The 54,302-nt window shown below is 66.9% G+C and carries 57 protein-coding genes and 1 tRNA gene (1 of these 58 only partly in view); 35 read left to right on the top strand and 23 right to left on the bottom strand.

What is annotated here, in order from left to right:
- The first annotated feature begins 32 nt into the window (after positions 1-32).
- From ACSQ3Y_RS28770 to ACSQ3Y_RS28740, 7 genes are all read left to right on the top strand, one after another.
- Positions 33-683 carry a hypothetical protein gene (locus ACSQ3Y_RS28770; protein WP_436179651.1) on the top strand — a complete coding sequence of 217 codons (651 nt, stop codon included), beginning with the start codon at positions 33-35 and terminating at the stop codon, positions 681-683.
- 233 nt (positions 684-916) lie between these two features.
- A complete protein-coding gene (locus ACSQ3Y_RS28765; protein ID WP_436179650.1) occupies positions 917-2,026 on the top strand; it encodes an aldose epimerase family protein in 1,110 nt (369 codons plus the stop codon).
- 112 nt (positions 2,027-2,138) lie between these two features.
- On the top strand, positions 2,139-3,671 hold the full coding sequence (locus ACSQ3Y_RS28760) for a DegQ family serine endoprotease (RefSeq protein WP_436179649.1): 1,533 nt from the start codon (positions 2,139-2,141) through the stop codon (positions 3,669-3,671).
- Positions 3,672-3,740: 69 nt separating this feature from the next.
- Complete coding sequence (locus ACSQ3Y_RS28755) at positions 3,741-4,400, top strand: response regulator transcription factor (RefSeq protein ID WP_057201778.1); 660 nt, start codon at positions 3,741-3,743, stop codon at positions 4,398-4,400.
- The gene (locus ACSQ3Y_RS28750; RefSeq protein ID WP_436179648.1) at positions 4,397-5,776 is read left to right on the top strand and encodes an ATP-binding protein; all 1,380 of its coding nucleotides are present in this window, start codon (positions 4,397-4,399) and stop codon (positions 5,774-5,776) included. Before ACSQ3Y_RS28755 ends, ACSQ3Y_RS28750 begins: the two co-directional genes overlap by 4 nt.
- Positions 5,777-5,838: 62 nt before the next feature.
- On the top strand, positions 5,839-6,834 hold the full coding sequence (locus ACSQ3Y_RS28745; RefSeq protein ID WP_436179647.1) for a 2-dehydropantoate 2-reductase: 996 nt from the start codon (positions 5,839-5,841) through the stop codon (positions 6,832-6,834).
- A 95-nt stretch (positions 6,835-6,929) separates the two neighbouring features.
- Positions 6,930-7,724, top strand: a complete 795-nt coding sequence (locus ACSQ3Y_RS28740) for a hypothetical protein (RefSeq protein WP_428003566.1) — start codon at positions 6,930-6,932, stop codon at positions 7,722-7,724.
- A 16-nt stretch (positions 7,725-7,740) separates the two neighbouring features.
- Here the strand turns inward: ACSQ3Y_RS28740 and ACSQ3Y_RS28735 are convergent, their stop codons facing one another.
- Complete coding sequence (locus tag ACSQ3Y_RS28735; protein ID WP_436179646.1) at positions 7,741-8,217, bottom strand: hypothetical protein; 477 nt, start codon at positions 8,215-8,217, stop codon at positions 7,741-7,743.
- Between the two features lie 296 nt (positions 8,218-8,513).
- Between ACSQ3Y_RS28735 and ACSQ3Y_RS28730 the strand changes: the two genes are divergently transcribed.
- The 4 genes from ACSQ3Y_RS28730 (at position 8,514) to ACSQ3Y_RS28715 (ending at position 10,520) form a co-directional block, all read left to right on the top strand.
- The gene (locus tag ACSQ3Y_RS28730; protein WP_436179645.1) at positions 8,514-8,744 is read left to right on the top strand and encodes a DUF4287 domain-containing protein; all 231 of its coding nucleotides are present in this window, start codon (positions 8,514-8,516) and stop codon (positions 8,742-8,744) included.
- 210 nt (positions 8,745-8,954) lie between these two features.
- Positions 8,955-9,560, top strand: a complete 606-nt coding sequence (locus ACSQ3Y_RS28725; protein ID WP_436179644.1) for a hypothetical protein — start codon at positions 8,955-8,957, stop codon at positions 9,558-9,560.
- Positions 9,561-9,745: 185 nt separating this feature from the next.
- A complete protein-coding gene (locus tag ACSQ3Y_RS28720) occupies positions 9,746-10,114 on the top strand; it encodes a ferredoxin (protein WP_436179643.1) in 369 nt (122 codons plus the stop codon).
- 28 nt (positions 10,115-10,142) lie between these two features.
- Entirely contained in the window at positions 10,143-10,520 is a 378-nt protein-coding gene (locus tag ACSQ3Y_RS28715; protein ID WP_436179642.1) for a DUF4440 domain-containing protein, read from the top strand.
- Positions 10,521-10,577: 57 nt separating this feature from the next.
- On the opposite strand, the gene ACSQ3Y_RS28710 is transcribed toward ACSQ3Y_RS28715, so the two are convergent.
- Positions 10,578-11,066, bottom strand: coding sequence for an Lrp/AsnC family transcriptional regulator (locus ACSQ3Y_RS28710; protein WP_436179641.1), 489 nt, complete (start codon positions 11,064-11,066; stop codon positions 10,578-10,580).
- Between the two features lie 94 nt (positions 11,067-11,160).
- Here ACSQ3Y_RS28710 and ACSQ3Y_RS28705 point away from each other — a divergent pair, with 94 nt between their 5' ends.
- Positions 11,161-12,048 carry an EamA family transporter gene (locus tag ACSQ3Y_RS28705; RefSeq protein WP_436179640.1) on the top strand — a complete coding sequence of 296 codons (888 nt, stop codon included), beginning with the start codon at positions 11,161-11,163 and terminating at the stop codon, positions 12,046-12,048.
- 612 nt (positions 12,049-12,660) lie between these two features.
- On the opposite strand, the gene ACSQ3Y_RS28700 is transcribed toward ACSQ3Y_RS28705, so the two are convergent.
- The 8 genes from ACSQ3Y_RS28700 to ACSQ3Y_RS28665 form a co-directional block, all read right to left on the bottom strand.
- The gene (locus tag ACSQ3Y_RS28700) at positions 12,661-13,803 is read right to left on the bottom strand and encodes an Arm DNA-binding domain-containing protein (protein WP_436179639.1); all 1,143 of its coding nucleotides are present in this window, start codon (positions 13,801-13,803) and stop codon (positions 12,661-12,663) included.
- Positions 13,791-14,024, bottom strand: coding sequence for a hypothetical protein (locus ACSQ3Y_RS28695; RefSeq protein ID WP_436179638.1), 234 nt, complete (start codon positions 14,022-14,024; stop codon positions 13,791-13,793). Before ACSQ3Y_RS28695 ends, ACSQ3Y_RS28700 begins: the two co-directional genes overlap by 13 nt.
- Entirely contained in the window at positions 14,021-14,629 is a 609-nt protein-coding gene (locus tag ACSQ3Y_RS28690) for a hypothetical protein (protein WP_436179637.1), read from the bottom strand. The genes ACSQ3Y_RS28695 and ACSQ3Y_RS28690 overlap by 4 nt, the downstream gene beginning before the upstream one ends.
- The gene (locus ACSQ3Y_RS28685) at positions 14,626-15,450 is read right to left on the bottom strand and encodes a hypothetical protein (RefSeq protein ID WP_436179636.1); all 825 of its coding nucleotides are present in this window, start codon (positions 15,448-15,450) and stop codon (positions 14,626-14,628) included. Before ACSQ3Y_RS28685 ends, ACSQ3Y_RS28690 begins: the two co-directional genes overlap by 4 nt.
- Positions 15,447-15,833, bottom strand: a complete 387-nt coding sequence (locus ACSQ3Y_RS28680) for a hypothetical protein (protein WP_436179635.1) — start codon at positions 15,831-15,833, stop codon at positions 15,447-15,449. Before ACSQ3Y_RS28680 ends, ACSQ3Y_RS28685 begins: the two co-directional genes overlap by 4 nt.
- Positions 15,826-16,797, bottom strand: coding sequence for a hypothetical protein (locus ACSQ3Y_RS28675; protein ID WP_436179634.1), 972 nt, complete (start codon positions 16,795-16,797; stop codon positions 15,826-15,828). Before ACSQ3Y_RS28675 ends, ACSQ3Y_RS28680 begins: the two co-directional genes overlap by 8 nt.
- The gene (locus ACSQ3Y_RS28670) at positions 16,794-17,648 is read right to left on the bottom strand and encodes a hypothetical protein (RefSeq protein WP_436179633.1); all 855 of its coding nucleotides are present in this window, start codon (positions 17,646-17,648) and stop codon (positions 16,794-16,796) included. Before ACSQ3Y_RS28670 ends, ACSQ3Y_RS28675 begins: the two co-directional genes overlap by 4 nt.
- A gap of 79 nt (positions 17,649-17,727) precedes the next feature.
- Positions 17,728-17,919, bottom strand: coding sequence for an Arc family DNA-binding protein (locus ACSQ3Y_RS28665; RefSeq protein ID WP_436179632.1), 192 nt, complete (start codon positions 17,917-17,919; stop codon positions 17,728-17,730).
- Positions 17,920-18,008: 89 nt separating this feature from the next.
- On the opposite strand from ACSQ3Y_RS28665, the gene ACSQ3Y_RS28660 reads away from it, so the two are divergent.
- Entirely contained in the window at positions 18,009-18,434 is a 426-nt protein-coding gene (locus tag ACSQ3Y_RS28660) for a TraY domain-containing protein (RefSeq protein ID WP_436179631.1), read from the top strand.
- 131 nt (positions 18,435-18,565) lie between these two features.
- Here the strand turns inward: ACSQ3Y_RS28660 and ACSQ3Y_RS28655 are convergent, their stop codons facing one another.
- The 8 genes from ACSQ3Y_RS28655 to ACSQ3Y_RS28620 all read right to left on the bottom strand — a co-directional run bounded on the left by ACSQ3Y_RS28655 (position 18,566) and on the right by ACSQ3Y_RS28620 (position 21,904).
- Positions 18,566-18,886: a hypothetical protein gene (locus ACSQ3Y_RS28655; protein WP_436179630.1), complete on the bottom strand. Its 321-nt coding sequence runs from the start codon at positions 18,884-18,886 to the stop codon at positions 18,566-18,568.
- A gap of 11 nt (positions 18,887-18,897) precedes the next feature.
- Positions 18,898-19,137: a hypothetical protein gene (locus tag ACSQ3Y_RS28650; RefSeq protein WP_436179629.1), complete on the bottom strand. Its 240-nt coding sequence runs from the start codon at positions 19,135-19,137 to the stop codon at positions 18,898-18,900.
- Between the two features lie 7 nt (positions 19,138-19,144).
- On the bottom strand, positions 19,145-19,873 hold the full coding sequence (locus ACSQ3Y_RS28645) for a hypothetical protein (RefSeq protein ID WP_436179628.1): 729 nt from the start codon (positions 19,871-19,873) through the stop codon (positions 19,145-19,147).
- Between the two features lie 149 nt (positions 19,874-20,022).
- Positions 20,023-20,157, bottom strand: a complete 135-nt coding sequence (locus ACSQ3Y_RS28640) for a hypothetical protein (protein WP_436179627.1) — start codon at positions 20,155-20,157, stop codon at positions 20,023-20,025.
- On the bottom strand, positions 20,154-20,393 hold the full coding sequence (locus ACSQ3Y_RS28635; protein ID WP_436179626.1) for a hypothetical protein: 240 nt from the start codon (positions 20,391-20,393) through the stop codon (positions 20,154-20,156). The genes ACSQ3Y_RS28640 and ACSQ3Y_RS28635 overlap by 4 nt, the downstream gene beginning before the upstream one ends.
- Positions 20,390-20,626: a hypothetical protein gene (locus tag ACSQ3Y_RS28630; RefSeq protein WP_436179625.1), complete on the bottom strand. Its 237-nt coding sequence runs from the start codon at positions 20,624-20,626 to the stop codon at positions 20,390-20,392. The genes ACSQ3Y_RS28635 and ACSQ3Y_RS28630 overlap by 4 nt, the downstream gene beginning before the upstream one ends.
- A gap of 2 nt (positions 20,627-20,628) precedes the next feature.
- Positions 20,629-21,045, bottom strand: coding sequence for a hypothetical protein (locus tag ACSQ3Y_RS28625; RefSeq protein ID WP_436179624.1), 417 nt, complete (start codon positions 21,043-21,045; stop codon positions 20,629-20,631).
- A gap of 124 nt (positions 21,046-21,169) precedes the next feature.
- Positions 21,170-21,904, bottom strand: coding sequence for a S24 family peptidase (locus ACSQ3Y_RS28620; RefSeq protein ID WP_436179623.1), 735 nt, complete (start codon positions 21,902-21,904; stop codon positions 21,170-21,172).
- Positions 21,905-21,977: 73 nt separating this feature from the next.
- Here ACSQ3Y_RS28620 and ACSQ3Y_RS28615 point away from each other — a divergent pair, with 73 nt between their 5' ends.
- Complete coding sequence (locus ACSQ3Y_RS28615) at positions 21,978-22,208, top strand: hypothetical protein (RefSeq protein ID WP_436179622.1); 231 nt, start codon at positions 21,978-21,980, stop codon at positions 22,206-22,208.
- Positions 22,209-22,319: 111 nt separating this feature from the next.
- Here the strand turns inward: ACSQ3Y_RS28615 and ACSQ3Y_RS28610 are convergent, their stop codons facing one another.
- Positions 22,320-22,562, bottom strand: a complete 243-nt coding sequence (locus tag ACSQ3Y_RS28610) for a hypothetical protein (RefSeq protein ID WP_436179621.1) — start codon at positions 22,560-22,562, stop codon at positions 22,320-22,322.
- Between the two features lie 148 nt (positions 22,563-22,710).
- On the opposite strand from ACSQ3Y_RS28610, the gene ACSQ3Y_RS28605 reads away from it, so the two are divergent.
- From ACSQ3Y_RS28605 to ACSQ3Y_RS28515, 19 genes are all read left to right on the top strand, one after another.
- Positions 22,711-23,112: a hypothetical protein gene (locus tag ACSQ3Y_RS28605; RefSeq protein WP_436179620.1), complete on the top strand. Its 402-nt coding sequence runs from the start codon at positions 22,711-22,713 to the stop codon at positions 23,110-23,112.
- Positions 23,109-23,468, top strand: coding sequence for a phage regulatory CII family protein (locus tag ACSQ3Y_RS28600; protein WP_436179619.1), 360 nt, complete (start codon positions 23,109-23,111; stop codon positions 23,466-23,468). Before ACSQ3Y_RS28605 ends, ACSQ3Y_RS28600 begins: the two co-directional genes overlap by 4 nt.
- Positions 23,465-23,755: a hypothetical protein gene (locus ACSQ3Y_RS28595; protein ID WP_436179618.1), complete on the top strand. Its 291-nt coding sequence runs from the start codon at positions 23,465-23,467 to the stop codon at positions 23,753-23,755. The genes ACSQ3Y_RS28600 and ACSQ3Y_RS28595 overlap by 4 nt, the downstream gene beginning before the upstream one ends.
- Positions 23,752-24,459, top strand: a complete 708-nt coding sequence (locus ACSQ3Y_RS28590; RefSeq protein ID WP_436179617.1) for a hypothetical protein — start codon at positions 23,752-23,754, stop codon at positions 24,457-24,459. Before ACSQ3Y_RS28595 ends, ACSQ3Y_RS28590 begins: the two co-directional genes overlap by 4 nt.
- A complete protein-coding gene (locus ACSQ3Y_RS28585) occupies positions 24,449-25,408 on the top strand; it encodes a DUF1376 domain-containing protein (protein WP_436179616.1) in 960 nt (319 codons plus the stop codon). Before ACSQ3Y_RS28590 ends, ACSQ3Y_RS28585 begins: the two co-directional genes overlap by 11 nt.
- Before the next feature lie 4 nt (positions 25,409-25,412).
- A complete protein-coding gene (locus ACSQ3Y_RS28580; RefSeq protein ID WP_436179615.1) occupies positions 25,413-26,276 on the top strand; it encodes a hypothetical protein in 864 nt (287 codons plus the stop codon).
- A 2-nt stretch (positions 26,277-26,278) separates the two neighbouring features.
- Positions 26,279-27,631: a replicative DNA helicase gene (locus ACSQ3Y_RS28575; protein ID WP_436179614.1), complete on the top strand. Its 1,353-nt coding sequence runs from the start codon at positions 26,279-26,281 to the stop codon at positions 27,629-27,631.
- A 13-nt stretch (positions 27,632-27,644) separates the two neighbouring features.
- Positions 27,645-27,890, top strand: a complete 246-nt coding sequence (locus ACSQ3Y_RS28570; protein ID WP_436179613.1) for a hypothetical protein — start codon at positions 27,645-27,647, stop codon at positions 27,888-27,890.
- Positions 27,891-27,973: 83 nt separating this feature from the next.
- Positions 27,974-28,555, top strand: coding sequence for a hypothetical protein (locus ACSQ3Y_RS28565; RefSeq protein WP_436179612.1), 582 nt, complete (start codon positions 27,974-27,976; stop codon positions 28,553-28,555).
- An 880-nt stretch (positions 28,556-29,435) separates the two neighbouring features.
- On the top strand, positions 29,436-30,143 hold the full coding sequence (locus ACSQ3Y_RS28560; protein ID WP_436179611.1) for a terminase small subunit: 708 nt from the start codon (positions 29,436-29,438) through the stop codon (positions 30,141-30,143).
- On the top strand, positions 30,140-31,741 hold the full coding sequence (locus tag ACSQ3Y_RS28555; RefSeq protein WP_436179610.1) for a terminase: 1,602 nt from the start codon (positions 30,140-30,142) through the stop codon (positions 31,739-31,741). The genes ACSQ3Y_RS28560 and ACSQ3Y_RS28555 overlap by 4 nt, the downstream gene beginning before the upstream one ends.
- A 2-nt stretch (positions 31,742-31,743) precedes the next feature.
- On the top strand, positions 31,744-33,843 hold the full coding sequence (locus ACSQ3Y_RS28550) for a genomic island protein (RefSeq protein WP_436179609.1): 2,100 nt from the start codon (positions 31,744-31,746) through the stop codon (positions 33,841-33,843).
- Entirely contained in the window at positions 33,840-34,283 is a 444-nt protein-coding gene (locus ACSQ3Y_RS28545; protein WP_436179608.1) for a hypothetical protein, read from the top strand. The genes ACSQ3Y_RS28550 and ACSQ3Y_RS28545 overlap by 4 nt, the downstream gene beginning before the upstream one ends.
- Before the next feature lie 14 nt (positions 34,284-34,297).
- Positions 34,298-35,188, top strand: a complete 891-nt coding sequence (locus ACSQ3Y_RS28540) for a hypothetical protein (protein ID WP_436179607.1) — start codon at positions 34,298-34,300, stop codon at positions 35,186-35,188.
- 164 nt (positions 35,189-35,352) lie between these two features.
- Entirely contained in the window at positions 35,353-36,456 is a 1,104-nt protein-coding gene (locus ACSQ3Y_RS28535) for a N4-gp56 family major capsid protein (protein ID WP_436179606.1), read from the top strand.
- Between the two features lie 67 nt (positions 36,457-36,523).
- The gene (locus ACSQ3Y_RS28530) at positions 36,524-36,937 is read left to right on the top strand and encodes a hypothetical protein (protein WP_436179605.1); all 414 of its coding nucleotides are present in this window, start codon (positions 36,524-36,526) and stop codon (positions 36,935-36,937) included.
- A gap of 84 nt (positions 36,938-37,021) precedes the next feature.
- Positions 37,022-37,360 (top strand): hypothetical protein, encoded by a 339-nt coding sequence (locus ACSQ3Y_RS28525; RefSeq protein WP_436179604.1) that lies wholly within the window; start codon positions 37,022-37,024, stop codon positions 37,358-37,360.
- A gap of 5 nt (positions 37,361-37,365) precedes the next feature.
- Positions 37,366-38,037, top strand: a complete 672-nt coding sequence (locus ACSQ3Y_RS28520; RefSeq protein ID WP_436179603.1) for a phage adaptor protein — start codon at positions 37,366-37,368, stop codon at positions 38,035-38,037.
- A 73-nt stretch (positions 38,038-38,110) separates the two neighbouring features.
- Complete coding sequence (locus ACSQ3Y_RS28515; protein WP_436179602.1) at positions 38,111-40,468, top strand: hypothetical protein; 2,358 nt, start codon at positions 38,111-38,113, stop codon at positions 40,466-40,468.
- Here the strand turns inward: ACSQ3Y_RS28515 and ACSQ3Y_RS28510 are convergent.
- Both ACSQ3Y_RS28510 and ACSQ3Y_RS28505 read right to left on the bottom strand, forming a co-directional pair.
- Entirely contained in the window at positions 40,465-40,953 is a 489-nt protein-coding gene (locus tag ACSQ3Y_RS28510) for a hypothetical protein (protein ID WP_436179601.1), read from the bottom strand. The two genes, ACSQ3Y_RS28515 and ACSQ3Y_RS28510, sit on opposite strands and share 4 nt — an antisense overlap.
- 535 nt (positions 40,954-41,488) lie before the next feature.
- A complete protein-coding gene (locus tag ACSQ3Y_RS28505; protein WP_436179600.1) occupies positions 41,489-42,256 on the bottom strand; it encodes a hypothetical protein in 768 nt (255 codons plus the stop codon).
- 219 nt (positions 42,257-42,475) lie between these two features.
- On the opposite strand from ACSQ3Y_RS28505, the gene ACSQ3Y_RS28500 reads away from it, so the two are divergent.
- Complete coding sequence (locus ACSQ3Y_RS28500) at positions 42,476-49,756, top strand: PLxRFG domain-containing protein (protein ID WP_436179599.1); 7,281 nt, start codon at positions 42,476-42,478, stop codon at positions 49,754-49,756.
- A 507-nt stretch (positions 49,757-50,263) separates the two neighbouring features.
- Positions 50,264-50,533: a hypothetical protein gene (locus ACSQ3Y_RS28495; RefSeq protein ID WP_436179598.1), complete on the top strand. Its 270-nt coding sequence runs from the start codon at positions 50,264-50,266 to the stop codon at positions 50,531-50,533.
- Positions 50,534-50,605: 72 nt separating this feature from the next.
- Here ACSQ3Y_RS28495 and ACSQ3Y_RS28490 read toward each other — a convergent pair.
- Together ACSQ3Y_RS28490 and ACSQ3Y_RS28485 are read right to left on the bottom strand one after the other, a co-directional pair.
- Positions 50,606-50,680 (bottom strand) — tRNA-Arg (locus tag ACSQ3Y_RS28490).
- Positions 50,681-50,846: 166 nt separating this feature from the next.
- Positions 50,847-54,302, bottom strand: the 3' portion of a protein-coding gene (locus tag ACSQ3Y_RS28485) for a translocation/assembly module TamB domain-containing protein (RefSeq protein WP_436179597.1). 1,008 nt of this gene lie beyond the right edge of the window; only the last 3,456 of its 4,464 coding nucleotides appear in the window; the start codon falls outside the window, past its right edge; its stop codon occupies positions 50,847-50,849.

Raw genomic sequence — 54,302 nt, 5'->3', positions numbered from 1 at the left:
CTCAGCCGACCTGCCCCGCATAGACTCCCCGCATGCCCCACCCCCATCCCCACCCCCACCACAGCGAAGCAATCCCGCACCCCCGGTGCCCCGCCCCAGCGACCCTGCGCGCGCGCCTCGCCGCGGCTCTGGTGTGCTTGGCATGCCTGGCGTCCCTCGCCGCCCACCAGACCGCCCGCGCGGCCGAACTCGACGCCCGGCGCCAGGCCATCCTCACCTCCATGTACAACCCGGATGCGGTGGTCACGGAGGCCGTCCACCGCGACTTCTGGTCCGGGTTCGACAACGACCCCAGCGACCCGAAGCTGCCCGCGTCGATGGAGCGCATGGCGGCGGCGCTGAAGAATTCGCTGGCATTCGAGCGGGCCAAGGTGCTCAGCTACAAGGCCAGCATCAAGCAGCGCAAGCCTGTGTTGGACCCCGCCTACGAAGAGGCGCTGCAGGCGCGGCTTGCGATGCTGCGTGATCGTAACCTGCCTCCCGACAACGTCCTGGCGCAGGCCAAGGAGTTTCGCGAGTCGCTGGTGCCGGTCTCCCAGGGCAAGCCCCTGGGTGCGCCGGGCGGCGCCCAGGTGCTGATGACCCCTGCGCTGCTCGACGGCCTGCTCAAGAACATCGAGGCCGCGCATGTGCGGCTGGAGCGGCTGCTCAACCCGGTGTGGATGCCGCCCGCAGGCGGGTGAGCCAACAGCAAGCAGGCACTCAATCGAGCAGGCAGGCAAGCAAGCAAGCAGGCAGGCAGGCAGGCAGGCAGGCAGGTCGGCACCGACCGACCGGCTGGCTGGCCGGCGCGGTCAACTCACGGCTGCCTGCTGCCGGGCCCTGCGTGTTGCGCCAGGGCCGCGAGTGCTCCCCGGCAGCGCCAGGGTGGTGGGCTTGCCCGGCGCACACCTGTCTACTTGAATAAACTCCCCCCATGCCCCACACCCTCCACCGCGAAGCATTCCAGCAGACCCTGCACGGCCTGCGCACCGACCTGTTCACCCTGCGGGGCGAGGGCGGGCTGCAGGTCGCCGTCAGCAACTACGGCGCGCGGCTGGTGCAGGTCGCCGTGCCCGACGGGCAAGGCGGGCTGGTGGACGTGGCGCTCGGCTACGACAGCCTGCAGGGCTACCTCGACGGGCAGCTCTCCATGGGTGCGCTCATCGGTCGCTGGGCCGGGCGCCTGCGCCAGGGGCAACTGGCGCTGCCCGGCGGCACCCTGACGCTGCAACTGCCCACCAACAGCGGCCCGCACCACCACCATGGCGGGCCGCGCGGCAGCCGCTTCCAGGTGTTTGCGGTGGACCAGGTGCAGGGCGACGCCATCACGCTGAGCCATGTGTTCCGCACCGAGGACGATGGCGTGCCCGGCACTGTGCGGCTCACGGTGCGCATTGCCGTCACGCCCGACAACGCGCTGCAGATGGCCTGGACCGCCGAGGCGGCTGACGCGCCCACCATCGTCAACATCACGGGCCATGCCTTCTTCAACCTGGCCGGTGCCGGCAGCACGCACCGCCACCAGTTGCAGGTGCCTGCCAGCCGCTATGTGCCGCTGGCGCTGGATGTGTGCCCGCTGGGCCAGGTCGAGGAGGTGCAGGGCACGGCGTTCGACTTTCGAGAGTTGCGCACGGTGGGCGAGTCCATTGCACAGCACGGCGACCAACTGGCCCTGGCTGGCGGGCTGGACCACTATCTGGTGCTCGACAGCGGGGTTTCGGCCCGTGCGCCGTTTGCCCTGCCGGCCGGCAGCCCCGGCCTGCGCCTGGCCGCGCGCCTGCGCGAGCCGGTGAGCGGCCGCAGCATGCAGGTGTGGAGCACCGCGCCCGGCGTGCAGGTCTACGCAGGCCACGGCCTCAAGGCCGACCCGGCGCGCGACCTGGGGCGCGGCAACGGCCCGGGCGGCTGGCTCTGGCAGCCCGGCGACGGCATCTGCCTGGAGCCCATGGAGTACCCCGACGCGCCCAACCACCCGGCCTTTCCCATGCGCTGGCTGGCGCCGGGCGAGGTGGAGCATGGGGCCATCGTGTACCGGTTTCTTTGAGCCGTGGGGCGGCGAAGACCGTGCTGCCCGCCTAAGTTTCGCCTAAGTGTCGGTGCCGACACTGCCCTCCATCACAGCAACTCCTTGCTACTGAACGGAAAGGCAGATCACCATGAACACCTCCAGCTTTGTCGCATCCACCCCCCGCCGCCTGATCGCCGCGCTGGTGGCCGCAGGTGCCCTGGGCGCCACGGGCGCCGGGCTCATCAGCGGGCACCAGGCGCGGGCCTCGGCACCAGCGCCCGCGCCCCTGGTGGCGCAGGCCGCCTTGCCCGCGGGCACGGCCTTGCCCAGCTTTGCGCAGATCACCGCGCAGAACGGGCCGGCCGTGGTCAACATCAGCGTGACGGGCAGCACCCGTGGTGCCCAGGCCGGTGGCGATGACGACGACGAGCGCCCCACGGCGCGCCAGCAGCGCCAGGCGCCCGGCATCGATCCCGACGACCCGTTCTACGAATTCTTCCGCCGCTTCGGCGTGCCTGGCGCGGGCGGCGGCGGCGCGCAGCCCAATGTGCCCACGCACGGCCAGGGCTCGGGCTTCATCGTCAGTGCCGACGGGTTGGTGCTGACCAATGCCCATGTGGTCAAGGGCGCAAGCGACGTGACCGTGAAGCTCACCGACCGGCGCGAGTTCCGCGCCAAGGTGCTGGGCTCGGACCCCAAGACCGACGTGGCCGTGCTCAAGATCGAGGCCAAGAACCTGCCCACGGTGCGCCTGGGCAGCACGCGTGACCTGCAGGTGGGCGAATGGGTGCTGGCCATCGGCTCGCCGTTCGGCTTCGAGAACAGCGTGACGGCCGGCGTGGTGAGCGCCAAGGGCCGCTCGCTGCCCGACGACAGCCTGGTGCCCTTCATCCAGACCGACGTGGCGGTGAACCCCGGCAATTCGGGCGGCCCACTGTTCAACGGGCGTGGCGAGGTGGTGGGTATCAACTCGCAGATCTACAGCCGCTCGGGCGGTTACCAGGGCGTGTCGTTCGCCATCCCGATCGAGCTGGCCGACAAGATCAAGGAGCAGATCGTGGCCACCGGCAAGGTGCGCCATGCCAAGCTCGGTGTGGCGGTGCAGGAGGTGAACCAGGCGTTTGCCGAGTCCTTCCAGCTCGACAAGCCCGAGGGCGCGCTGGTGGCCAGCGTCACCAAGGACAGCCCGGCCGACAAGGCCGGCCTGCAGGCGGGCGACGTGATCCGCCAGGTGGACGGCCAGCCCATCGTGGCCTCGGGCGACCTGCCGGCCTGGGTGGGCCAGGCACAGCCCGGGCAAAAGGCGCGTCTGTCGGTGTGGCGCCAGGGCAAGTCGGTGGAGCTGACCGCCACCCTGGGCGATGCCAGCGACAAGGGCAAGAATGCCGTGGCCAAGGCTGACGAGGCCACGGGCAAGGGCCAACTGGGCCTGTCACTGCGCCCGCTGGACGCCGATGAGCGCCGCGAGACCGGCCTGGGCGCAGGTTTGGTGATCGAGCAGGCGCGCGGCCCCGCCGCCGCTGCGGGTGTGCAGCCCGGCGACGTGCTGCTGGCCATCAACGGCGCGCCGGCCAAGGACATCGAGCAGGTGCGCGCGGCCATGGCCAAGGCGGGCAAGTCGGTGGCTCTGCTCATCGAGCGCAACGGCGACAAGATTTTTGTCCCCGTCCGCCTTGGATAAAGGGGCCTGAATGAAGGGGCTGCTTCGGCAGCCCTTTGCCATTCATTCTTTCGCTATGCTTGCCGCACCATGCGCCTGCTCCTCGTAGAAGACGACCCCATGATCGGCGAAGCCGTGCAGGACCTGCTGCGCGCCGAGCACTACGCCGTGGACTGGGTGCGCGATGGCGATGCTGCCGACACCGCCCTGCGCGCCAACGCCTATGACCTGGTGATGCTGGACCTGGGCCTGCCCAAGCGCGACGGCATCGCCGTGTTGCGCGACCTGCGCACGCGCAAGGACCGCACGCCCGTGCTGGTGGCCACCGCGCGCGACGCCGTGGCCCAGCGCATCGAGGGGCTCGACGCCGGGGCCGACGACTATGTGCTCAAGCCCTATGACCTGGATGAGCTGCTGGCCCGCATCCGCGCGCTGCTGCGCCGCGCCTCGGGCCGGGCCGAGCCGGTGTACGAGCACAAGGGCGTGAGCATCAACCCCAGCACGCGCGAGGCCAGCGTCAATGGCGTGCCCGTCGTGCTCTCGGGCCGCGAATGGGCTGTGCTGGAGCCCCTGCTCGCGCGCCCCGGCCTGGTGCTGTCGCGCCAGCAGCTCGAAGACAAGCTCTACGGCTGGGGCGACGAGGTCAGCAGCAACGCGGTGGAGGTGTATATCCACGGCCTGCGCAAGAAGCTCGGGCCCGACATCCTGCTCAATGTGCGCGGTGTCGGTTACCTGGTACCGAAGGCATGACGACGCAACCCAGGTCCTGGCCCACGGCACTGCAGTCCCTGCTGCCGCGCTCGCTGCGCGCGCAGTTGCTCATCTTCCTGCTCGCCGCCATTTTGCTCGCGGGCGCCGTGCAGGGCGTGCTGGCCTACCGCAGCGCGCTGGATGAGGCCGACTCGCTGTTCGACTACCACATGCAGCAGACCGCGCTGGCCCTGCGCTCGGGCCTGCCGCCCGACGCGCGCGAGCTGGGCCAGGGCCTCTCGGGTGAGGACGAGAACCACGAATTCATCGTGCAGGTGTGGACCAACGAGGGCCTGCGCATCTTCGAATCGGCCGTGGGCGCCGCGCTGCCGCAGATCGCGGTGCTGGGCTTTGCCAACGTGCAGGCGCGCGGCGGCACCTACCGCGTGTTCTCGCTGCAGACGCGCTCGCAGGTCATCCAGGTGGCGCAGAACATGGCCGTGCGCAGCGGCATGGCGCGCACCCTGGCGCTGCGCACGCTGGCGCCGCTGGCGGTGATGGCGCCCCTGTTGGTACTGGCCGTGTGGTGGGGCGTGAGCCGCTCGCTGGCACCGGTGGAGCGCGTGCGCCGCCAACTGGCCCGCCGCCAGGCCGACGACCTCTCGCCCGTAAGCGATGCCGCCCTGCCCGACGAGGTGCAGCCCCTGGTGACCGAGCTCAACCTGTTGTTCGAGCGGGTGCAGGGCGCCTTTGCCGCGCAGCAGCACTTCGTGGCCGATGCCGCGCACGAACTGCGCTCGCCCCTGGCCGCGCTGCGCCTGCAGCTGCAGGGCCTGCAGCGCGCCAGCGACGATGGTGCCCGCGCCGTCGCGGTGGAGCGCCTGTCCGCCGGCATCGACCGCGCCACGCGCCTGGTCGAGCAACTGCTCACCCTGGCCCGGCAAGAGGCCAGCGCCGCCGGCCCCACCCCCAACGAGGCCGTGGACCTGCGCGCCGTGGCCCAGCTCGCCCTGGCCGACGTGGCCCCCGCCGCGCAGGCGCGCGGCATGGACATGGGCCTGCTCGAATCCGACGCCGCCCCCGTGCCCGGCCGCCCCGAGGCCCTGCGCATGCTGGTGCGCAACCTGCTCGACAACGCCGTGAAGTACACGCCCCCAGGCGGCCAGGTGGACCTGCAGCTGCACCGTACCGCCGGCAACGCCGTGGAGCTGGTGGTCGAAGACAGCGGCCCCGGCATCGCCCCCGAGCACCGCGAGCGCGTGATGCAGCGCTTCGTACGCGAAACCGCCGACAGCGCCCCGGGCAGCGGCCTGGGCCTGGCCATCGTGCAGGCCATCGCCCAGGCGCATGGTGCCAGCGTGGCGCTGGATGCCTCGCCCCGGCTGAGCGGGTTGCGGGTGGTGGTGCGGTTCCCGGCACCGGCCCCCGTCGCATAGGCAGCACCCGCTGCGGTGGCATGGCCGCACAATGCGCCTCAACATCAAGGGGGCTGCATCGTATGAACTTCATCGTGTTGGGCGCAGGTGCCATTGGCTGCTACGTGGGTGGGCGCCTGGCCGCGCAGGGGCAACGCGTCTGCCTGGTCGGCCGCCCCCGCGCCATGGAGCCCCTGGCGCGTGAGGGCCTTACCATCACCGACCTCGACGGCTACCGCGCGCACGTGCCCGCCGCGCAGCTGCGCCTGGCCGGCACGCTGGCAGAGGCTGCGCCGGGCCCGGATACGGTGGTGCTGCTCTGCGTGAAAAGCGGTGCCACCGAAAGCGCCGCGCGCGAACTGGCCGCCGCGTGCGCGCCCGGCACGCCCGTCATCTCGCTGCAGAACGGCGTGGACAACGTCGCCCGCATAGCAGCACAGGCCCCCAACCTCAAGGCCCTGGCCGGCATGGTGCCTTACAACGTGGTGCTGCGCGGCGCCCAGGTGCACCGCGCCACGGCCGGAGCCATCCAGCTGCAGCGCGATACCGCCACCGAGCCCGTGGCCGCAGTCTTCAACGCCGCCGGCCTGGCCACCGTGCTGCCCGAAGACATTCGCGCCGTGCAGTGGGGCAAGCTGCTGCTCAACCTCAACAACCCCGTCAACGCCCTGTCCAACCTGCCCCTGCGCGACGAACTGCTCGACCGCGACTGCCGCCAAGTCTTCGCCGCCCTGCAGACCGAGGCCCTGGGCGTGATGGAACGCGCCGGCATTGCCCCCGCCCAGGTCACCGCCGTCTCGCCCCGCATGCTGCCCAAGGTCATGCGCCTGCCCAACTGGCTGTTCACCCGCCTGGCCAGGCGCATGCTGCAGATCGACGCCACGGCCCGCTCCTCCATGTGGGACGACCTCGAAGCCGGCCGCGTGACCGAGATCGACGCCATCTGCGGCGCCGTGGTGCGGCTGGCGGCGCAGCATGGGGCACACGCGCCGCTCAGTGCGCGCATGTGCGAGCTGTTGTCGGGGCCGAGGCTGCGGTTGACGGGAGTGGAGATGAAGCGGGCGCTGCGGCTGGGGTGAGCCCTCCCGGCAGGCGATGGGCCCGCCTGCCGCGCTGCGCTCCAGTCAGAGCGTCATGCTGAAATGCATGCTGCCAGTACACCCCATTCCTGACCATGCGCAAATCCATACTTTTCGCCGCGACGCTTCTGGTGTCATCGCTACCCGCCCTTGCCGCGCCACCGCGCATGGACACGCTGGTGGTCGTCAGTCCATCAGACAACGGCGTGGCGCGCGCTTGTGCGCCTGACCAGCTCTGCGTCGAAATCGCTCCCTCCCAACCCGGCTGCGAAGGCCAATCGTGTACCACCGACGTGGGCCTGCAGTTGCCTGGCGGCCAACGTGATCCGGCCCAGGTGGCCTATCGGATGGCTGGCTTGGCATCCTCTGGCGACAATGCGTCGGTGGAGCCGTGGCCCAGGATCATCCGCTTCGAGGGCGGCTTCCTGGCGGGAGTACAGGCGCGCGAGAGCACCATGTACTCCGGCGGCGGGGCCAGTGCAACCACGCTGCACCTCATCGCCTTTGTGCCGGGCCAGCCACCGTTCGAGGTGCTGAGCGTTACGCAGAGCGGCAGCGCAACGATCCGGGCGTGCTTCAGCGAGCGTGACATGAAGCAGCGCGCCGACGCCTGCCACGACGAGTACAGCTTCGATGCCACCCTCGCCCTGGCAGGCACATCCGCTGCGGGCATGCCGGTGCTGCGCTACCGCAGCAAGGCAACCTCTTTTCCGGGGCGCGTGTCGCGGTCCAAAGACTCGCTGGCGGCGCGGCCTCTTCGCCAACGCGACCTTGTCACCGTGACCGATCCCCAATGCAGTTACCAGCGGGTGTACCGCTTCGCCCCGCAAGCCCGCGCTTACGTGCCGGATACCCCCGTGCCCGACTGCTCGAACTACACCGTGCCCTGACGCCCTGTGCGCGCGTTCACAGGCGGCTTGCGGGCCTGACTGCCAGTGCGACGATGGCGATACCGCCAGCGATGATCAACGCATCCTCGATCAGGCCGCTGCGCGTCTGGCCGATGTGTTTTATGGCGTTCTTTCTGGCATCGAGCGTGACGTAGGCCAGAGGCACCGCGGTAGCAACCGCTGCCAGCGCCCCGGCCTGCTCACGGCCGCGCGGGGCCAGTGCCGCACCGGCAATGCCGGCGCTCATGACCCGCGCCAGCAGGCCCAGGGCAACGGTCCTGTCAGGTGCCGTCTTCATCTTGTCGCCCGCCAGTTCCCCGGCGCCCATCGCGAGCGCGCCGTACTTGAACAAGGGTCGGTCCAGCAGTGCGAGCCTGCCAGGCGTGGAGTGCCCCAGAAGCCTTGCTGCCGACAGCGTGGCCATCGGTGTCATCGAGCGGGCGCTGGCAACCGCCCCAATGAGCGCGGACCAGAGCAAACTTGGCGTTTTCATGTGTTTTCCATCGGTGATGCAGATGGGAAATCGTCGGGGGTAGCTGGCATGGCAGGTGTGCCTTGAACTCGCTGACAGCCGTAGGACAGTCTCGCTTGTCGCCGCGCGGCTGCCCACAAAAGCTACGATGGCCGCGAGCGTTCGACAGCAGCCAACCCATCAAAATTTTGGCAACGGCTTGTCGATATCCACCCTCTTCGTTCGTCGTAGCAACAAGAGGCCGCAGGAACATGGGCGCATGGCACGCACCGTGTGCCCCGCCAGCCCCCCAAGCCCATCCACCAAGGAGCCAGCCCATGCCCGAGTCCAGCACCAACGCCAGCACCACCCCTGTCAAAGGCCCCGCCTCGTACTTCCCCTCCATCGAGTCCAAGTACGGCCAGCCCATCGGCCACTGGATGGACGTGCTGCGTGCGGCGGGCGCGCTCAAGCACATGGAGTACGTCGCCCTGCTCAAGACCGACCACGGCATGGGCCATGGGCATGCCAATGCGCTGGTGGCGGCGTTCCTGGCGCAGGGTCGGTAGCCGCTGCCCCACGCGGCAACGCATTGGCAGTGGACTGGACAGAATGTCCACTGCCAGGGCATCGCGATTGCGTACCATCGAAACGGCCCCGGCGCGAAGTCCCGTGGCTTGATTGCTTGATCATCGCTTGATCCCTCCTGCATTCTGCAGGCGCTGGAATGCGCTACCTGCCGTACCGGCCCACCCACCCCTCAACACGCAAAGCAACCCATGTCCATTTCCCTCTACCTGCTCATGCCCCTCAGCAAGCAGGCGTTCGAGAACCCGGCCAACACCCGGCGAGCCATCGATCTGCTGGTGCAGCAGGGCCTGGTGTCCCCTGACCAGACCACCGATGTCTGGAGCTATCCCTACGACAGCGAGGAAGATGAGCACGGCGAGGAGCAGCTGCCGCACGCCACGCTGGGGGCGCTGCGCGACGCGCTCGACGGTATCCGCACCGATGAGATCAACTTCGATGCTGGTTTCAGCCAGTACAGCTCGGAGCACAAGGACGGCGAGGGCCAGGGCAGGCTGCCGGGCATCAACGCGTTGACGCAGCAGCTGCAGGACCACATGGCCGCGTTCTGCGAGCAAAACGACATCGACTACACCCTGGACGTGTACGGGCACGTGAGCATCGGCTTCATGAGCGCAGACGGCGAAGACGGCTTGGGCGAGATCCGTGGCATCGGCGTGTTCTGCGACGGCAATGTCGCGCCCTTCATGGAAGATGCCGGCTACCTCGAAGCCGCCAAGACGCTGGAGATCTATGCCGTGTTCGAGAAGCTCGCGGCCATCTATGGTGAAGCGCCGACCCTGCAGTTCCGGGGCTGAATCAAAGAACAAGGGTGCAGTGCGTTTACCGTCGAGTTCAGTGCAACGCCGAACCAGCCAAGGGCCTTACGCGAGCAAGCGCTGCCTTGCTCAAGGCAGCAAATTTTTAGGAAAAATCCGTGTTCAGAATGTTCCGTATCGACCAATCCGCCCAGGTTCTGCGGGATGCCTCGCAGTAACACCCTATGTACCCTCGACACACCAAGAACGCGCCAGGCGACTTTTACGTCGAAGATGGCTGCTGCACCAGTTGCGATGTCCCATCCGTCGAGGCGCCCGGGCACTTCAAGTACGACACAGATGGGCACTGCTTTGTTTGCAAGCAGCCATCCACACCAAAAGAAGCAGACCTCATGGTCAGCGCGGCTTGGGTGTCTGAGGTGAGCTGTATTCGGTATGCTGGCAATGACCCGGAAATTCTGAAGAAATTCATCGCCGTGAAGGAGCAAGGTCTGTGCGACGTATTGCAGCCAAAGTCGGAGCCCGAAGCGCAGGCAATGCCGCAGCACGAAGCGGGCCCTCGAAAGGTGTGGTGGGCTGTCTGGCGCCGCTGATGCACGCCGCATGGGAAGATGTGCGCCGATGACCAACGCACTCCTTGCCATCCTCCAGGCGCTCGAGGTGGAACTGCACCACCCCGGTGTACGCTGCGATGCCCAGCGCCTTGCGCAACTGCTGCACACCGACTTTCATGAAGTGGGCCGCTCGGGCCGGCAGTACGACCGAGTAACCGTCATGCGCTTTCTGGGCGAGCAGGTGGCATCGCCCCCGGTCATCTCGGACCACTTCGCGCTGCAACAGCTGGGGTCGCAAATCGCCCTGCTGACCTACCGCTCGGCGCTTCGCCGACCAGACGCCACGCTCGAGAACCACACCCTGCGTTCCTCGGTGTGGGTGCAGCAGGACGCCAGGTGGCAGCTCATCTACCACCAGGGCACGCCCGCGGCCGAGCTCTGGTAGGCCACCAGCGCTCGTGGCGCCGCCGAGTCCCGCTGGGCTGGGCGCTGAGCGCGCCGCCTACGCCTGCCCGCCCCAATCCAGCGGCACCTGCAACCCCGCCTTCAAACACCCCAGCGACACCGAGGTGCGAAACCGCCGCACGTTCTCGTCCCCCTCGAACAGGCGCCGCGTCAACGCGTCGTAGTCGGCCATGGATGCCACCGTCACCACCAGCAGGTAGTCGGCCTCGCCGGTCACGCAGTAGCACTGCTGCACGGCGGCCTCGGTGGCGATGCGCGCGCGCAGCGGTGCGGTGCGGTCGGGGCGCTCGTTTTCCAGATGCACCTCGACCATGATGGTCAGGGGCAGGCCCACCTTCTCGGGGTCGATCACGGCCACGTTGGCGCGGATGACGCCGGTCTGCTCCAGACGCTGGATGCGACGCTGCACGGCGGGCGCCGACAGGTGCACGGCCTGGGCGATGGTGCGCTGGGGTGTGGTGTTGTCGCGCTGCAGGATGTCGAGGATGGCCAGGTCGAAGGCATCGATGGCGGGTGAGGCGGGCATGGCATTCCTTCCTGCGGCGTGGGTGAGCGAAAGTTGCGTGGCGAAGCCCTAATTCGAGTCAAAAGCAAACCGCACTCGCACTATATTTTCAACCATGTCCTCTCTGTTGATCCGCTACCAGCGTTTTGTTCCCTTTCTCGCCGTGCTCGGCGCCGTCACGGCCCTGGGCATTGGCACCTCGTGGGCCAAGCACTACCTGTTTCCCCTGGTGGGCGCGCAGGGCACCACGGCCGTGCGCGTGGGCTTCTCGGCGCTGCTGCTCTTGCTGCTGTGGCGGCCCTGGCGCTGGCAGCTGTCGCGCAAAGACCTGCGCGCCATCGTGCTCTACGGTGCCATGCTGGGCGCCACCAACCTCACGTTCTACATGTCGCTGCGCACACTGCCCTTCGGGCTGGCCGTGGCCATCGAGTTCTCGGGCCCACTGCTCATGGCCGTGCTGTCCTCGCGCCGCGCCATCGACTTCGTCTGGGTGGCCCTGGCCGTGGTGGGCCTGGGCATGCTGCTGCCCCTGGGCATGAACGGCAGCACCCTCGACCCCACGGGCGTGGCCTATGCGCTGGCGGCCGCCACCTTCTGGGCCCTGTACATCGTGTTCGGCAAGCGCGTGGGGCATTTGCATGCCGGGCATTCCGTCTCGCTGGGCCTGCTCGCCGCAGCCGTGGTGGTGGTGCCCGTGGGCGTGGTGCATGCCGGCACTGCGCTGCTGTCGCCCTACGTGCTGTTGGTGGGCGTGGGCGTGGCGGCCGTGTCCAGCGCCATCCCGATCTCGTTGGAGATGATGGCCTTGAAGCGCCTGCCCAAGGAGGCCTTTGGCATCATGATCAGCATGGAACCCGCCGTGGCCGCCTTGCTGGCATTGGTGCTGCTGGGCGAGGTGCTGACCTTCAACCAGTGGCTGGCAATCTGCTTGATCATGTCGGCGTCGATGGGGACGGCCATGACGGCGCGGCGCGCCGAGCAGGGCAAGCTGCAGCCGGCGTAGTGGCGGGCCGGGTGACATCCTTTTCAGCCCTTCCGATTCTGCGGCCTGCCATACCCGTCACCCTGCGGCTTTTGGCCTACTTGGACTTCGCGCCATCCGTCCGGGTCGGTTCTCCGACAGGTGCCTGTAGGACAGCGGGGGCTGCAAGGCGTTGGCCTGCTGCCCCTCCCCGGGGCCCGTACTCCTACACCTTGCGCGCAAACATCTTGCCATAGTGGAGGTGCCGCTTTCATGGTGCGGTGCCACGTGGGCAGACGTGGCCGGATAGGCGCCCAGTATCTGCGGGGTACTCCAGCCGGCCTATCTTTTGCCCGCCCTTCGGGGCGGGCATTTTTTACCGGTTCGGCTGGCGGCTGTGGAGCCACGGCCTGCGGTTCAGATGCTGGGCGTGCTGCGAAGGCAGTCCGCAGCGAGGCGGGCAGGGGGAGACGTAGCCGACGGCGCCGTGCCTCCGGCATCTCCCCAGAGCCTGTGTCGCGCTTGCAAATTATTGATTTGCAAGGCCTGAGGTGGTCCCCTCGACAGGAATCGAAACTGATACCGCACAAAATAGGGCAAATTCCGCTGGATGCATGAACAGGTCCCCATAGGGAACGACCTGCAGAACCCGCTCTAATTCGCTGAGCCTGTCCCGCCGTTTGTCCCGGTGGGCCTGTTTCCTGCCCCCAAGAATGCATCCAGCTTGCGCAGCTCGGCGCCCTTGTCCGCGCCGTCGATCCAGCGCGAATAGACCCGGTAGAACATCTCCACGGTGTGGCCCATTTGGCGCGCCACGTAGGCCGGCGTGAGGCCTGCCATCAGGCACATGGTGGCGAAGGTGTGCCGGGTCTGCCGGCCGTCGCGCTGGCGGATGCCGGACAGCTTCATCGCCGGCTTCCACCAGTAATCCAGGGGCTCGTCGGTCGTGGTCAATGCAGCGCCGTCATCGAACAGGAAGACGTGCTTGCCCGCCATCTGGGTGCGTGCCCGCTGGCGCTCAAGCGCGCCCAGCGCCCGCGCGTTCAACTCCACCTCCCGCGCCGTGCCCGTCTTCGTGCCCTTCAGCTGGCCGCGCGTCAACGCCGTGTCCACCAGTATCTTGCCGCTGCGCAAGTCCACCTTCGCCCACTGCATGGCGATCAGCTCCGACGGTCGTAGGCCGCTGAAAAAGGCGAACTCGTAAAAGTCCCTGGGCCCGGGCTCCTTGAACTTGGACAGCAGGTGGTCGACCTCTTCCATCGTGAATGGGTCTGGGCCCGGCGCCTGGTGCTTGCGCGATTCGATGTCGCCGTGCAGGGGTTCGCTGATGACCTTGATGCGGTGGCCATACTCCAGCGCCATGCGCAGCGGGCTGGTCACGTTGTTGAACGTCTTGTTGTTCTTCGGCATCTTGGCCAGCAGCTTTTTCAGGTCACGGAACGAGAAGCCGCGCGCGGCCATCTTGCGCGCGTCCTCGAAGTGGTAGCTCTCCAGCGTCTGCCGGTAGTGCCCCACGGTGCTGTGCTGCAGCTCGGCCTCCTTAACCTCCAGCCACTCGTTGAACAGGTCGCCCAGCGTCACGATGCCTGATGCCTCCTTGACCGCCCGGGGGCTGTCGGGGAAGTAGTCGAAGAGCAAGAACGTGCCGTTGGCGATCTTGCGCATGATCTCCTTGCGCAGGTTTTCCGCATACTTCAGATTGGCCGGCGTGGGCAACAGGTCCAGCCGCTCGCGGCCGTACCCCTCGGTGCGCAGGTCGATCTGAATGTGCTGGTCCTTTTTGATCACGCCGGGCATGCTTCGCTCGCTTTCTTGCGCCCGCGGGTGGTGGGCGGGCTGTCGCTGTGGTCGATGAATTCGTCCAGGGCCTGACTGTCGATCATCTTGCGGCCCTCGAACCACTTCCACACCCGGCCCTCGGGCCAGCATCCGCCGCGCCCGGTGCGCTTGTCGAAAAAGGTGATGGGCAGGCCGGTCAGGTCGGCCGCCTTCTGTAGGGTGACCCATCTGGTGGTCATGTGCCAATCCCTCCTGCTGGTTGATGTTCCTCCTGCTGATCTGCGGTCGGCCTGCAGGCGTCAAGCGGCACGGCCGCACACAACTGCGTGATCAAGCCGCTGATGAACAGGGCGCGGTCATCGGGCGGCATAAGGTCCAGTTCCTCCCAGGCCCGCCCGGACAGGCCCGTGGCCAGGTTGAGATGGCCCTGGCCGGCCGGCGCCCCCCGGGCCTGCTCCACGCTGACCAGCACCAGCGCCGCGCCGCGCGCCATGGGGTCGGAGGCCGGATCCGATTTGGCCCCCTCCGCGACTGGAACCAGCAGGCCCTGCAGGTGATCGCTCTCTCGGTCGACGGCATGAGGGCGGGACCGAAGCGGCGCGTCTGGCAGCACCGAGGGGAGGTCCACCGGGCCCTTGGTGTAAACGCCGCCGAAGGAGCCATGGTCCCAGACCAGCATATCGTGGTCGCACGCCGCAACCAGCTGCACATGCACGTTGCGGCTGTCGGCCGGGTTCAGGAACTTGGCCGCGATGTCCTCCACGCGCAGCACCTCCTCTGGGTGCAGGGCGAAGTAGCTCAGGACCTGCGCGGCCAGGCTGTCGGGGCTGGGGCGGAAGGTCATGCCGGGCCCGCCTTCCCCTGGCTGGCCAGGGCCTCGGCAAGCTCGGCCCGCAGCCTGAGCACCTCGGCGCGGGCGTCAGCCAGCAGTTGGTATGGGATCGTGCCCACGCCGCCCTTGCCCACCACCACGGGCACCTCGAAGCCGGCGGCGGCGTGCGTGTGCGCCATGAGATCCTGCTGGGCCTTGTCGAAGGCGGCCTGGCTGGCTCCGGTCACGATGCCCTGGCTCGTGGCCATGCGCTTTACCTGGTGCATGAACAGGTGGATCAGCAACTCGTGGCGCTCGATCCATGAGGCCGTGGCTGCCGTGGGCGCCGGGGCTGGTGCTCGGGCTGCAGCCAGCTCGGCCTTGGTCAGCTTCAGCTCCTGGCGCAGGACGACGATCTTGGCCCGGGCCGAGGCCAGGCGCTCGAATGGAATCGTGTTTCTCCCATCCTTGGCCAACAGCGTTGGCAGCTCGTACTCGACGATCTCCCGCGCGTGCTGCAGGACCTTGGCCAGCAGCTCGTCCACTGGTTTGTCCTCCGGGCCTGGGGGCAGGACTGCGGCCCGAACGGCCATATGCAGCAGGCGGTGCACCAGCTTCTCGTGCTGGCCGTACCACTCTGCCTTGCCCTGGAGCGGCGGAGCGCCCAGCACGCCGCGCGGCTTCAGCGCGGGGCCAGGGGCCTGAGGAAGCATGGGGGCGACCATCGGCGGCGTGCCGGATAGCTGCACCGTGGGCGGCGCGGAAAGGGCGCGCGCCGCCAGGCTGGTCGGCGTGGGCACGGCGGGCTGCAGCACAGCTGGCAGGGCGGCCATGCGCTCAAATGCGGACGTCATGCGTGGACCTCGATGGGGCGTGGGCCCAGGTAGATGAAGCCGCCGCCGAGGCGGGGAAAGCGGAGGGCGGTAGCGCGCTGCTGCTCGGCCGCAATGGCCTGCATGCGCTGCGCGCTCAGTTGGAGGCGCACCTGCACCACGGTGCTGCGACCGCGCTGGGTGATGCTGATGGTTCGCTTGCCGGGCTCGCTGCCTCGGCCCCTGTTGTTGCCGTTCGTGGCGCGCGTGCCGTCGGCGTTGAGGGTCCAGCTGCCGGACTCTGGCAGGTCCTGGGCCCGGGCCAGGCCAGCGGCCACAATGGCGGCCGGCGTGCCGGTGTAGACCGCCTGGCGGTGGGCTACGTGGCGGGTGACGCCGGGGGCGATCTCGATGTGATCAGACATTGGGCGCATCCGCTTGGGCCTCGCCGACCAGCCGGTGCGCTTCCTGAAGCAGCGTCGAGGCAGCATCGTTCAGGTAGATGGTGTCCCCGGTCCGGTCTGCCACCAGTTCGACAACTGTCGCAGCCTGTGAAAGGAGGTTGCTCGCCTGCTGGAAGTTAGCAGGAGTTGGGTTGGTGCCAAGCTCCATCAGTGCCGCTGCCGCCTCAGCGAGATTCGCGACGCCCCAGAGTGCATCCTGGCATTTGAGGTCTTCGGACTCACGCGCCGCAGCGCGGACGACAGCTTCGGCCTCGCGGCAGCGGTAGTAGGCCGAATCGGCGGCGGTGTCGTCTCCTTCGGTGGCTGATGGGGAGATGGCCTGGGATGGCGTGAGCACTCCAGGTCCGATCGCAACCGGGGCAGCGCTGTTGCCATTGGACGGCAGGGGAGCGGAGGACAGGTCCTCAAGCGCATACGTGGCGATCTGCTCGTCGAGTGATGGGGACGTGTAGGCGTTGAACTCTTCGTATGCCTCTGGATCCCGGTAGACAGTGCATGCGGAATAGCTGATCTCGGCATTGCTTTCTACGAACCTGTCAGCAGTCGTCATGCCTTCCGCCAGCATGGAAGACAGGGCGGCCGTGAAACCCGGGACCAAGTGAGGCTCCTTCTGAATTAATCGCAGGAATGGAGCAACAAAGTTGTCCTGGTTGGCGCCCTCGTCGCGATACGAGGCGTTCAGACATGCGTTCATCGAAGCATCTTTCCCAGGGGCGCGGAGGTTTCCCTCGCGGACCATGAGGACCGCCAGTGCCTTTCCCTCCATGAAGGCCCGTTCTGCCTTGATCTCGCTGGAGGGAAGCGCTGTGTCGGACTCGGGCACATCGAGCTTGATCGTGCCGCGGAATGGCAGCTCGGTGCTCTTCGGTACCGGGCTGCGCGCGCGTGGCTTTTTGCTGGTACTGGGGGTTGCGACGGCGCTCATGCTGCACCTCCGGCCTTGAGCAGCGCGCCGACTGCCTGCTGATGCTCGAACATCTGGTCGCTCACGAAAGCCGCGAACTCTGCCACGAAGCTGGCGTCTGGCTTCTTAGGCGCGGCCATGCATTCGGACTCGACTGCGCCGACCAGCATCACGTTGAGGCAGGCCACACTTGCCGCACTTCGGTCGACGAACGTGGCCAACTCTTCCTTGGTGGCAAAAACCACGTGCCCAGGCATGTTGCGGCCGATAGCCGCGACGGCGCCTGCTGCCGTCGCGAGATCGCCCTCAAAGTCCGGGGTGCGCCGGATCGGTGGGCGTGGCTGCTCACGGTGGTGTCGAGCGCCGGCAAAGGTGGCCAGCTCGCGCAACTCGTCCATGGTGCCGGGCAAACCATCGTAGGCGGCCTGCAGGCGTGCCATCAGGCGGGCGGCGTTTTCCACCAGAAGTTGAGCCGCCAGCGCCCGGCATGGGAATTCGGCTGGCGCACTGAGCGACTCCAACGCGCGATGCAGAAGTCCCGCGATCTGGCTCATATGATCCGACAAAGCAGGACGTGCTGGCAGATCGACAGCCGCCCATTCCGCCTCGGTCTTCCAGAGGTCACACAGCTGACTGTCCGCCTCGATGATGTGCTCGCGGCCGGGTACAGAGGAGATTTCCCACGGCCAGTTGCTCGAGATCGGGATCAGCAGGTCATTGATGTGCCCTGCGATCGTGCGCACGAGCAGCGTGGCCTCCGAGTCCTCCTTGATGGCCTGAGCCTGAGGTGCGGGGGCCGGGGCTGCGACAGCCTTGGGGCGCGTGGGGGCGCGATTTGCGCGCACGGGTGCATCTGCGATAGCATCGCTCATGGTCTGAATTCCTGTGACGGGTTTTGATCAAGAAGCCCTGGAGCAGGTGAGATTGCTCCGGGGCTTCGCCATTTGTGGGCTACGCACCACGCCCGCTGCTGCCAGCGGTCGAAGCTTTCGCTTCTTTTTTCACCTGGCGCAGCCGGCTTTCGTCCAGCCGGTGCACCACCTCGCTGGCAAAGCTGCGGCGTGACTTCTGGGCCTCCTCCTTCAGCCAGGCCTTGAGATCTACGGGCATCCGCATGTTGGTCTGCTCATCGCTCTGTGCCATGATTTCTCCTTTGTGTAGCACTCTGCTTAGGTGGCAATGTAGCACTTCGCTTGCTTGCATGCAAGCACTCTGCTTGGGGATAATGGCGCATGGCCTCTGAAGATGTACAAACAAATCTCCGCCTTCCTGGTGATCTGAAGGATCGGTTGGTGGCCTCTGCCGCCGAAAGCAACCGTTCTCTCAGCGCTGAAGCGGCGTCGCGTCTTGAAGACAGCTTCAGAAACAGAGCGTTTGCAGATGTCGTCATGGACCAAGCACAGCAGATCCGCGAACTGCGAGCTAAGGTGATGGAAGGAAACTTCACCATGGTCGTTGCGTTGAAGGCTCTTGAGGGCAAGGGCGACACCGCTGAAGCGATTGGGGCGCTTGCTGAAACCATCAAAAAAACTGAGCAGGAGTCGTCTGATTTCTTCATCAAGCTGATGCAGGAGCGCGTGGCAAGAGAGGGCCAGCAAGCCACAATCGAGATGGTTCAGGATGTCTTGCAAGAAGCGCGTGGCAAGCGGAAGCCCTGACCCCACCGCAAAAGTTTTGTAGTGGACTCCTGCCGGCGGGATGGGGTGGTGTTTAGCCATGCCGCCAGTCTGGTCCAGGCGATGCCCGCGCCAAGGGGCTAATTGGCCCGTAGCGGGTAACGATTCCCCGTTCATAAAACTACCTCCACGGCTTCGATGCGCGGCAACGCCCGCACCTCATCGACCGTCAGCACGTCTTCCACCTGGCCCCGGGCCGCTGTGTGCTTGTCGCACAGCTTGGCAAGCACCTTCAGCGCGTTTTGCTCGTTTCGGCGCGCTGTGGTGAGGGCCTTTGCGGCCAAATGCTCACGTTTAAGCTCGAGCGAGAACACCAGCATGTGGTCCGGCAATGCTCGCCGGGCTTCGGTCGCCAGCCGCTTCTCCCGACTGGCGGCCACGCGAACGGTTGACGCAGCCCGCCAGCGCTGGGCCGCTGCGGCGATTTCGATCAAGGTGCGGTCGGTCACTTGGCAGCACCCGCCTGATCGTTCAGGGTTGCCGGCCAACGCTTGAGGCGCTTGAGCGTGCGGCTGACTGGCAGCACACGGTACACGGCAAGTACGCCGCCGGTGTTGCGCAAGACTACGAACTCGCGGCCGGCGGCTGTGGCCGGGCCGCTGAGACCGCACGATGGCTGGAGCGCGCCAGGCTGGCGTAGGTGGGCCGCAATGGCTCGCTTGGTGAGGTCGGTGGTACTGCTCATGGTCATCTCACTGCAGCGGGTGCACCGGGCCGGTGTAGACGCCGCCGAGAGCTTCCAGCTCGTCGGCATGCTCGACGGTCAGCTTCTCGATCTCTTCGACGGTGACGCCAAGCGTGGCAGCAACTTGCTCAAGCGAGTAAACGGGCCGCCCGCTGGCATCAACGTGCGTCACACCTGGCAGCAGCCCCATCGCGCGGGCCTTGTCGGCCATGGCGGACTTGAGTTCAGGGGGCGCGTGGGTGTGCATGGCAGCGAGGAGATGGGCATTCTCCGGAAGGTGCACAGCCTCTTCGCCCTGCTCCTCGCGAATGCGCGCCAGCTCACGGCCGGCGGCCAAGAAGCGCGGGTCGAGAGCTTCGGGGTCGGGCTGCACTGCGCCCGTGGTTGGCAAGTACACGGGTGATCCGGCCTGGCTGTTGAAGGTCTCCTCAATGATTCGGTTCCGCAGCTCCATGGGCATGCAGTCCATTGCATCGGTGGCCAGGTTGACCAAGCGCGCGCTGGGCTCGTTTCGGCGCAGCAGTGCGTGCAAGATCTCGCCTTGCTTGAACCCGTGTGCAGCAGCTTCAGCCAGAAAGCGGGCGATGAGTGCGCGCCCTGCCGTCTGGCCCTCGGGCGTGGTCTCCGCCGGGTTGCCATAGGCTGCCTCGCCAGCCATTAGCACCGCGCCGGCCAGGTTGATAAGGTACTCGCCGGGTTTGGTCGGGTGGGGTTTGAAAGGGGGTTCGCGTTTCATGGGTTCAGTGTCTCGAAAGGGGTGAAGGAAAGCTTGGAAACTGGTTCCCTATTTGCGATTCGCGCGCCAAAGCAGAACGACAGCCATGCGCAGCGCTGCGCTCGGGCCGTTGCCGGCGCGGCGGTACAAGCGGTACAGGTTGAAGCCGGTCACGACCACCTCCACAGGGCGCGCAGGCCGAGGGCCAGGGGATAGAGCAGATACATGCCAGCGGCCACGGCGCCAGTGATGGCCATGCCGCGGGCCCAGGCCAGACTGCCGGGGGCGGGCTGCTGATGCTTCATGGCGTTTGCGCCTTCTCCAGCTGCAGCTGGAACTCGAGCGCGATGGCGGTGGCGCGGATGAACTGTGCCGTCAGCGCAGCGTTGTGCGCAGCCAGGTCGGCGTGCGCGACCGAGTCGGCCATCCGGGCCCGGTCGATCATCTGGCGGACGTCGGCGGGCACATTGGTGAGGTCGACGTCGGCCCAGAGGTCTTTGCCGCCTGCAAAGGGCGTAGTGGGCAGCAGGTTGATGCTCATGCTGGTGCACCTGCCGCCCGGGCCCTGTTGGCCAGGGTGATTTCGGATTGCAACGCGATCTCGATGACGCGGCGTTCGTGGCGGCGGGCGTGATGCTCGCAGCGGCCCGGGGGCACTGGACCGGACTTGCCCTTTTGCTCACGCCAGTACAACGCTTGCCGCGCGTGCCACTGGGCATTGGTGAACGCGAAGTCATCGGCTGCGACCGTGGCGGTGCGCGTGGTGATCGGCATGCTCAAGCCTCCACGGCGTGAAGTGCCGCAGGGTGCGAGCGCAGGACGTTCGCCATGGCGCGCCGGGCGTGCACCGCATGGTCGCGACCGAGATAGTGCGCCAGCGCCATCAAGCCGGCCTCAAGGCTTTCCAGCGTGGGCTCGCCCACATGCTGCACCAGGGTGCCCGGCTCGATGACGTCGACGAGGCTCGGCGCGACGACTGACCCGACCCGACCGCTCTCGGCCTGGGTGTCGCAGTGGTCAGCCAGTTCTGCGGCTCGGTCGGCCCATTCGCGCGCCATGACGGCGGCGTGGCGCAGGCCACATGCTGCAGCTGGCCAGCGGCCGGAATCGATGGCGCGGTACGCCAGGTTGCTCCGGCGCTGGTGATCCAGGGGGGCCGCCTCAAGCAGGGCGGCAATGTCGGACGGTTGCATCCATCACTCCATCTGAGCGCTGCGAAATGCGGCGCGATGGGTGATTATTTAGCCTGGGCTAAGTACAAGTCAATAGCCTGGGCTAAATTAATTGCATTCTGATCGGCTTGTGGGCCGCCTGACCTTAGAGTTCCGCCCCTTCCCAGACACACCTACCGATGATCTCCAGGTTGGCCAAATCCTCGTTTCTATAGAGCCTGGACTTCGGCTTGAAGTCGGAATTTTCCGCCGTAGCGAGGATCCCGGCGCCCGCTACCACCTCCAGGCGTTTGATCAACAACTCCCCATCGAATCGAAAGGCGAAGAAGTCGCCGTCGAGGTTCTCGGTGTCACCCGAATTCACCAGCACAACGGAGCGATCCCGGATCTTGGGTTCATTGCTGACGCCACGGCTGTCCACCACAACCGCCTTGCCGCTCGCTACCCCCAGCCTGCGCAGGAAGTCCATCCGGAAGACCAGCGGGGGCTTGTCGTCTGCCTCGTAGTAGACCTGGCCAACACCGTTCGCGAACCGCACATCAGCACGGCGCACTGCCACGAAATCCTCTTCGAGGGCACGAATCACCGTGGGGGCGCCAGAGTCTCGGGGGCTGCGTTTCCCCTCAACAGGGTGGGGCGGCTCAGGTGCAAATTTCGGTTCCCTGCCTTCGGCCAGCCAAGCAGGTGAAACCTTCAACATGTAATGCCCGCACAGCCTTTCGGCGTTCTCACGGCTGATGGTTTGGACCTTCTCAGCGTTGCCAAACCAGTTCGACACGCTGGCCGGCGTTACCCCGCACAGATTGGCGACCTGCGTCTTGAATCCTCGTTCCTGGGGTTCGGGGAACACCTCAGCGAGACGGCTCTGCAATGTAGTCATTAGCTTAGCCTAACAACTCGGCTATTAGCCTGGGCTTGTATGAATATTTAGCCTGGGCTAAGATGTGCGGACTATGAATGCCCCAGCTACCCAAATCATCCGCGCGCTTGGCGGTTCGTCCGCTGTTGCACGCCTGTTCGGCATCGCGGCGCCAAGTGTCACGAACTGGAAAAAGACCGGCATCCCCAGGCCGCGGATGATGTTTTTGGAACTCGCGCGGCCCAAGGAGTTGGAAGGCATTGACACACATGCCGCGACTTCTAGCGCCGAGCAATCGCAGGCAAAGGAGCCGGCCCGTGTCTGACACAGCCGCGCTCCTGCCCGACGAGGCTCCGCCCACCGAAACCGGCGGACGAAACGGCAAGCCGCCAAGTCTGCCGCCGGTTGCCGTGCCCGCAGACCCAGCGCCCATACCTCAACTCCCCAAGCCACGCCGGGCCAGCCGGTCAGCACGTGCGCGCTCCGGATCCAGCCTCATCGCGCTGCCGCGGTACTTGATCTCCAGGTTGGGCCCGTGCATCACCAAGGTCAGTTCCGAGGTGGCGAGCACCTGCGTGCGCTGGCCTGTGGTGGCGTCCACGTTCTCGCTGATCGTGGTGCGCACGGAGCGGTGGAACGGCGCGGCGGGGCGGGCGGCTGGGGTGTGGTCTGCATTCATTTCGGATGTCCTGGTGCTGCTCGAAGTTGAGCGATGGATGGACTGTCCCTTTTTCCCGAGAAACGCACACCCCTTACGCGCCCTCAGTTTTAGGGGCGATTAGGGAAATGCCCAAAACACCAATAAATCAACCACTTAGGACCGACCCGTGAAAACTCTGTACGACGACGAATTCGACGCCATCGCGACCGCAATCGGGAACAGCGGCAAGCCCTTCAAGCTGGTGGCCGCTCACATGTTCCCCGACATGAAGGCCGAGTCCGCCTATGCGCGGCTGAAGGACTGCTGCAACCCTACTGGCACCCAGCGCCTGAGCTTCGGCCAGGTTTTGCGCTTGATGCAGTTCTGCGGCTGCTATGACGCGCTGTACTACGCGTGCGACGAGACCCTGCACGCCAGGCCCGATCGCAAGGCACCAGAGGACCATGTGGTACGCCTGGCCGAGATCATCGACACGGCCACCGCCACCATGAACGCGGCCCTGAAAGCGCTGGCCCAGGTGCAGCAATCCCAGGGCAAGGGCGACGGCACCCTGAGGGCGGTAGCGTGAGCGGCGCGGTGCCCACCGGCGGCCTGCCTGCCCGGTTCCCCACATGCCTGGACTGCGTGCGGGTCTGCGCCCACGAGAGCGGCCAACACCACTACACGATCGCCAAGAGCATGGGGATCAGCCCGTCCGATCTGTCACGCAAGCTCGCCAGCAAGCCGAATGATTGCCGCCGCTTCACTTTGAACGATCTCGAGGCGTACATGCAGAGCACTCAGGATTTCACGCCTGTTCTGTATTTGGTGCAGAAGTACATCCCAGACCTGGCCACCGGGGACCGGGCCGCAGCCACTGCCGCGCTGCGCGCTGCTGTTCCTCAACTCAAGGCCCTGCTGAAAGCTGCGGGCGTAGCTGAATGACTGCTCCTACCTGGCAAGAACTCCGCGATGCCGGCCGCGTGCTGATCGACCAGCCCGAGCGCGGCCTGGCGATCTACCCGACCACCCGTGGGAATGTCGTTTTCGCGATCAGGGCCGGAGACGGCTCCCTGCACCTTGTGCCCTTGCAGCTTGCAGAGATCGACGCCGTGGCGAATGCCCTCGCTGAGTCGGAGGCCCGCGCAGCAGCGGCAATGTCTGTGCTCCAAGAGCAGGAGACTGCAATCGCCGCCTATGAGCTGATTCAGCGCGTGAAGGGTGGCGCATGACGAGCCCAGTTGAGCCTGTCTTGCCTTTGGTTCAGGCGGCCGCTATCGAGCCTGCCGTGTGCCGCCGCACGGCCCTGGTGCTGGCTGTCGCGCAAGACCGCAACGGCGGCAGCTTCCAGGCCTCCATGGCCACACTTGCCGCATGGGTTGGCATGTCCGCTGGTCAGACCCGGAAGCACGTGCACGCGCTGGTCATGATGGATGTCCTGCAGGTGCTGGCCAATGGGAACGGTGGATCGTCGAAAGCCCTGCCGCTCTACCAGTTCAACGCGCTGCGCCTGGGAGCCCTCGCGCATCAGCCCGGGCGTACCTCCGACCTGTTCAACACTGTGCCGCCACCGCGCCTGCGCTTCTACGCGGTCGGCACGCAGGACGCGCTCATGCAGATGGCGATAGAGCTGCATGGACGGCCTGGACAGCGCGTGGTGCGGTTTGTCTGGGAGACCAAGCAAGGTGACGTTCCTTACGGCATTGCCGATCTGCAAGCGCTGCTGCTCCCTCCATTCGCAAAAGGGGCGTGGACTGGGCAGCTGAATCCTCACGCTGGCGCGGCGACCTGGGCCCACCCGGTCAACACCTCCCCTGAGACCGTGGAAGAACTGAGGCTCTGGGCACAGGACGTAGCCCTCGGACGTCTGGAAGACAGGCGGACGTCGAACAACCAACTCGCCCACCCACACGGGGGGAACCACAGTGACCACTGAAAAATCACCTTCCCCGATGACACCAGCGGAATGCGACCTGCGCGACTTCGCGTTCATGCCGCTCGACATCAACCGCCTGTTCGGCAGCCGATTCCATGCTGTGTCCAGCGACGCCGTTTGGCGGGCTGGGCTGACGTTGTGGGCCCGGAGCTTTCACCAGGTCCCAGCCGCCTCGCTGCCGAACGACGATGTGGAACTGTGCCGGTTGGCCGAATTGGCGCGCGACCTGAAGACCTGGAAGAAGCTCAAGGAGGGCGCCCTGTATGGCTGGGTCCTATGCAGCGACGGCCGCTATTACCACCCCATCGTGGCGGAGAAAGCCAATGAAGCTTGGAAAAGAAAACTCGACCAGCGCAACCGGTCGAAAGCAGGCAACGCCCGTCGATGGGGGCCGAAAGGCGATCCTGGTAGCGAACCTTCTGGCCAACAAGCACCAGGTCAGGCTGGGCAAAGCGCTCCTTCTGCGGTCCCTGAAGGAGTGGGCAAGGAACTCCCTCCAGCATCCCCAAGGGAATCCTCAAAGGACTCCTTGAAGGAATCCCCGAAGGACTCCTTGCAGGATCCCAAGGGACAGGGACAGGGACAGGGACAGTTAATACCTTCCGTACCTGACGGTACGGGCAGCGCTGCTGCCAAGCCTCCGGCCGACCTCACGAAAGCGGAACTCTGGTCGGCAGGCAAGTCCCTGCTCAGCCATGCCGGCATGCCCGAAAAGCAGTGCGGCTCCTTCGTCGGCAAGTTGGTCAAGGACTACGGCGACGAGATCGTGGTCGACGCGGTGCGCGCTGCCGTTGTTGCCCAGCCCGCCGACCCAGCCGAATGGCTCAAGGCCGCCTGCATGCGCACTGCTGGGCAGCGTGGGCCAGGCCGTGATCGCCTCCGCCATTCCGGCTTTGACCAACTCGACTACTCCGAAGGACTGAATGCAGATGGAACCCTCCCGGCCTAAACCCATGTTCGTGCCCGAAGGCGCCGACAAGGTCAGTGACGCGGCAATGGAAATGCCCGCGACTTGCGAAAAGCACGGCGCGTATCAAGCCAAAAGGCCTTACCGCGGCTCGACCAGGTGGCATGGATGCCCAACTTGCGACCGTGAGCGACAGGCAGCCGAGGACCGCGAGGCGAAGGAAGCGCTCGAGATGTCCCACTTGACGCAGCGCCTTCGCAAGAGCGGCCTGCAGCCCCGCATGCTCGCCGCATCGTTCACCAGCTTCGTGTGCGACGCGCCGGGCCAGGCGGCCGTGCTCGCCGCCTGCAGATCCTTTGTGGACGATCTCAGCCCAGCAGCTGGCGGCGGCCTCTGGCTGATCGGCCCGCCCGGCACCGGCAAGACTCACCTCGGCAGTTCGATGGTGCAGCACGTGATCCGCGCCAAGCGCCAGCAGGCCTGCCTGTTCAGCTCTCGCCAGGTCATCACCATGCAGCGCGCAAGCTGGGGCAGCGAGAAGGGCGGCCGTGGCTCCCACCGGTCAGCAACCGACCCGTGGGATGTGGGCGATGCGGACCCGATGGACTTCCTGCGCACCACGGCGGACGTCGTGGAGTTCCTGGCCGACGTGCCATTGCTGGTGCTCGACGAGATCGGCGTGGGCTTCCACAGCAATGCCGAGCAGGTCCAGATGTACGACGTGATCGATGCGCGCTACCAGCAGTGCCGGCCGACCGTCGTCATTTCCAACCTGCCGCCGGCCGAGATGAAAACCGCTCTGGGCGAACGCAGCTACGACCGGCTGCGCGAGGGTGCCCGCGTGCTGACCTGCAATTGGCCCAGCGCCCGCAGCGTCAACAGGGCCCCCGGGCCGGAAGGGCAGGAGTGAAGATGCGTGACCTGCGCCGCATCCCTTCCAGCCCCGAATCCGAGGCGGCTCTGCTCGGCGGGCTGCTGCTGGACAGCGAGGCCATCCACCGGGTGCCGAACCTCGCGGCCGACGCCTTCCACAACGAACAGCACGCCAACGTGTTCCGCGCCATCCAGAAACTGGCCGCAGCAGGGCAGCCCATCGAAACGGTGTCGGTCTACACCGAGATGACGGAGGCCGGCCACCAGATCGAGCTCTACGAGGTCAACGAGCTGGCGCAATACGTGCCCAGCGCCGTGAACCTGCGCCGGTTTGCCGATGTGGTGATGGACTGCTATAGCCTGCGGCAGCTGATGGAGGCCGGCGCGGAGATCTCGGACCTCGCCATGACACCTGGCCACCATTCCGCTGAGCAGCTCGACAAGGCGCAGATGCTGCTGGCCAAGCTGGGCACGGTGAAAGCTAAGCGCGATCCGCAGCACATCAACGATTCCATGGCGAGCTACCTGCAGCTGCTGCAGGACATGAGCGAGGGCAAAAACTCGGCTATACCCACCGGCATCGGTGGCCTGGACCAGCTTCTCAATGGCGGCCAGCGCCGTGGCGAGGTGCTGGTGCTGGGAGCCCGGCCAAAGCATGGGAAAACCGCGCTGTCTCTCGCCATGGCGAGGTATCAGGCCCGGCGGAACGCGGTGCTATTCCTGAGCCAGGAAATGAAGATCAACGAGTTGATGCACCGGCACACTGCCGCCACCGGCCCGTTCGACCTGGGGCGGATCAGGGCCGCCGACCCTGCCGACAGCGACATGTGGAAGGCCGTGACGGAGGCCGCGCGCCGCCTGGGCGAACTCAACCTGCTGCACGACGACCAGTGCAACCTGACCCTGATGGAGATCCGCCGCAAGGCGGTGAAGACGAAGCGTGAGCACGGCCTGGACGTGCTGTACATCGATTTCCTGCAGCTGATGGACGGTGCCGGTGAAGAGAACCGAAATCGCGAACTGGACGTGATCGTGAACGGCATCAAGGGCTTGGCGATGGATCTGGATTGCGCGGTGGTGCTGCTCAGCCAGCTGAGCCGCGAGGCGGACAAGCACTACGGCCGCCCGGTGATGACCCACCTGCGCGACTCTGGCGCCATCGAGGCGGCTGCCGACCAGATCGCCATGCTGTTCACCGACCACAAGCACCCCATGAGCAAGAAGCTTCCCGCCTTGAAGGGCTACGCGGAACTGGAGATCGTGGCCCATCGCAACGGGCCACAGGGCGTCATCCCCCTGGAGCTCATCGGCAAGTACCAGCAGTTCGGCGACTGGATGGGCGAGAACCCAAAGCGCTCGGGCGAGCCTGGGCGCGCGCCCATCAACAGTTGAAGGAGATCAACCCATGACCAGCGAAGAAATGGACGAATTCCGGCAAAGGCTGGAGCAAGTCCGCAACCAGGTGGACGACTGGTTCGTGAACCACGCCACAAACAGCAAGAAGGGCCGGGCCGCCTCGATGGCAATGCTGCAGTCCCGCCGGCTGGCAGAGGACCTTCTTGCCCAGCTGCATGCGGAGGCAATGGCCGGCGTGATGCTGCGCAGCGCCTGGAGCATGAAGGAGCGCGGCATTGAGCCCACCCTGCACTGACGCCGCAGAAAAGGAAAAGCCCGCAAGAGCGGGCCTTCCCGGTCGATTCGACCTGAGCACTCGAATTTTACTGGGAGTTGTTGATGACCACCACCACCGCCACCGCCGACATGCCAACTGAAGACATCACGCCTACCGCCGATGAAGCCAGCGCCGTGGCCGCCTACAACGCACGCAAGAGCAGCCGAGACCGGGTGCTGGAGGCCATCATGGAGCTGTGCGATGCTGAAATTCCCGCCAGGACGCCGGACCTTGTGCGGGTGACTGGGCTTTCCATCACCACCGTGAACGACAGCATCAAGGTGCTGAAGCAGCGCGGGATGATCTACAGCGACAACGGCACCTTTTTCGTATGCAACGAGCACCAGCCGGCCGAGCCCGTGTACCACACGGCCATGCCCAACGGCATCATCAAGCTGGAGAAGGGCGACCAGATCCTGACGCTGAACCCGCGGGAGGCGCGATCCGTGGCCAAGACCATGGGCGGGCTTATCGAGCAGGCCTTCTCCATCGTGCTGCACCACCGCCAGGACGAGCAGCAATCGCAGATCCGCCGGCTGCAGCGGCGTATCGGCCAGCTTGAGCAGGCGCAGCAGGACGCAGAGGAGTTGGTGAAGCGGGTGTGCGAAGACCTGCAGTCGCTGCGCAGCCAGTTGGGAGGATGACGATGGGCGGAAGACCATCAGGCCTGCCGGCGGAATTGCTCGCCCAGCTGGGCACCAAACCGGACCCGCAGTTGGCAAAGGACTTCGGGCGGAAGACGGACACCGTGGCCAAGGCCCGGATGGCCCGAGGAATACCAGCATTCAACCATCAGCAGAAGTGGACGCTGGAGCAGGTGGCGCTCCTTGGCACCATGACCGACCGCGAGGTGGCCAAGCGCGTGGGGCGCAACCAGGCTGCGGTGACCTTTGCGAGGAATGCACGTGGGATTCCAGGCTGCGACCACCTGGGGCAGCCGCGACCGGAAGCCCAGCGCAAACCCACCAAGCCCACGGCGCAGGAGGTGGGAGCTTCCATTCACCTCGTGGCCGACTGGCGCGCGATCGAACTGATCTACCGTACCAAGCGATACCCTCTGAGCTGGCTGGCACACAAGTTCCATGTGCCGACTTTTGCGATCCGCCACTGGGCGGAAACCCACCAATGGGTCCGGTGTGCCAAGTGGGACCCCGCAAATGGGCCAAGGCCGAAGCGAGAGTCGAAGCCTTGCGGGAAATGCGGTGGACTCGAAAGGATCGCGAGTAACCGGGAGTGCAGGGCCTGCTCCGCCGAGCGGAAACGGGAGAAGCGCCGGGCGAACCCACTGCGCAAGCCCAAGCTCACTCCTGAGGAAAGGAAAGAGCGCAAGCGCGCGTATCACCGCATATACGACGCAAACCGCAGAGGAGGGAGGAGGCCCCCCCGGTAGGGTTTCCACCGTTCGTCTACACACGGAATGCTCCCGTGTAAATGGCAACTGGCAACCGTAAGACATCCCCACCAGCATCTAGCACCCCCGCCGGCGGGAAGGCTGCGCCCGCGCCCACGGTCAACTGGACGGGGGTGAAGAAGGCTTTCACCACCACCCACGACTCCAACCGGGCCATTGGGAAGAAGTTCGGCGTCTCGCACACGATGGTTGCCAAGCGCGCGACGGCCGATGGCTGGCAACGCCCACCGAAGGACGAGAGCGGCAAAGCCACCGCCCCCCGGCCCATCAAGGCGGCTGAAGCACGCCAGGACAGGTTCGTCGCCGAGTACCTGGTCGACCTGAACGGCACCCAGGCTTACCTGCGCGCAGTGCCCGGCACGCCCGAGCGCACGGCCCAGACCATGGCCAACCGCCTGTTGAAGAGAGTTGAGGTGCAGGCCGCCATCGCAGCCGGCCGCCAGCGCACCGCCGAGCGCCTGGGCCTGACCCGAGAGAAGGTGATGGCCGAGTACGCCCGACTGGCCTTCTTCGACATGCGCAGCGCTTACCACCCCAATGGCGCGCTGAAGATGCCCCACGAGATGGACATGGAGACCGCCTCTGCAATCGTCGGCTACGAGACGGTGGAACTGCCTGGCGCGGGCAAGGACGCCCTGCCGCTGCTGGCGCGCAAGGTGAAGTGGGGCGACCGCAAGGCCGCGCTGGACAGCATCATGAAGGCCCAGGGCTGGAACAAGTCCGACGTGGGCACGCCCGAGAACCCCCTGGTGCTGCTGCTGGGCGACATGAAGGGCCGGGCCTTGCCGGTGGTGCCTGATGGCCGGGAGGCAGGGGAATGAAGGCGCCCAGCATCCCCTTTGACTACGTGCCGACGGACGCGGCGGACCTGAAGCGCTGCTTGGCCGATCCCATGTGGCGTCTGTGCTCAGGCCAGCTCTACAAGATCATGGTCAAGGAGGGCGAGGGCGCAGAGGGCACGGTGGTGCCGTTCCGTCCGAACCGTGTGCAGCGCCGCCTCATCAGCAAGCTCTGGCACCGCAATGTGATCCTGAAAGCGCGGCAGTTGGGCTTCACCACCCTGGTGGCCATCCTGTGGCTGGACCACGCCCTGTTCATCGAGAACCAGCGCTGCGGGATCATCGCGCAGGACCGGGAGGCCGCCGAGGCCATCTTCCGCGACAAGGTCAAGCTGGCCTATGACCACCTGCCCACGGCGCTCAAGGCCATCATGCCGCTGGCCCGCGACAGCGCCAGCGAGCTGCTGTTCGGCCACAACAACAGCAGCATCCGCGTTGCCACGTCCATGCGTTCCGGGACCATCCACCGGCTGCACGTGTCGGAGTTCGGCAAGATCTGCGCCAAGTTCCCCGACAAGGCTAAGGAAGTGGTGACCGGCTCGCTGCCGGCCGTGCCCCTGGGTGGCATCACCATCATCGAGTCCACCGCCGAGGGGCGCGAGGGCGAGTTCTTTCGCATGACCCAGAAGGCCATGGCCGTGGCGCAGCAGGGCAAGGAGCTCACGGAGCGCGATTACCGCTTCCATTTCTTCCCGTGGTGGGAGGCGCCTGAGTACCGGGTGGATGCTCGCGCCGTCCTGATGACGCAGAAGGACCGCGAGTACTTCGAGCGCATCGAGGGCGTGATCGGCCAGGAGCTGGAGCCCGAGCAGCGCGCCTGGTACGTGGCCACCCGCGACAACGACTTCGGCGGCGACCCCGAGCTGATGTGGCAGGAGTACCCCAGCACACCCGAGGAAGCCTTCCAGGTGTCCACCGAAGGCACCTACTACGCGGTGCAGCTGGCGAACGCCCGCAAGGATGGCCGCATTACCCGCGTGCCCTACATGCCCGGCGTGCCCGTCGATACCTTCTGGGACATCGGCCTGAACGATGAAAACTTCATCTGGTTCCACCAGAAGGTGGGCCTGCGGCACTGTTGGATCAAGACCTACGGCAACAGCGGCGAGGCGCCAGCGCACTACGTGGCCGAGATGCAGAAGACCGGATGGGTGTGGGGCCGCCACTTTCTGCCCCACGACGGCAATGCCCGGCGCATCCAGGCCACCACCACCAAGACCTACGCGGAGCTGCTGGCGGAGCTGGGGCTGAGCAACATCGAGATCGTGGACCGCATCCAGTCCGTGACCACCGGCATCCAGCTGGTGCGCAACGTGTTGCCCAACTGCTGGTTCGACGAGGAAGGCTGTGCCTCGGGCCTGGCCGGCCTGCAGTCCTACCGCAAGGAATGGAACAAGCGCCTGGGCGTGTGGGCCGATCTACCGCGCCATGACGCAGCCAGCAATCCCGCCGACGCCTTCCGGCAGTTCGCACAGGGCTACACGGACATCTACGCACCAGGCGAACGTCCGAAGAGCTGGCGCGACAAGCTGAAGGGCGCCGGCTCCATGCACCCATCCAACGACCGCCAGACGTACTGACCATGAACGCCATCGCCACACCCACCTCTGCCCACCAGATCGCCAGCGACAACTGGAAGCGCTACGAATACGGCAAGGACAAGGGCCACATCGACTACCTGCCCCACGCGGCCCGCTGCGAGGACATGTACCTGGGTGGCGGCCGGCAGTTCACGGCCGAGGCCCGGGCCCAGCTGCACACTGAGCGCCGTGCCGCCTACGAGTTCAACGGGATCATGCCTGCGGTGAACACGGCCCTGGGCTACCAGATCCACAACCGCATGGACATCGCGTTCAAGCCGCGGGGCGGGGATGCTGACCTTGACCGGGCAACCATCCTGTCCAAGGTCAGCATGCAGGTGGCTGACCAGTCGAACCTGCGCTGGCACGAGACGCAGGTATTCAGCGACGGCCTGATCCAGCAGCGCGGGTATTTCGATGTCCGCATGGACTTCGACAGCAACATCAAAGGCGAGATCCGCGTCAGCACGCTGGACCCGCTGGACGTGATCCCCGACCCAGACGCCAAGAACTACGACCCCGACAAGTGGGGCGACGTCATTGTTACCCGCTGGCTCACCCTGGACGAGATCGAGCAGCTGTGGGGCAAGGCCGCGCGCAAGCTCGCCGAGGAAAGCAACGATGCCGGGCCCGACTTCGGCGAGATGGACGACGAGGTGCCGCGCAACAAGTTCGGCACCCGCTCCAACATGGGCCACGATGCCTGCGCCAAGAAGGAAGACGGCCTGCAGCGGTACCGGGTGATCGACCGGCAGCGCTTCGTCTACGAGAAGACCGATTGCATCGTCTGGCCAGGCACTGGTGACGTGAAGGCCGAGGACCTGATGGCCGCCGACTCCATCGCCGATGCTCTGGCCAACGGGGCGGTGCGGGCCCGGCGCATGCGCAAGCGCATCAAGTGGACCGTGACCACCTCCACAGCTGTGCTGCACGACACCTTCAGCCCCTACGAGCACTTCACTGTGGTGCCGTACTTCGCCTATTTCCGCCGCGGCAAGACCGTGGGCATGGTCGACAACGCCATCGACCCCCAGGACGCGCTGAACAAGGCGATCAGCCAGTACCTGCACATCATCAGCACCACGGCCAACAGCGGGTGGACGGTGGAAGAGGGTTCGCTCACCAACATGACCACGAAGGAGCTGGAGACGAACGGTGCGCGCTCGGGGCTGGTGCTGGAGTACAAAAAGGGCTCCCGTGCGCCGGACAAGATCCTGCCGAACCAAGTGCCCACGGGCGTGGCCCAGATCATCGACCGCGCCGACAAGGCCCTGAAGGACGTGACGGTGCCGGACGCCATGCGCGGGGTGCACACCCAGGAGGCTTCGGGCATCGCCATCCAGTCCGACCAGTTCGCCTCGCAGCAGCAGCTGGCCGTGCCGCTGGACAACCTGGCCTACACCCGCCAGATGCTGGCCACCCGCATCCTGAAGCTGGTGCAGACCTACTACGACACACACCGCATCTTCCGCATCACCGAGACCGACCCGAACACCGGCAAGCCCGCGACCAAGGTGCTGGAGATCAACCGCTTCGATCCGGCCACCGGCACCTACATCAACGACGTGACCATCGGCACCTACGACGTGGTGATCTCCGAGCAGCCCATGCAGGTCACGTTCCAGAACAGCCAGTTCAAGCAGGCGATGGAGATGCGCCAGGCCGGCGTGGCCATCCCCGATCCGGCCATCATTCGCTACTCCAACCTGGCGGATAAGGCCGACATGCTGGCGGGCATGCAGGCCAACCAGCCCCCAGCCGACCCGACGCTGGAAGCGCGCGTGCAGCTGATCCAGGCGCAGGCCCGCAAGACCGACGCCCAGGCCACCGACGTGAAGGTGAAGACCCAATACAGCGGCGTGCAGACCGCCCAGGTGGTGGCCGCCGTGCCTGCGACCGCGATGCTGGCCGATGGCCTGCTGAAGTCCGCCGGCTACGTGGACCAGGACGCTGGGCCCATCGTGCCCCAGGTGCCCTCTGGCCTGCCCACCACCGACATGCCGCAAAGCACCGACCCCATGAACCCAGCCAATCCGGCAAGCCCGGCCGTGGGCGCAAGCGAGGGTATCGAGACCCTGGCCGCTGATGGGGTGGTGGCATGAACATCTACCTCGACACCGAGTTCAACGACTTCGGCGGGGAGCTGATCTCCCTGGCCATGGTGGACGAGAACGGCCGCGAGTTCTACGCGGTCTTGAACTGTCCCAACCCAACGCCATGGGTGGCCGCCAACGTCATGCCGGTGCTGGGCCGCCCCCACGCCTCGCTGCGCATGCTGCAGACCCGCATGGAAGCCTGGCTTGCCGTTTACCCGCTTGTGCACATCGTGGCCGACTGGCCCGAGGACATCGCGCACTTCTGCCGCGCGCTGATCACCGGCCCAGGCATGCGCATCGACACCCCGCCGCTGAGCATGGAAGTGCGTCGTGAATTGGACAGTTCGGCATCAGCCGTGCCACACAACGCCCTCGCGGACGCCAAGGCTATCCGCGGCGCAGCACTCAAGTCTCAAACCCTGGCCGCTGATGGCCTGCAACCCTGAAGGAGAACCACGAGATGACGACGCAAGACCAAGCACAAGCGCCAGGGGCTACTGGCGCCACCAACGAAGAAGAGCCGCTGGACCTGGGCAACGACGGCCCAGGCGCCCCTGAGGGCGCGGGCAGCACAGGCGCCGAGGTCCTGGACATCGAGGAAGACGACGCCGGCAAGGGCGGCAAGGGCGGCGGCCAGGGCATCCCCCGTGCGCGCTTGAACGAGGTGAACGAGCGCCGCCGGCAGACCGAGGAACAGCTGGCGCAGCGCGAGCGCGAAAACGCCGAGCTGCGGGCCCAACTCGCTGCGCTCATCCCTGGCCAGCCGGCTGCCACGGCCGCAGCGCCAGCAGCTCCGGCGTTCGACTTGGATGCCGCAGAAGACCGCTACACCGCCGCCATGATGGACGGCGATGCAGCTGCAGCGCGTGCCGTGCGCCGAGAGATCAACCAGTACATCGAGGACAGCGCGGTGGAGCGCCTGGAGAGCCGGATGTCCGCGCGGCAAGCGAGCACCCTCGCCGACCAGGTGGTGACCAATGCGATTGCGCAGTACCCGTGGCTGGATGGTCCCGAGGGTGAGGAGGCGCTGGAAGTCATCGAGGCCCTGCACCGGAACAAGATCGCCCAGGGCATCCCGAAGCACGAAGCCTTGGCGCAGGCCATCGCCTCCACAGTCACGCGCTTCGCGCCGACCCCCAGTAGGGAATTGCCAGGGAAGGGCGCCCCGGTAGACACTCGCCTTGCGGCGGCAGACAAACGCGGTGCAGCGCACTCGCTACTGCAGCCACCGGGAGTACAGGCAGGCATGGGCAACCGTGCTGACCCAGCGGCAATCGACACCTCGAAGATGACGGACGACGAGTTCAACGCGTTGCCCGAGGCCGAGAAGAAGAAAGCCCTGGGGTACTGACCGAACAGGCCGGCAAGGATTCACCCACCTTGCCGGCGTCATCACCGGGTTGTCGCCCTTGGCTGGCGTTAAACGGCCAGGCGCTCTTGGCCGCCTCCCAAGCCATGTCTCGCAGATGGGCGGCGTCATGTCCCGACAAGTAAATCTACTTATTGGAGCTGGACATGGAAACCAATTTCGCGGCCCTTACGCCGATTCAGAAAGTCAACTGGGCGCGCACCACCTGGAAAGCCGCGCGCGACCAGATGTTCCTCAAGAACTTCATCAGCACCACCGGCAATAGCGTGGTGCACCGCATCACCGAGCTCACCGCCAGCGAAAAGGGCACCGAGTGCATCTTCCAACTGGTTGCCGATCTGATCGGCGACGGTGTGGCAGGAGACAACGAGCGCGAGGGCATGGAAGAGTCGATGGAATCTCACAGCCAGATCATCGAGCTTGGCCAGATCTCGCATGGCGTGAAGAACAAGGGCAAGCTGTCGGACCAGCGCTCGGTGATCAGCTTCCGTGAAGTCGGACGCGACAAGCTGGCGAACTGGTTGGCCGACCGCACGGACCAACTCGCCTTCCTGACCATGTCGGGCATCAGCTACGCATTCAACACCGACGGGTCCGTGCGTCCCCAAGACACGTTCATGCAGCTGGAATTCGCGGGCGACGTCACTGCGCCCTCTGCGAAGCGCTCGCTGATGTACGACGGCACCAGCCTGCAAGTCTCGGCCACTGGCTCGATCACCACGGCCTACGTGCCGAAGTACGCCATGATCGTGGACGCCATCGCCTACGCGAAGACGCACCGCATCAAGCCGCTGATGCAAGACGGCAAGCCTTACTACGTGATGTTCATGGCGCCAGGCGCGCTGGCCGAGCTGAAGAAGGACCCCGACTACCAGCGCGCTGTGGTGGCCGTCGCCACGAAGGCCGGCATGGACTCCCCATGGTTCACCGGTGCGACCGTGACCGTCGACGGTGCCGTGATCCACGAGCACAACAAGGTCTACAACACCCTCGGTGCTGCCCCCGGCTCGAAGTGGGGTTCCGGCGGCAACGTCAACGGCACCCGCACGCTGCTGTGCGGTGCGCAGGCTCTGGCCTTCGCCGACATCGGGCCCGGTGACTGGGTGGAGAAGCTGTTCCAGTACGACAGCAAGGTCGGCTTGAACATCGACAAGATGCTGGGCTTCCTGAAGCCGGTCTTCTACTCGATCTACGACAGGTCCGACGAAGACTTCGGCCTGCTCACCATCGACCACTACCTGCGCGGCTAAGCAGGTCCGACGGGCGGGGCCAGGCGCTCCGCCCGCATCCCTTTTCCCCTGTTGCTGAAGGAACATCATGCCCATCACGAAACTCTCTGGCCGCCAAGAAGTCATCGCGGCCACTGCCGACTTCACCTATGCCGACCTGGTCAGCGGCGCCTATGCCGCTGCTGTGGACGTGCCTGCTGGCGCCATCGTCGTCGGCGGCCATCTGGCCATCACGACCATCTTCAACAGCGCCACGGACGACAAGTTCTCCATCGGCGACAAGGTGGGGGCCAACGCGGCGGTGAACACCACCTACGCGGCCCTGTCTGCCGACATCACCGCCGCAGGCGCTGTGCCCATCGTGGTCACCGGCAAGAAGTACAGCGCTGCAGGGACTGTCGGCATCGCCTGGACCGGAACCGGGACGGCCCCGACGGCTGGCGCTGGCAAGCTCACGGTGCTCTACCTCGTGGACGGCCGCGCAGCCTTCAGCCAAGGCTAAACCCATCTCTCTCGGGCGGGCTGTCATCAGCCCTTTGCCCCTCGGCCATCCAGCTGGGGGGCATCTTTTTCAAGGACACGCATCATGAACTTCCGCTCCCTCACCGATCAGCCGATCCATGTGGCACTGACAACCGGCCACACAGCCGTCATCACGCCCGATGGCGGCCCCCTCGACCCTATGTTCCACCGGGAAGCTGCTGCCCGCGGCGCCGTGGCCTTCGACGGCCCAGCCAGCACACCGTTGTCCGGCGCAGACCGCAAGGCAGCCATCACGGAGGCGCTGCAGCAGATGGTAGTCGCCGATGATCCCGAAGACTTCACCGGCGAGGGCAAGCCCGCCCTGGCCCGGCTGAAGGCCAAGGTGGGCTTCCATGTGTCGCGCGAGGAGGCCGATACCCTGTTCGCAGAACTGCCGGCCTAAACACCATGAACGTCGAGCAGTTCATCGAGGCATTCCGGAAGGACCTCACTGACCACGAGGACCCTCCGTTCTGGAGCGACGAGGAGATCGTCCGCTTCCTGAATGCCGCGGTGCAGGAGGCCAACGAGCGGGCCAAGCTGACCGAGGACCGCTCAACGCCCGCCGTGTGCAACATCGCTGTGCAGGCGGGCGTGGCCGTTTATGACCTGCACCCTTCCGTGCTGGAGATCAAGCGCGCATCGCTGGACGGGAAGCCTCTGGGCGAGACCAGCCTGGAGGCCATGGACGCCTGCAGCGATGGCTGGGAGTCCCGCACGGGCCAGCCCCGCCAGTTCATCTTCGAGCAGGCCAGCGGGGCCACGCCGGCCCGCCTGCGCCTGGTCTACTCGCCCACCAAAACCGGCACCGTGGCGCTGACCGTCTACCGTGGCGCCCTCAAGCCGCTGAGTGCCGACCTGCCCAACGGGAAGATCGAGCTGCCCGAGCGCTTCCAGGAGCAGTTGAAGGACTGGGTCTACCGCTGCGCCTACCTCAAGAACGACGCCGACACCCTGAACCCGGTGAAGGCGGCCGAGTACGAATCCAACTTCGAGCGCTCTTTCGGCGCCAAGCCCGACGCCAACGTGCAGCGCAAGCAGCGCGACAAGCGGCCACCCGTGGTGCGCAGCAGCTGGTAGCGCACCCTCCCGTGGGGTTTGGCGTCCCCGTCGTGCCCCGGAAGAATCCACCGAGACACGCAGAAAGCACGCCATGAAACGAACCCTTCGCCAGATCGCCCACGCAGGCACCGGCCGCCCTGTCCCCCGATTCGCCGACGGCGGCTATGTGGATGACTTCGAGCAATCCATGTCGGCCCAGCGCCAGGGCCGCCGCGCTTCCGGTCTTGCCCTTGCAGACCAAGCCAGCGCGGAATCCGAGCGATTCGCCCAGGAAGAACTCGAGCGCCAGCAGGCAGAGCAGCAGGCCGTGCCCGGATTCGCCAACGGCGGGCCCGTGGCTTTCGGCTCCCGTGGCCTCGAAGGCCTGCGCGACATGATCCCCAAGGTGCAGGCCATGGGCTATCCCCAGGCCGCGCCACAGCCCGCGGCCGAGCCGCGCGGCGCTGCCAGGCTCCGGGCCCTCATTCCTCAGGTGGAGGCCATGGGCTACAAGCAAGCCAGCGCGTCCCCGGAGCCGCAATACTTCGCGGAGGGCGGGTTCGTGAAGCGTGTGCAGCAGCTGTTCGGCATGGACCCCGAGCGCAATGCGCGGATCGCCGCCTACAAGAACCAGAGCGCCCAGGAGCGCGCAGCTGCAGCGCCCGCGCCCGTACCGGCCCCAGCACCAGCCATCGCCGACTACGCCGGCATGGGGGCGACAGAGCGCCGGGAGAAGGCCGCGGGCCTGAACAACGGCGGGCACGTGCGCGGGCCAGGCACGGGCACCAGCGATTCCATCCCAGCGCGCCTGTCCGATGGCGAGTTCGTCCTGCCTGCGGATACCGTCCAAACGGTGGGGGTGCGCCGGCTGCGCGACCTGGTGCGAGAAACGCACACGCCTGTGAAAGCCTCAGCGCGCAAGCACCACTACGTGAACGGCGACCTGGTCGAGGAGCCCAAGCCCAACAGCTTCGGCGACCAGGCGGCCGCTGCACGTGATGCCAGCGTGAGCGTGGTGCCGACCGGTGTGCCAGCGGCTCAAAGCCCATCCCTGGACAGCCGAGTGGCCAGCATTCCCTCCGGCCCGCAGTCCGTGCCCACGCCCGCGGCTGATGGCTCGCAGAACAGCTTGGCCAACACGGAAGTGGGGCGCAACGTGGCCAACACGCTTTCGGCCGTGCCGGGCCTGGGCGGCGTGCGCCAGGTGGCGGCCACCGGCGGCGCGATCAGCAGCGGCATCAACGCGGCATCCCGAGCGATGAACGCTACAGCTGCGGCTGGCGCTGCGACCGCTGCGGCGCCGTCGCTCGCGGCTGCTTCGAGCAGTCCACCACCTGCAGCTCCCGAGCCTGCCTTCCAGCCGCGCACCCTGGCGTCCATCGCGGCAGGAACCTCCGCTACCGACACGGGCACACCGCCGCCTGCGGCTGCCCCCAGCACCAGCAACGTCACCCGCGTGGGCAACAGCTACTCGGGCGCCAACGTGGCCGGCGACATCACGGTGAACGGCCAGACGCCCCGAGGCGGCTACATGAACACCGGCGACACCTCGGCCGCGCGGACGCCCGATGCATCTGCCTTCCCGGGCCAGACGGCAACGCGGTCTCCTGTCGGTGATCGCGTCTACTTTTCCGACCGCTCTGGCTCTCAGCCCAGCGCCCAGAACATGACAGCTGCCGACCGCCTTTCCGCCTTGGCCCAGGGCGAATCTGAGCGCCGGGTGGGTATCGGCCAGGCCACTGGCCCAGGCTCCGGCCCAGTCATGCCAGGCAGCTTCACTGGCGGCTTCACGGGCGTCATCGGCTCGTCCAGCACCCAGGGCAACATGCGCGGCCGCACGCCAGAGCAGCGGCTGCGCGATGCAGAAGTCTCGGCCAGCAGCATCACGAATACTCGGAAGTGGGGCGGGAAGGGCGCGGAGAACAGCGACTCCATGATGGCCTACCGTGCCGCTCTTCAGCGCGACAGCAACAGCGTCCAGAACGAGGCCGCTGCCGAACTGGAGGGCATGCGCCAGACTGGGGGCCTGCAGCGCGAGGGCCTGCAGCAGGCAGGCGCCACGCAGCGTGCCAATGCGGCCAACCAGATCGACCGGGGCCGGCTCTCGCTGGCACAGGTTGCGGCGGGGTACTCCAATCGGGCGAGTGATCGCGCTGAGCGCGCGCAGATGGATCTCGAGCGGGCGACCACGCCCCAGGCCCAGCGCACTGCTCGCGCGCGGCTCATGGCTTTGGCAGGCAAGACCGATGACGATTCCTGGGCGCACTCGCCCGGCGGCCAGTCGGTGGACCCCAAGACGGGCCTGGCCGTGACGCAGCCGGGAGTGATCTACAACCGGCGCACGGGGGAGACGCGGACGGAAGGCGCGCAGAGCAGTGCTCAAGCGGCCCAGTTCGAAATCGGGAAAACCTACGTGGACGGCAATGGCAAGCGCGCCAGATACACCGAGAAGGGCTGGCAGCCTGCCTAGTCGACCTTGCGGGCGCTGGATGGATCGAAGCCTCCCGGCGCCTGCTGCCCAGGAATAGGCGGCGCAAATGCTGGCCCGGCCGTGACAGCTGGCGCCGGCACCTGCTGCCCGAACTGCGGCGCCACGGCTGGCGGGCTCTGGAGTGCTGGGATCTCCACAACCGAAGTCATTGGGCCAAGGACCTGGCCCACGGTGGCATTCACCACCATGCCCAGCGTGACCAGGGCCAGCGGCAGCAGCACCACCCCCACCACCAGACCCGCGCTCGATGTCGTGGTGCGGGCCTCGCGGTCCGTGGGCCACTTCAGGAAGGCAATGGCCCAGGGCACCAGCAGGCCCACCACGGGCACCAGCATCAGCAGGGCCCAGGCGCCATTGAACCCGGCGCGGTGCAGGATCCGCCAGGTGGGCACGACGAGCAGCGCCATCAAGGGCGTGATCATCAGCAGAACGATGAACCAGTGTGCGGGGCTGAATGTTCCCATGGCGGGCTCCCAGATGTGTAGACTCCTGCGCACTTGCAGGGGAGGCGCTACTGGATTCTGCGCAATGCAGGCCGTCCGCTACTCGGCGGCAGCGGTTCAGGTTCTGACGGCGTAGCTGGCTCAGCTGGGCCGCTTGTGGTCGGAACGGCGACGCCAATTTGTTGAAACACTATCTCAGCTTGAGCACAGCTGTTTGCGGCGTCAGCGGCCCCGTGATTCAGCGCGGCAAGTTCATAGTCCGCCACCTTGCGCTTAGTGCGAAGGCCGTCAACAAGCGCTGCGACTCTCCGGCATAGGCTTCGTGCTTGAGGGTCTTTCAACTCCGGCGCGGGATTTCTCAAGCGATTAAGCAACTGCTGGTGCGAACCGCCATGTGGGCCGGTATTAGTTCCAGGGCTCGGGAATGTCCCTTCCCACTCTAGACAGCCGTGGTAGACCGAGTAGTAAGCGCGGGAGATCGCACTGCGGTATCCAGCTTCTGTCGCAAAGTCACAGATTTGCTGGGCAAGCGTCAACAGTTCGCGGGCGGCAACCGTCATTGCAGTTTCACGCCAAGAAAGCCGAGGCTGAAACCGGGGCGGTCCAGATCCTTATCAACCAGACGCCCCGTCAGCTCCCAAGTCAGCTGCGCCGCCTCGGCGGGGCTGACCGACAGCGGCCATTCCACGGACACGGCAGGGCCGCCCCTTGTCGAGGGCAGGGCCACGATAGACAGCGCGTAGCTTGCCCAGTTGCGGCGAGCTTCCCTAAGAATATCCCCGGCCTCATCAAACATTTTCGCAATATGCGAATCTTCAATCCCTAGTTCCGCGATGACTTTTGCCGACGACTTAATGGTCTCTATAAACGCACTTCCCACAAGCACTTCATTACGCATGAGGGCCTCCTCCAATGTCTTGTTGGCAGTAGTGAATGCGCCCAAGGCGATAGCACCATGCATCAGGTGAAGTAGATTCTGATCAGAGCGACGTGCGATAACCTTTGGAAGCAGGTCCTGCCCAGCAGTTGCACGCCCCATATTCACGTAGTGGTGAAAGCGCATGTGAAGCGCAGTATCCAGGTGGTGATTGAGTTCCAGGTTCCGACACCAACGCTCGACCTCGGTATCGTCGCCCACAAGGGAACCCAACTTCGCAAGGATGAGATTCCCGGCCTCCAAGTTCGTCTTGGACAGATCCATGGCGCGCGCGTGGAGGTCAGAAAACAGGGCGCGGTCGATTTGATCCCAGGTCTGAACAGTGTTCTGGAAGTCGTCGAACCCCTGGTGCAGTTCTTCGGCAAGAGAGAGGGGGACAGGATTCACGCGGGAATTCCTGGGAGAGCAAGGGCCCTGCGAAGGGGGCCACATGTAACGAAAAAGTAACCAGACATCGGCCTGATAGTACACGGCGAGGCTTACAAGGCAAGAAGTAAAAGGCCGGGCGGTGCAGTGGGATGTCTCGCCGGCGCGGCTTGCGGGCGTCCCACGCACAAGCCCCAGTAGGGTTTGCCGCCCGCTGCCCCCGTGGGAAGACTGCGGGGCATGGCACTCGACTTCGATCCCCAATCCGCCCGGCTCCCAGCCGAACCTTCCGACGCGTTTGACCCGACGACGGCGCAGCCGCTGCGAAAACGCACGCTCGCCGCCATCGCCAACGACACGGTGATCGAGGCGGCGAACGCGGCTGCCGGAGGAGTGTCGGCTGCGGCCAACTTCATCAAGCCCGGCAATGCGGTCTCGGGCTTCATCGACAGAAACATCATCCAGGCGGGCGAGGCAAACCAGTCCGATGCGACGAAGGCGGCTAAGCAGACCTTCCGCCAGGACGTGGCGCAGGCCGAGGGCCCCATGGATGAGCTCGGCGCCGTGGGCCGCTACGTGGTGGACAACCCCGTGCTGTCGGCGGCGCAAGCCGTGGGCTCCTTTGCAGGCCCAGGCTTCGCCGTGAAGGGTGGCAATGCGGCTGCGCGGCTCGCGGGCGCCAGTGCCCAGAACGTGGCGCGCGGCGGCCTGGCCGGTGGCGCTGCAGCAGGTGCGGCCATGGCGGGCGGGGATGCCGCGGGCACGGCCTACGACCTGGCCAGCAAGGCCGGCGCCACGGAGGAGCAGGCTGTGCAGTCCGGGCGCAATGCCAGTGTGATCCCGGCCATGATCGGCGGGGCCAGCGGCCTGGTCGGTGCTGAGCGCCTGTTTGCCGGCGGCAAGGCTTTCGCGGGCAACGCTGCCTCGCGTGCGATCAAGACCGGGCTTGTGGAGGGCGGGGGCGAAGCGGTGGAGGAGGGCGTGACCCAGTACGAGGGCCAGCGCGCGGCCATGCCATACGACAAGACCATCGACCCGACGAAGGGCGTGGCGGCGGCGGCCGGCATGGGGGCGGCGCTGGGTGGCATCACCGGCGCGGGCACATCGCTGCTCACCGGCGGGCACGGCGCACAGGCTGGCCAACCTGCAACAGGTGGCCAACAGTTGAACCCGGCCGACGATCCCAGCGTGGGCAGCACCGCTGCACCTGCGCCCGTGGCCCCGGCCGCCCCGGCAATCGATCCCACCGCGGGCCCACTGTCCAAGGCCGCAGCCATGGCGGGCAACCTGCAGCTGACGCCCACGCCGGCCCCCACGCCAGCGCCCGCCGCCGCAGCACCCGCAGCTCTGGCACCGGACGTGCTCAGCGCGCGCATCGACATGCTGCCGCCAGCGCAGCGCCAGGAGGCACGGTACAGCGAGCAGCAGCTGCAGCGCGCAGATCTCCCGCCCGGCGTGCGCACGTTCCACGAGAACCAGCTGCGCACGTTGACGCAGCGCCCCGATGAGCTCAACGCTGAGCCCGTCGCGCCTGTTGGCCAGCAGCCCGTGGGCGAGGTGGTGCCCGGCTTCGATGCGCGCCAGCCCGCCGAGAGCCTGCCGAACTGGGTAACCCAGTACCAGGACGAGCAGCTGCAGGGCGAGCAGTATCCGGAGCTGGTGGACTCGCTGAACCGCCTGCCGGGCGAGGCGCGCGCGGCCATCGACTACTACCGCTCCGGCCAGTGGGATGCGCTGAAGGACCACTTCCACGCCACTGGTGGCCCACGCCAGGACGAAGCGGCGCTGGACGCAGCGTTCGCCACCCTGACCGCCGCCGACCGGAGCATCACGCCGGCGCAGCGGGTGGAGGCGCTGCGCACCGTCAACGCTTCCCTGGACGACGAGCTCGGCGACTTCGGCACCGACAAGCAACTGGACGCGCCAGCACCACGGCTGAGCTTGGCGCCGCAGGGGCCGGCCACCTACGATGGGGGAATCGACTTCGAGCCCACACCCGGCGCGGCTTCCGGCCGGCCACCTGCAGGGCCCAGCGCTGAGCAGCAGACCATCGCCCGCCTGGCCTTGGCCGAGAACATCGAGCCCGGCTCGCCCCTGGCCCTGAACCGCGCGCACGCGCTGCGCCGCGCGGCCGCAGCCGAGGGCATCGCCATGTCGGTGGTGCCCCACCCCTCGGGCCGCGGCTACGACGTGGCGCCCACCGCCCGCCTGGACCCTGCCGCGCGCGCAGCCATGCCGCAGGACGAGGGTGCCGCATCCCTGCCGTTCGACAGCAGCACGACCGGCCGCATGGTGGCCGGCCAGCAGGGCGTGCGCACCGAAGCGCGTGCCGAGGCTGTGGCCCGTGCGAACGAGCAGCAGCAGGCCCGCATGGCTGAGGAGGCCGAGCGCCAGCGCCGCGCCGACTTGGGGCTGAGCAGCACCTCCCCCGTGACGCCCAACACCGATACAGGAAATCCTGTATCGCCCGTGAGCAACGCAGGAAATCCTGCTTTGACCTTCGACACCGGGCCTACGGGCCGGATGGTGGCCGGCGCCAACGGCGCTCAGCAGACGCAGCAACCCCAGGAGAACGCCAGTGCCCCTCAAGCCAATCAAGCCCAGCAAGCGCAATCGCAACAACCGCAAGCGCCGGCAGCACCAGCCCCAGCGGTAGAGGCCCGCAACCCCACCTGGCGCCGCAACGCCATGGCGGCCAACAAGGTCGCGCGCGGGCTGGGTATCGATCCCAAGGGCAAGACCCTCGCGCAGGTGGTGGGCGAGATCGATGCGCGCGATGCGCAGGCCGGCGGCGCCTCCGGGGTTGCCCCGGGAGCGCCTGCCGCCCAGATGGCTGAAAAATTGCCGGCATCCTCTCCCGGCACCGCCCAGCAGCAGCGTGACGACTTCAGAGAGGCCGAAGCCAAGCGCACCGCACCAGGTGCCCGCGCACGCGCTGCAGCCGCAGAGGCCAATCCGTTCAAAGCCTTCATCGCCAAGCACGGCATCGCCTTGGATCAGCGCAGCGAGTTCGCGCCCGGCGCGGCCGAGCAGCGCCGGGCGATGGTGTCGGGTTACGGGCCTATCTTCCGCAAGTCCGGCAAGCCACTGGACAAGCTGGCCCAGGCGGCAGTGGAGGAAGGCTTCCTGGCCAGCCCCGACGAGACGGCACTTTATGACCTGGTGGGCCAGGCGCTGCGCGGCGAGCGCATCGTGGCGCAGTACACCCCTGATGCAGCCGAGAACGAGATGCAAAATCGCGTTGCGCGCCAGCGTGAGATGGAGGAAGATGCAGCCTCTGCCGTGGCGGATCTCTCCGACTCGGCGCTGTTCGAACTGAACGACGACGACATCGTTCTGAGCACCGACAGCAACACCAGTACAGCAGACTTTTTGCGCGCCCTGGGCGCCACCGAGCAGGAGATCCAAGATGCCATTGCCAACGAATCAGCAGGAGCGCAAGCAGGCGATCAAGGCCGCCGTGGCCCTCAAGAAGCTGACGCCCGAGCAGCGCAAGGCCGTGCTGGCCAAGGAAATGGGCAAGCGCGCCCTGGCGTAGCACAGGACCTGCTGGGCGATGCACCCCCCAGTGCATCGCAGCAGCAGGCCACCACCGAGCGCGCACGCCGTGCGCAGCAGGAGCAGGCCCGCCGCAACGCCGCTCCAGAGGCCTCCGAATTCCGCCTGGGCATGGAGGACGCCCGAACCGGTCGCGAGGTCGACCCGAGCCAGGGCGAACTGCTGAACGGCGTTGCCGATGATCCTGGCAGCGAGTACAGTTCCACCGATGGACGCGCTCAAGAACCCACCCAACCCGACGATGGATTCGGACCAACAACTGGTCGAGCCCGTGGTGCGGCCGGGGAGCGTGTGCGGGGGGATGGTGGCGCCGTACCGCGTCGGACCGCCTCTCTCGTGGGACTTGGAATCGCCGACCGAATCCAGCAAGCCGGCAGCCAAGCCCTCCTCGGGCAACGAGTAGACAGCCCCCAGCGCCTGGCCGAACTGGCCCAGGTCTTCCGCGATCCCCGCTTCGAGACCTTCCGCGTTTTCCTGATCAAGGATGGCCAGGTGGTGCACTCCACCGGTGTGAGCTCGCGCCTGCCCGGCGAGACGCCCACTCAGCCGGCTGGCATGACGCGTTCCGAGTACCTTCAGGAATTCCGCGACAACATGCAGCGCACGGGGGCCGACAGCTACTACGTGCTGCACAACCACCCGTCAGGCAATCCCACGCCCAGCCGGGCGGACATCGAGGCTACGACGAACCTTGCCGCCCACGTGCCGGGCATGCTGGCCCATGTGGTCATCAACAGCAACAAGTACGCGGTGATCGACTCCAAGAACCACACCGGGCCGCTGGGCGACATGGTGCGGTACCACGATTTCGGCGAGGAGAAGCTGCTGAAGGCCAGCAAGCCCATGGCGATCCTGGGCACACACATCGATGGGCCGGAGGGCCTGGCCATCGTGGGCAAATCCACGCAGCGGCCCGGCTGGATCACGCTCATCGGTACCGGTGCGGACGGCAATGTGCGCGCTGTGTCCGAAGCGCCGGCCAGCATCCTGACGCGCAGCTATCCCTACCTGGCGGCCACGGTGCGCCGGTTCCAGCGGCTGTCCGGTTCGGGCAGTGTGTTCGTGGTGGGCGAGGCTGGCGACATCGCCTCCAAGCCCGTGCGTGGCGCCCTGGCGTCCGGCATCATCACCGACGCACTCCCGGACGCCGGGGGCACGTTGCGCCAGCAGGGCGCGTATGCCGGAAGCGAAGGGTTCTCGAACACCAAGGGGCGCAGCGTGGCTCCCGGCACGCCGCTGCGCACCACGCCGGCCAGCGACGCAGATACCGGCTCGCGCGTGAACGAGACGCCGACGGCCTACTCCGAGCGCATCGGCGATGCCGTCAAGGGCCTGACCGTCACCAACATCAAGAAGCACGCCGGCTACAAGGCCAACGACTACATGAACCTCGGCCTGCAGTTCCTGGGCCGCCGGCAGCTGGTGGACGTCTACGGCGACATGCTGCCGCAGATGCAGACCTACAGCGACCTGATGGCCCAGATGGACGCCGACAAGAACGAGGCCGGCGCCGGCGCAGATGAGCTGGCCACGGCCTGGGGCAAGCTGCCCGACGAGCGCCAACTGGCCGAACTCATGCACGATGCCACGCGGGCCCAGATCGACCCGTCCAAGGCATTCGTGCCGGGCGACAACCAGACCGACTGGACCAGCCTGCAGCGCAGGTACAACGCTCTCTCGCCGGCCGCCAAGGACATCTATGCCCGGGCCCGCGACATGTACAGCGAGCATTCCAACCAGGTGCGCAGCGCCATCAAGGAGCGCATCGAGCGCAGCGGCATGGGGGGCGAGCGCAAGAACGCGCTGCTCAAGCGCATGGACGAGGAGTTCTTCGGCCGCATCAAGGGGGTGTACTTTCCCCTGGCCCGCTTCGGGCAGTACGTGGTGGTGGTCAAGGACCGCGAGGGCAAAGCCGTGAACGTCAGCCGGGCCGAGACCATGGCCGAGGCTGAAGCCACGCGCGACACGCTGCGCACGCCGTTCCCCGCCAGCCAGGGTTTCACCGTGGGCAAGGTGCTCAAGGCGAAGGAATTCCAGGCGGACCGCGACACCGTGGGCCGCGGCTTCATGGAGCAGCTGTACGGCGTGCTGGAGAAGCAGGGCATGGAGGCCAAGCAGCGCGCCGAGCTTGAGGACGCCCTGGGCCAGCTGTACCTGTCGAGCATGCCGGATCTCAGCTGGGCCAAGCACGGCATCCACCGCAAGGGCACGGCCGGCTTCAGCCAGGACGCGCGCCGGGCCTTCGCCCAGAACGTGTTCCACGGCGCGCGGTACTTGGCCAAGCTGCGCTACAGCGACCAGCTGCAGGACCAGCTCACCGAGATGGACAAGCACGTGAGCGCCCGCGATGACGCGCCCGGCTACGACTCGGTGCGCGCGCGCCAGGTGGTGGACGAGATGAACAAGCGTCACGACTCGGCCATGAACCCGACCGGCAATTCGCTGTCCAGCGCGCTCACCAGTGCCGGCTTCATCTTCCACCTGGGCCTGTCGCCGGCATCGGCCATGGTCAACCTGACGCAGACCGCGCTGGTGGCCTACCCGGTGATGGGCGCGAAGTGGGGGTTTACCAAGGCAGGCACTGCGCTGCTGCAGGCCTCGAAGGAAGCCGCGCTCAACAAGAACGACATCACCGGCGCGCTCAATGCCGACGAGAAGGCGGCCTACGATGAGGCGGTGCGCTCCGGCGTGATCGACGTGACCATGGCCCACGACCTTGCCGGCATTGCCCAGGGCGAGGACGCCAAGGCCAACTCCGGGCCCCTGGCCAACCTGTCCTGGAAGCTGCGGCCGGTGATGAAGGCTGCCAGCTGGATGTTCCACCACGCCGAGAAGTTCAACCGGCAGGTGACGTTCGTGGCCTCCTACCGGCTCGCGCGCCAGGCCGGCGCCGACCAGAAGACGGCCTATGCCGATGCGGTCAAGGCGACCTACGATGGCCACTTCGACTACAGCTCGAACAACCGCCCGCGGGTGATGCAGGGCAACGCAGCCCGGGTGCTGCTGCTGTTCAAGCAGTACGGCCAGAACATGGTCTACACCCTGGTGCGCAACGCCCAGCAGTCGCTGAAGGGCGCCACACCCAAAGAGCGCACCGACGCGCGCAAGGCGCTGGCCGGCCTGCTGACGATGCACGGCCTGGCCGCCGGAGCCCTGGGCCTGCCCATGGTCACCACGCTGCTGGCCGCCGCCTCGATGATCGGGGGCAGCGATGACGAACCATGGGACGCACAGGTGGCCCTGCAGAACATGCTGGCCGATTCCCTGGGCCAGAAGCCTGCCGAGGTGCTGGCCCACGGGCTCTCACGGCTGACGCCCTGGGACATCTCCGGCCGCGTGGGCCTGGACAAGCTGATCTTCCCGGACGTGCAGGAAGGGCTGGAGGGCCAGCGTCTGGCCGAGTCCGCCATGACTGCCGCCCTGGGCCCGGTGGCCGGCATCGGCGTCAACGCGCTGAAGGGCGTGCAGGCCTTGGGCGAAGGCCAGTACCTGCGGGGCCTGGAGAGCATGCTGCCCACGGTGCTGCGCAGCCCGATGAAGGCGATCCGCTACGGCAGCGAGGGCGTGAAGGACAAGACGGGCATCGTGGTGCAGGACGAGGTGGGCGCCGCCGAGCTGCTGGGCCAGGCCGCCGGCTTCTCGCCATCGAGCGTGCGCAACTCCTTCGAGGGCAAGAGCGCGATCGTGCAGCACGACCGTGCGCTGCAGGCCCGACGCAGCGCGCTGGTGGAGCAGTTCGCCATGGCGGCCATGGCCGGGGATGAGGCGGGCAAGGCCGAGGCGCGCGAGGCGGTGGCGGCCTTCAACGAGAAGAACCCCACGCGCCGCATCCAGGCTATGCAGCTGGCGCAGAGCGTGAACCAGCGGCAGAAGCGGATCCGGGAAGCGCAGGACGGGGTCTACCTGCCGAGCAAGCGCCGAGCCGATGCTATGGAGGCGGGGCGGTTTGCGGCCCCGGAGTGATACCCAGGATTTGGGTATCACTGTCCATGGCTCAAAATTGAGCCATCCCCAATTCACTCCCTTTGGAGTCATTTAGAAAGGGGGTGGTGAAACCGCACCTCCTTTTGGCGCGCGTTCAAAACCGACGAGGCGTAGGTTTTGCCCCCCGGGTCCTTTCCGTCGCAAGTCATTGATTTCGTTCAATTCCTGCACAGAACAGGAGTTGCTTGCCCCCCGGCGTGCTGAACGGGGTCGCCGTCCGCTACCCCCTTGCGCACATCGAAATTGATGGATTGATCAATCCGTCAATGCGGCGGCGAGCGGGTGACAAATCTCCGAATCTGCAGGGTCCGCTGGTTGACAGGTCGGGCATTCTGCAAGGTCCCACCCTGGCAGAAATTTCGAACTTTCGAAATGTCGAAATTCCCAGGGGTGTAGGCACGACCCTGGGTAAGGTCGTTCAAAGTGAGTCCGAGCCACTTTGGCCCGGCAGGCACCGCAGGCACGCGCCGAGCTACTATGCGCACCATGCTGCTGACCCTGCACATCATCAAGATTGAGTCCGGCGACTACCGTGCCCACGTGATGGAAGGTGCCCAGCACCTGGGCGACTACGAGGCCAGCAGCATCAGGGAGGCCATCCTGCTGGCGGCCGAGAACCCGCTGCCAGACCTGGCCGGGTTCCACCTCTGGTATGAGCATGTGTGCGCGGGCAGCGTGTCGGCCAGTAACATGCGGATTGACCCCGAGGGCCTGGCCCAGCGGCTGATGGCGCTGCATGGGCAGTTCAAGACCTGACGTTGATTTGTCCCGGTTTTGTCCCGTTTTGCAGTCAACGGCGCGTAAGCGGTTGATTTAAAAGGGTGAAAGTGGTCCCCTCGACAGGAATCGAACCTGTATCTAGCGCTTAGGAGGCACTCGTTCTATCCATTGAACTACGAGGAGGACGCAGCGGGCGATTGTAGGGGCTGCGCGGGTGGTCCTGCGGCACGGCCGGGTTTTCGCGCTGACTGCCCCCGCATGCGGCTTTGCGTTCAGCCGCATGGCTAGGCGGGAAGCCGCAGACGGCAAGGCGAACCAACGACGCCAGGTGGTTGAACGCAATGCCGCATCAGTCGTACTTCAGCGTATAGATGATATCCACCGCGCTCTGCGCCCCCGTCTGCCCGCGCAGGGTCAGGCGGCGCGACAGGTCATAAAAGATGTACAGCGTGCCCAGGGTGCCCGACAGGCTGCGCTCGTACGTCACATACAGGTCGGTGGACAAACGCTTGCCAAAGGTCAGGGCCGCGCCGGTGGCGTCGTCGCCGGTGCCGGGGCCCTTGAAGCCGATTTCGTCCAGGCCCAGGCGGCTGGCCACGTTGGCGGTGCCGCCGCCGCCCTTGCGGCCCAGCAGGGCCAGGGCGGCCTGCTGCAGCACGGCGGCTTCGGCGCCGCCGGCGGCGGCGTCGCGGCCCAGCACCACCCAGGATAGTTTTTCGGCGTCGGGCAGATCGGGGTCCGAATACAGGCGCACGCGCGGCGCCAGGGCCGAGCCGCTGACCTGCACGCCGGCGCGCACGCTGATGTTGGGGCGCAGCGCCAGAATGTCGAGCGAGGGGTTGTTGTACGGGCCGCTGAAGCGGATGAGCCCCGTCTCCACGTCCAGCACCTGTCCCCAGGCGCGGTATCGGCCCTGCTCGGTGCGCACCTCGCCGATCACGCGCGGGGGCGCGCCGGGCACGGCGCTGCTGCGGATGTCGAGCTCGCCCGTCAGGCGCGTGGTGATGCCCTGGCCCTGCAGCGCGAAGTCGCTCCCCAGGTTCAGGGTGATGGCGATGTCTGGCGGCTTGGCCGTGGTGGGCGTGGTGCCGGTGGCGGGCTGCGCGGCGGCCTGCGTGGCCTTGGCCACTGCCTGGGCCTTGGCCTGGGCCTCGCGGTCCTTGGCGGCCGATCGCACCACCACGTCGCTGCCCAGGCTGGGCGCGGTCTCGTCGGGCAGGATGATGGTGGCGCGGTCGGTGGTCAACTGCCCGCGCACGCTGAACTGGCCCTGCTGTAGTTGCGCCTGCACCTTGCCCGACACGCTGACCTGCCGATCAGCCCGGCCCAGCACCTGCAGGGCCTTGGCCTCGGCCTGAAAACTCATGCCCAGGCCCGACATGCCACTGTTGTTGTTGGCTGCCGCATCGCCCCAGGTCACCCGGCCGGTGCCGGTGAGGCTGCCACCGTCTTGCGGGGCGGCCGTGCGGTTGCCGCTGTAGCCGGGGATGCGCGCCTTGCTGCCGCTGCCCCCGCGCAGGCGAAACTCCGTAATGTCCAGCTGGTTGCCATTGAGCGCGGCGCGCAGGCGCCCGCCCTGCAGGTCCACCCCGTCGAGGATGGAGCGCACGGCCAGCTCGTCGGCCCCCAGCGTGCCGGCCCAGCGCGGCGCGGCGCGGGTGCCCGACAAGGTGGCGTTGGCATCCAGCGTGCCGCGCACGCGCCAGCCGGGCGGGGCCAGGGCCGACCACACGCCCACGTCGGGCAGGCGGGCGCGCAAGGTGCCGGCCAGCGGCGCGTCGGGCGCCAGCGTGGTCTGGGCCAGGGTGCTGCCCAGGGTGAGGCGGGTGCTGGCCGTGGCGTCCACCTCGCCGGCACGGTCGCTGGCCCACACCAGCTTGGCGCGCAGGGCATCGCCCTCAGCCTCCAGGCTCAGCTCGGCCTGGCGCACGCCGGCATTGCTGCCGCTGCCCGGCTCTTCGGTCACGGTGGCCTTGGGGCTGCCCGCGCCGGTGCCCTGGCCGCTGCTCTGCACGGTGGTGATGGCGGCCGAGTCCACCGCCAGAATGCGCAGGTCGCCCGAGGCGCGGCGCACGCTGGCGCTGGCGCGCAGGGGGCCGTTGCTGGTGTCCACGTTCCACTGCCCGTCAAACACGATGTTGCCCGCCAAGCCCAGGCGGGCCAGCAGGGGCTGGGCCGGCTTGCCGGCGGCATCGCTGCCGCCGCCAAGCGCATCGACCCAGGCCATGGGCAGGCCCTGCAGGCTGCCCTGCGTCTGCAGGCGCAGCGGGCTGCCGCCGCCACCGGCGTAGGTGATGGGCTGCCAGCGCAGCGTGGCGGTGCCCGGCACTGGCCCGGTGATGCGCGCCTGGCCGGCCGATGCCTGCACCGACAGGGCGGCGCTGGTGGCCGTGGTGGTGCCCGATGCCGTAGCAGCAGGGGCTGGCGTGGCCGCACCCATGCGCAGCTTCACGGTCACCGGCTCGGCCAACTGCACGGCCCAGGGGCCGGGCAGTTGCGTGTCCTGCGCTTGCAGGCGCAACTCGGTCACCTGGGCCTGCCATTCGTTGGCGCCGCCCATGCCGCCCGACAGGCGCGTGCGCACCGTGGCGCGCTGCGTGCCGGTGCGGGCCTCGCCATCCAGCGCCAACGTGGCCTGGGCGAGCGATCCCGACAGCTCGGCATTCACTCCGCGCAGCTGGATGTTGGACATAGGCGCTGCGCCGCCTGCAGCCCCCTTGCCCGGTGGCAGGGCCACGTCGAGCTGGGGTGCGTTCACACGGGCCTGCAGGGTGAAGTTGTTCGCGTCTTTGCCGCTTGCTGGCAGGGCCTTGCCGGCCGCCAGGGCTTCGATCTGGCTCGCAGCCGTCTGCCAGCCGCCCGTCCAGCGCGCATTGATCTGTGCCTGGCCCTTGGCCGTGGCGCCCTTGGTTGCATCCGCCATGCCCGGCAGGCTGGCCAGCCAGGCCTGCGTGCGCTCGGCATCGCTGAGTTGCAGCTGCAGCTCGCCCGCGCCCTTGGTGGGTGCGATCTGGCCATTGGCGCTGGCCGTGGCGCCAGGCACCGTGGCTCGCAGCTGGCCCTGGGCCGATTGCTCGCCAATGGCCACGCGCAGCTGCGTGGCCTCGACCTTGGCCTGCAGGGCGTCAAGCAGCAGGCGGTCCAACTGCACCGTGCCGCCGCCCGCCTGCGCCAGGTACTGGCCCTGGGCGGTGAAGGTGTTGATGCGCAACAGCGGGGCGCCTTTCTTGCCCGCAGCCTGCGCGGGGGCTTGCGCAGGCGCAGCGCCCGTGGCGCGGATATCGGCCGTAAAGCGCACGGCCTGGTCCGCCTGGCCCTGGGCCGTGATGCGCCCGCCCAGCGGGGCCGCCGCCAGCGCGGTGTGCAGCGCGTCAGGCCGCAGGTTGCGCAGCTCGGCCTGGCCTTCCGCCGCGCCGGTGGCGGGGGTGAACTGGCCCTTGAGGGCAATGGTGCCAGCCGCCTTGCCCGTGCCGATGGTGGCGGTGGCGGCGGGCACGTCCCAGCGCGCGCCGTCAAAGCCCGCGCGGGCCTGCAGTGCGGCCAGGGGCAGGTGTTTGGTGTCCCACGGGCCGGGCAGGTCGTTGCGCAGGTCGGCCTCGATGTTCCAGCCCACGCCGGCGAGTGAGGGCGCCGCAGCGGGCGAGGTGGGGGTGGATGCGGGTGCCGAAGGGGCGGGGGCCGCACTGGCAGCAGCCGTGGCCGCCACCGGGTCCACCTGCACCGTGCCGTGCAGCAGCGTGCGTGGCGCCTGTGGCCACAGGGCCGCCAGGTCCAGTGCCTTGAGGGTGGCGTGCGCCTGCTTGAG

Origin of the sequence: Acidovorax sp. LjRoot66, assembly GCF_964253305.1 — a bacterium.
GTDB lineage: Bacteria > Pseudomonadota > Gammaproteobacteria > Burkholderiales > Burkholderiaceae_C > Acidovorax.
The sequence above is the reverse complement of the archived record's forward strand: the minus strand, read 5'-3'. Positions and strand labels throughout refer to the sequence as shown.

Bases quoted from the DNA above. Each gene is read 5' to 3' on its own strand.
- ACSQ3Y_RS28735 (WP_436179646.1), bottom strand. From the start codon at position 8,217: ATGAAAACGCCAAGTTTGCTCTGGTCCGCGCTCATTGGGGCGGTTGCC.
- ACSQ3Y_RS28645 (WP_436179628.1), bottom strand. From the start codon at position 19,873: ATGAAACGCGAACCCCCTTTCAAACCCCACCCGACCAAACCCGGCGAG.
- ACSQ3Y_RS28705 (WP_436179640.1), top strand. From the start codon at position 11,161: ATGTCCTCTCTGTTGATCCGCTACCAGCGTTTTGTTCCCTTTCTCGCC.
- ACSQ3Y_RS28580 (WP_436179615.1), top strand. From the start codon at position 25,413: ATGTTCGTGCCCGAAGGCGCCGACAAGGTCAGTGACGCGGCAATGGAA.
- ACSQ3Y_RS28540 (WP_436179607.1), top strand. From the start codon at position 34,298: ATGACGACGCAAGACCAAGCACAAGCGCCAGGGGCTACTGGCGCCACC.
- ACSQ3Y_RS28525 (WP_436179604.1), top strand. From the start codon at position 37,022: ATGAACTTCCGCTCCCTCACCGATCAGCCGATCCATGTGGCACTGACA.
- ACSQ3Y_RS28730 (WP_436179645.1), top strand. From the start codon at position 8,514: ATGCCCGAGTCCAGCACCAACGCCAGCACCACCCCTGTCAAAGGCCCC.
- ACSQ3Y_RS28500 (WP_436179599.1), top strand. From the start codon at position 42,476: ATGGCACTCGACTTCGATCCCCAATCCGCCCGGCTCCCAGCCGAACCT.
- ACSQ3Y_RS28635 (WP_436179626.1), bottom strand. From the start codon at position 20,393: ATGAGCATCAACCTGCTGCCCACTACGCCCTTTGCAGGCGGCAAAGAC.
- ACSQ3Y_RS28515 (WP_436179602.1), top strand. From the start codon at position 38,111: ATGAAACGAACCCTTCGCCAGATCGCCCACGCAGGCACCGGCCGCCCT.
- ACSQ3Y_RS28660 (WP_436179631.1), top strand. From the start codon at position 18,009: ATGGCCTCTGAAGATGTACAAACAAATCTCCGCCTTCCTGGTGATCTG.
- ACSQ3Y_RS28680 (WP_436179635.1), bottom strand. From the start codon at position 15,833: ATGTCTGATCACATCGAGATCGCCCCCGGCGTCACCCGCCACGTAGCC.
- ACSQ3Y_RS28750 (WP_436179648.1), top strand. From the start codon at position 4,397: ATGACGACGCAACCCAGGTCCTGGCCCACGGCACTGCAGTCCCTGCTG.
- ACSQ3Y_RS28550 (WP_436179609.1), top strand. From the start codon at position 31,744: ATGAACGCCATCGCCACACCCACCTCTGCCCACCAGATCGCCAGCGAC.
- ACSQ3Y_RS28700 (WP_436179639.1), bottom strand. From the start codon at position 13,803: ATGCCCGGCGTGATCAAAAAGGACCAGCACATTCAGATCGACCTGCGC.
- ACSQ3Y_RS28670 (WP_436179633.1), bottom strand. From the start codon at position 17,648: ATGAGCGATGCTATCGCAGATGCACCCGTGCGCGCAAATCGCGCCCCC.
- ACSQ3Y_RS28545 (WP_436179608.1), top strand. From the start codon at position 33,840: ATGAACATCTACCTCGACACCGAGTTCAACGACTTCGGCGGGGAGCTG.
- ACSQ3Y_RS28720 (WP_436179643.1), top strand. From the start codon at position 9,746: ATGTACCCTCGACACACCAAGAACGCGCCAGGCGACTTTTACGTCGAA.
- ACSQ3Y_RS28760 (WP_436179649.1), top strand. From the start codon at position 2,139: ATGAACACCTCCAGCTTTGTCGCATCCACCCCCCGCCGCCTGATCGCC.
- ACSQ3Y_RS28740 (WP_428003566.1), top strand. From the start codon at position 6,930: ATGCGCAAATCCATACTTTTCGCCGCGACGCTTCTGGTGTCATCGCTA.
- ACSQ3Y_RS28575 (WP_436179614.1), top strand. From the start codon at position 26,279: ATGCGTGACCTGCGCCGCATCCCTTCCAGCCCCGAATCCGAGGCGGCT.
- ACSQ3Y_RS28710 (WP_436179641.1), bottom strand. From the start codon at position 11,066: ATGCCCGCCTCACCCGCCATCGATGCCTTCGACCTGGCCATCCTCGAC.
- ACSQ3Y_RS28665 (WP_436179632.1), bottom strand. From the start codon at position 17,919: ATGGCACAGAGCGATGAGCAGACCAACATGCGGATGCCCGTAGATCTC.
- ACSQ3Y_RS28625 (WP_436179624.1), bottom strand. From the start codon at position 21,045: ATGCAACCGTCCGACATTGCCGCCCTGCTTGAGGCGGCCCCCCTGGAT.
- ACSQ3Y_RS28565 (WP_436179612.1), top strand. From the start codon at position 27,974: ATGACCACCACCACCGCCACCGCCGACATGCCAACTGAAGACATCACG.
- ACSQ3Y_RS28650 (WP_436179629.1), bottom strand. From the start codon at position 19,137: ATGAGCAGTACCACCGACCTCACCAAGCGAGCCATTGCGGCCCACCTA.
- ACSQ3Y_RS28690 (WP_436179637.1), bottom strand. From the start codon at position 14,629: ATGACCTTCCGCCCCAGCCCCGACAGCCTGGCCGCGCAGGTCCTGAGC.
- ACSQ3Y_RS28590 (WP_436179617.1), top strand. From the start codon at position 23,752: ATGACGAGCCCAGTTGAGCCTGTCTTGCCTTTGGTTCAGGCGGCCGCT.
- ACSQ3Y_RS28695 (WP_436179638.1), bottom strand. From the start codon at position 14,024: ATGACCACCAGATGGGTCACCCTACAGAAGGCGGCCGACCTGACCGGC.
- ACSQ3Y_RS28765 (WP_436179650.1), top strand. From the start codon at position 917: ATGCCCCACACCCTCCACCGCGAAGCATTCCAGCAGACCCTGCACGGC.
- ACSQ3Y_RS28570 (WP_436179613.1), top strand. From the start codon at position 27,645: ATGACCAGCGAAGAAATGGACGAATTCCGGCAAAGGCTGGAGCAAGTC.
- ACSQ3Y_RS28675 (WP_436179634.1), bottom strand. From the start codon at position 16,797: ATGAGCGCCGTCGCAACCCCCAGTACCAGCAAAAAGCCACGCGCGCGC.
- ACSQ3Y_RS28770 (WP_436179651.1), top strand. From the start codon at position 33: ATGCCCCACCCCCATCCCCACCCCCACCACAGCGAAGCAATCCCGCAC.
- ACSQ3Y_RS28745 (WP_436179647.1), top strand. From the start codon at position 5,839: ATGAACTTCATCGTGTTGGGCGCAGGTGCCATTGGCTGCTACGTGGGT.
- ACSQ3Y_RS28610 (WP_436179621.1), bottom strand. From the start codon at position 22,562: ATGAATGCAGACCACACCCCAGCCGCCCGCCCCGCCGCGCCGTTCCAC.
- ACSQ3Y_RS28595 (WP_436179618.1), top strand. From the start codon at position 23,465: ATGACTGCTCCTACCTGGCAAGAACTCCGCGATGCCGGCCGCGTGCTG.
- ACSQ3Y_RS28640 (WP_436179627.1), bottom strand. From the start codon at position 20,157: ATGAAGCATCAGCAGCCCGCCCCCGGCAGTCTGGCCTGGGCCCGCGGC.
- ACSQ3Y_RS28495 (WP_436179598.1), top strand. From the start codon at position 50,264: ATGCTGCTGACCCTGCACATCATCAAGATTGAGTCCGGCGACTACCGT.
- ACSQ3Y_RS28520 (WP_436179603.1), top strand. From the start codon at position 37,366: ATGAACGTCGAGCAGTTCATCGAGGCATTCCGGAAGGACCTCACTGAC.
- ACSQ3Y_RS28620 (WP_436179623.1), bottom strand. From the start codon at position 21,904: ATGACTACATTGCAGAGCCGTCTCGCTGAGGTGTTCCCCGAACCCCAG.
- ACSQ3Y_RS28530 (WP_436179605.1), top strand. From the start codon at position 36,524: ATGCCCATCACGAAACTCTCTGGCCGCCAAGAAGTCATCGCGGCCACT.
- ACSQ3Y_RS28615 (WP_436179622.1), top strand. From the start codon at position 21,978: ATGAATGCCCCAGCTACCCAAATCATCCGCGCGCTTGGCGGTTCGTCC.
- ACSQ3Y_RS28685 (WP_436179636.1), bottom strand. From the start codon at position 15,450: ATGACGTCCGCATTTGAGCGCATGGCCGCCCTGCCAGCTGTGCTGCAG.
- ACSQ3Y_RS28715 (WP_436179642.1), top strand. From the start codon at position 10,143: ATGACCAACGCACTCCTTGCCATCCTCCAGGCGCTCGAGGTGGAACTG.
- ACSQ3Y_RS28555 (WP_436179610.1), top strand. From the start codon at position 30,140: ATGAAGGCGCCCAGCATCCCCTTTGACTACGTGCCGACGGACGCGGCG.
- ACSQ3Y_RS28535 (WP_436179606.1), top strand. From the start codon at position 35,353: ATGGAAACCAATTTCGCGGCCCTTACGCCGATTCAGAAAGTCAACTGG.
- ACSQ3Y_RS28725 (WP_436179644.1), top strand. From the start codon at position 8,955: ATGTCCATTTCCCTCTACCTGCTCATGCCCCTCAGCAAGCAGGCGTTC.
- ACSQ3Y_RS28510 (WP_436179601.1), bottom strand. From the start codon at position 40,953: ATGGGAACATTCAGCCCCGCACACTGGTTCATCGTTCTGCTGATGATC.
- ACSQ3Y_RS28755 (WP_057201778.1), top strand. From the start codon at position 3,741: ATGCGCCTGCTCCTCGTAGAAGACGACCCCATGATCGGCGAAGCCGTG.
- ACSQ3Y_RS28630 (WP_436179625.1), bottom strand. From the start codon at position 20,626: ATGCCGATCACCACGCGCACCGCCACGGTCGCAGCCGATGACTTCGCG.